This is a genomic window from Ruegeria sp. HKCCD7296, assembly GCF_013110775.1.
Lineage (GTDB): Bacteria > Pseudomonadota > Alphaproteobacteria > Rhodobacterales > Rhodobacteraceae > Ruegeria.
Window position 1 is genome coordinate 56593 of the sequence record NZ_WVRF01000015.1, and the last position, 52805, is coordinate 109397.

Annotated in this window: 70 protein-coding genes (2 of these 70 only partly in view); 40 read left to right on the plus strand and 30 right to left on the minus strand. The window is 57.7% G+C overall.

Translation table 11 applies throughout. The annotated features are described in order from the left end of the window. The 4 genes from GS632_RS17620 to GS632_RS17635 form a co-directional block, all read left to right on the plus strand. Positions 1-11, plus strand: partial view of an adenylate/guanylate cyclase domain-containing protein gene (locus GS632_RS17620; protein ID WP_171180891.1) — the end only. It extends 1240 nt beyond the left edge of the window; 11 of the gene's 1251 nt are visible here — the last part of the coding sequence; the start codon falls outside the window, past its left edge; it ends in the stop codon at positions 9-11. Between the two features lie 136 nt (positions 12-147). Continuing rightward, entirely contained in the window at positions 148-558 is a 411-nt protein-coding gene (locus tag GS632_RS17625) for a hypothetical protein (protein WP_171721883.1), read from the plus strand. Beyond that, complete coding sequence (locus GS632_RS17630; protein WP_171721884.1) at positions 551-1777, plus strand: HlyD family secretion protein; 1227 nt, start codon at positions 551-553, stop codon at positions 1775-1777. The genes GS632_RS17625 and GS632_RS17630 overlap by 8 nt, the downstream gene beginning before the upstream one ends. A 31-nt stretch (positions 1778-1808) precedes the next feature. Further along, positions 1809-2135 carry a potassium channel family protein gene (locus GS632_RS17635; protein WP_171621341.1) on the plus strand — a complete coding sequence of 109 codons (327 nt, stop codon included), beginning with the start codon at positions 1809-1811 and terminating at the stop codon, positions 2133-2135. An 89-nt stretch (positions 2136-2224) separates the two neighbouring features. Here the strand turns inward: GS632_RS17635 and GS632_RS17640 are convergent, their stop codons facing one another. Then, positions 2225-3034: a division plane positioning ATPase MipZ gene (locus GS632_RS17640; protein ID WP_171236198.1), complete on the minus strand. Its 810-nt coding sequence runs from the start codon at positions 3032-3034 to the stop codon at positions 2225-2227. A 218-nt stretch (positions 3035-3252) separates the two neighbouring features. Between GS632_RS17640 and GS632_RS17645 the strand changes: the two genes are divergently transcribed. Then, the gene (locus GS632_RS17645; RefSeq protein WP_171180881.1) at positions 3253-4140 is read left to right on the plus strand and encodes an AEC family transporter; all 888 of its coding nucleotides are present in this window, start codon (positions 3253-3255) and stop codon (positions 4138-4140) included. Positions 4141-4233: 93 nt separating this feature from the next. Beyond that, a complete protein-coding gene (locus tag GS632_RS17650) occupies positions 4234-4605 on the plus strand; it encodes a VOC family protein (RefSeq protein ID WP_171721885.1) in 372 nt (123 codons plus the stop codon). 72 nt (positions 4606-4677) lie between these two features. On the opposite strand, the gene rpmE is transcribed toward GS632_RS17650, so the two are convergent. Both rpmE and rplS read right to left on the minus strand, forming a co-directional pair. Next, a complete protein-coding gene (gene rpmE / locus GS632_RS17655) occupies positions 4678-4899 on the minus strand; it encodes a 50S ribosomal protein L31 (protein WP_050605278.1) in 222 nt (73 codons plus the stop codon). Positions 4900-4910: 11 nt separating this feature from the next. Then, positions 4911-5294 (minus strand): 50S ribosomal protein L19, encoded by a 384-nt coding sequence (gene rplS, locus GS632_RS17660; RefSeq protein WP_170575547.1) that lies wholly within the window; start codon positions 5292-5294, stop codon positions 4911-4913. Between the two features lie 381 nt (positions 5295-5675). Between rplS and GS632_RS17665 the strand changes: the two genes are divergently transcribed. Continuing rightward, positions 5676-6476, plus strand: a complete 801-nt coding sequence (locus GS632_RS17665) for a GH25 family lysozyme (RefSeq protein WP_171180879.1) — start codon at positions 5676-5678, stop codon at positions 6474-6476. On the opposite strand, the gene GS632_RS17670 is transcribed toward GS632_RS17665, so the two are convergent. The 10 genes from GS632_RS17670 to ffh all read right to left on the minus strand — a co-directional run bounded on the left by GS632_RS17670 (position 6473) and on the right by ffh (position 13357). Further along, positions 6473-6898, minus strand: coding sequence for a hypothetical protein (locus GS632_RS17670; protein ID WP_171238791.1), 426 nt, complete (start codon positions 6896-6898; stop codon positions 6473-6475). The genes GS632_RS17665 and GS632_RS17670 overlap by 4 nt on opposite strands. Positions 6899-7032: 134 nt before the next feature. Continuing rightward, entirely contained in the window at positions 7033-7842 is an 810-nt protein-coding gene (gene trmD, locus GS632_RS17675; protein WP_171180875.1) for a tRNA (guanosine(37)-N1)-methyltransferase TrmD, read from the minus strand. Further along, positions 7839-8654, minus strand: a complete 816-nt coding sequence (locus tag GS632_RS17680) for a hypothetical protein (protein WP_171180873.1) — start codon at positions 8652-8654, stop codon at positions 7839-7841. The genes trmD and GS632_RS17680 overlap by 4 nt, the downstream gene beginning before the upstream one ends. Then, the gene (rimM, locus tag GS632_RS17685; protein WP_171180872.1) at positions 8654-9157 is read right to left on the minus strand and encodes a ribosome maturation factor RimM; all 504 of its coding nucleotides are present in this window, start codon (positions 9155-9157) and stop codon (positions 8654-8656) included. The genes GS632_RS17680 and rimM overlap by 1 nt, the downstream gene beginning before the upstream one ends. 148 nt (positions 9158-9305) lie before the next feature. Next, positions 9306-9941 (minus strand): 5,6-dimethylbenzimidazole synthase, encoded by a 636-nt coding sequence (gene bluB / locus GS632_RS17690; RefSeq protein ID WP_171238792.1) that lies wholly within the window; start codon positions 9939-9941, stop codon positions 9306-9308. 12 nt (positions 9942-9953) lie between these two features. Continuing rightward, the gene (gene rpsP / locus GS632_RS17695; RefSeq protein ID WP_170388164.1) at positions 9954-10343 is read right to left on the minus strand and encodes a 30S ribosomal protein S16; all 390 of its coding nucleotides are present in this window, start codon (positions 10341-10343) and stop codon (positions 9954-9956) included. 67 nt (positions 10344-10410) lie between these two features. Then, a complete protein-coding gene (locus GS632_RS17700) occupies positions 10411-10707 on the minus strand; it encodes a chorismate mutase (RefSeq protein ID WP_050605269.1) in 297 nt (98 codons plus the stop codon). Continuing rightward, entirely contained in the window at positions 10704-11243 is a 540-nt protein-coding gene (locus GS632_RS17705) for a GNAT family N-acetyltransferase (protein WP_171238793.1), read from the minus strand. Before GS632_RS17705 ends, GS632_RS17700 begins: the two co-directional genes overlap by 4 nt. After that, positions 11240-11848, minus strand: a complete 609-nt coding sequence (locus tag GS632_RS17710; protein WP_171721886.1) for a GNAT family N-acetyltransferase — start codon at positions 11846-11848, stop codon at positions 11240-11242. Before GS632_RS17710 ends, GS632_RS17705 begins: the two co-directional genes overlap by 4 nt. Then, a complete protein-coding gene (gene ffh / locus GS632_RS17715) occupies positions 11849-13357 on the minus strand; it encodes a signal recognition particle protein (protein ID WP_171180857.1) in 1509 nt (502 codons plus the stop codon). It abuts the gene before it with no gap. A gap of 252 nt (positions 13358-13609) precedes the next feature. Between ffh and GS632_RS17720 the strand changes: the two genes are divergently transcribed. Then, positions 13610-14497, plus strand: coding sequence for a sulfotransferase domain-containing protein (locus GS632_RS17720; protein WP_171180855.1), 888 nt, complete (start codon positions 13610-13612; stop codon positions 14495-14497). On the opposite strand, the gene GS632_RS17725 is transcribed toward GS632_RS17720, so the two are convergent. Beyond that, a complete protein-coding gene (locus GS632_RS17725; RefSeq protein ID WP_171180853.1) occupies positions 14494-15015 on the minus strand; it encodes a hypothetical protein in 522 nt (173 codons plus the stop codon). The two genes, GS632_RS17720 and GS632_RS17725, sit on opposite strands and share 4 nt — an antisense overlap. A 184-nt stretch (positions 15016-15199) precedes the next feature. Here GS632_RS17725 and GS632_RS17730 point away from each other — a divergent pair, with 184 nt between their 5' ends. After that, positions 15200-15730, plus strand: coding sequence for a prolyl-tRNA synthetase associated domain-containing protein (locus tag GS632_RS17730; RefSeq protein WP_171180851.1), 531 nt, complete (start codon positions 15200-15202; stop codon positions 15728-15730). Positions 15731-15781: 51 nt separating this feature from the next. Here GS632_RS17730 and GS632_RS17735 read toward each other — a convergent pair whose 3' ends face one another. Beyond that, on the minus strand, positions 15782-16525 hold the full coding sequence (locus GS632_RS17735) for an aspartate/glutamate racemase family protein (protein WP_171238794.1): 744 nt from the start codon (positions 16523-16525) through the stop codon (positions 15782-15784). A 72-nt stretch (positions 16526-16597) separates the two neighbouring features. Continuing rightward, positions 16598-17179 carry an FMN-dependent NADH-azoreductase gene (locus GS632_RS17740; protein WP_171180848.1) on the minus strand — a complete coding sequence of 194 codons (582 nt, stop codon included), beginning with the start codon at positions 17177-17179 and terminating at the stop codon, positions 16598-16600. 119 nt (positions 17180-17298) lie between these two features. Here GS632_RS17740 and GS632_RS17745 point away from each other — a divergent pair, with 119 nt between their 5' ends. The 3 genes from GS632_RS17745 (at position 17299) to GS632_RS17755 (ending at position 19626) form a co-directional block, all read left to right on the plus strand. Further along, on the plus strand, positions 17299-18177 hold the full coding sequence (locus tag GS632_RS17745; RefSeq protein ID WP_171180846.1) for a LysR family transcriptional regulator: 879 nt from the start codon (positions 17299-17301) through the stop codon (positions 18175-18177). Beyond that, positions 18174-19088: a DMT family transporter gene (locus GS632_RS17750; protein WP_171180844.1), complete on the plus strand. Its 915-nt coding sequence runs from the start codon at positions 18174-18176 to the stop codon at positions 19086-19088. Before GS632_RS17745 ends, GS632_RS17750 begins: the two co-directional genes overlap by 4 nt. Before the next feature lie 124 nt (positions 19089-19212). Then, the gene (locus tag GS632_RS17755; RefSeq protein WP_171180842.1) at positions 19213-19626 is read left to right on the plus strand and encodes a universal stress protein; all 414 of its coding nucleotides are present in this window, start codon (positions 19213-19215) and stop codon (positions 19624-19626) included. Here the strand turns inward: GS632_RS17755 and GS632_RS17760 are convergent. Next, on the minus strand, positions 19623-19958 hold the full coding sequence (locus GS632_RS17760; protein WP_171180839.1) for a metalloregulator ArsR/SmtB family transcription factor: 336 nt from the start codon (positions 19956-19958) through the stop codon (positions 19623-19625). The two genes, GS632_RS17755 and GS632_RS17760, sit on opposite strands and share 4 nt — an antisense overlap. 612 nt (positions 19959-20570) lie before the next feature. Between GS632_RS17760 and GS632_RS17765 the strand changes: the two genes are divergently transcribed. The 6 genes from GS632_RS17765 to GS632_RS17790 all read left to right on the plus strand — a co-directional run bounded on the left by GS632_RS17765 (position 20571) and on the right by GS632_RS17790 (position 24173). Further along, positions 20571-20903 (plus strand): AtpZ/AtpI family protein, encoded by a 333-nt coding sequence (locus GS632_RS17765; protein WP_171180838.1) that lies wholly within the window; start codon positions 20571-20573, stop codon positions 20901-20903. Positions 20904-20905: 2 nt separating this feature from the next. After that, entirely contained in the window at positions 20906-21664 is a 759-nt protein-coding gene (locus tag GS632_RS17770; protein ID WP_171180836.1) for a F0F1 ATP synthase subunit A, read from the plus strand. Positions 21665-21713: 49 nt separating this feature from the next. Then, positions 21714-21938 carry a F0F1 ATP synthase subunit C gene (locus GS632_RS17775; RefSeq protein ID WP_005981269.1) on the plus strand — a complete coding sequence of 75 codons (225 nt, stop codon included), beginning with the start codon at positions 21714-21716 and terminating at the stop codon, positions 21936-21938. Between the two features lie 86 nt (positions 21939-22024). Further along, a complete protein-coding gene (locus tag GS632_RS17780) occupies positions 22025-22576 on the plus strand; it encodes a F0F1 ATP synthase subunit B' (RefSeq protein WP_171096175.1) in 552 nt (183 codons plus the stop codon). A gap of 5 nt (positions 22577-22581) precedes the next feature. Continuing rightward, entirely contained in the window at positions 22582-23142 is a 561-nt protein-coding gene (locus tag GS632_RS17785) for a F0F1 ATP synthase subunit B (RefSeq protein ID WP_171096173.1), read from the plus strand. Between the two features lie 176 nt (positions 23143-23318). After that, on the plus strand, positions 23319-24173 hold the full coding sequence (locus tag GS632_RS17790; protein ID WP_171236179.1) for a hypothetical protein: 855 nt from the start codon (positions 23319-23321) through the stop codon (positions 24171-24173). Between the two features lie 40 nt (positions 24174-24213). Here GS632_RS17790 and GS632_RS17795 read toward each other — a convergent pair whose 3' ends face one another. Then, entirely contained in the window at positions 24214-24984 is a 771-nt protein-coding gene (locus GS632_RS17795) for a FadR/GntR family transcriptional regulator (protein ID WP_171180832.1), read from the minus strand. A 149-nt stretch (positions 24985-25133) separates the two neighbouring features. On the opposite strand from GS632_RS17795, the gene GS632_RS17800 reads away from it, so the two are divergent. The 5 genes from GS632_RS17800 to GS632_RS17820 all read left to right on the plus strand — a co-directional run bounded on the left by GS632_RS17800 (position 25134) and on the right by GS632_RS17820 (position 31341). Beyond that, positions 25134-26327, plus strand: a complete 1194-nt coding sequence (locus GS632_RS17800) for a PLP-dependent aminotransferase family protein (RefSeq protein ID WP_171721887.1) — start codon at positions 25134-25136, stop codon at positions 26325-26327. Between the two features lie 44 nt (positions 26328-26371). Continuing rightward, positions 26372-26779 carry a hypothetical protein gene (locus tag GS632_RS17805; RefSeq protein WP_171180829.1) on the plus strand — a complete coding sequence of 136 codons (408 nt, stop codon included), beginning with the start codon at positions 26372-26374 and terminating at the stop codon, positions 26777-26779. 140 nt (positions 26780-26919) lie between these two features. Further along, positions 26920-30375, plus strand: a complete 3456-nt coding sequence (locus tag GS632_RS17810) for a chromosome segregation SMC family protein (protein WP_171238796.1) — start codon at positions 26920-26922, stop codon at positions 30373-30375. A gap of 53 nt (positions 30376-30428) precedes the next feature. Next, entirely contained in the window at positions 30429-30779 is a 351-nt protein-coding gene (locus GS632_RS17815; RefSeq protein ID WP_171721888.1) for a hypothetical protein, read from the plus strand. Between the two features lie 223 nt (positions 30780-31002). Beyond that, a complete protein-coding gene (locus GS632_RS17820) occupies positions 31003-31341 on the plus strand; it encodes an acyl-CoA thioesterase (protein WP_171180982.1) in 339 nt (112 codons plus the stop codon). A gap of 15 nt (positions 31342-31356) precedes the next feature. Here the strand turns inward: GS632_RS17820 and GS632_RS17825 are convergent, their stop codons facing one another. Genes GS632_RS17825 through GS632_RS17835 form a run of 3 tightly spaced genes read right to left on the minus strand, consistent with a single transcriptional unit; the run spans position 31357 to position 34414 of the window. Continuing rightward, a complete protein-coding gene (locus tag GS632_RS17825; RefSeq protein WP_171180981.1) occupies positions 31357-32520 on the minus strand; it encodes a lytic murein transglycosylase in 1164 nt (387 codons plus the stop codon). 11 nt (positions 32521-32531) lie between these two features. Then, positions 32532-33452, minus strand: a complete 921-nt coding sequence (gene cbiB / locus GS632_RS17830) for an adenosylcobinamide-phosphate synthase CbiB (RefSeq protein WP_171180822.1) — start codon at positions 33450-33452, stop codon at positions 32532-32534. Further along, positions 33449-34414 carry a threonine-phosphate decarboxylase gene (locus tag GS632_RS17835; protein WP_171238797.1) on the minus strand — a complete coding sequence of 322 codons (966 nt, stop codon included), beginning with the start codon at positions 34412-34414 and terminating at the stop codon, positions 33449-33451. The genes cbiB and GS632_RS17835 overlap by 4 nt, the downstream gene beginning before the upstream one ends. A 185-nt stretch (positions 34415-34599) precedes the next feature. Between GS632_RS17835 and GS632_RS17840 the strand changes: the two genes are divergently transcribed. Further along, the gene (locus GS632_RS17840; protein WP_171180820.1) at positions 34600-34962 is read left to right on the plus strand and encodes a response regulator transcription factor; all 363 of its coding nucleotides are present in this window, start codon (positions 34600-34602) and stop codon (positions 34960-34962) included. Here GS632_RS17840 and GS632_RS17845 read toward each other — a convergent pair. Next, complete coding sequence (locus GS632_RS17845; protein WP_171180818.1) at positions 34944-35933, minus strand: glutathione S-transferase family protein; 990 nt, start codon at positions 35931-35933, stop codon at positions 34944-34946. The two genes, GS632_RS17840 and GS632_RS17845, sit on opposite strands and share 19 nt — an antisense overlap. A gap of 212 nt (positions 35934-36145) precedes the next feature. On the opposite strand from GS632_RS17845, the gene GS632_RS17850 reads away from it, so the two are divergent. Further along, positions 36146-36499, plus strand: a complete 354-nt coding sequence (locus GS632_RS17850; protein ID WP_171180816.1) for a hypothetical protein — start codon at positions 36146-36148, stop codon at positions 36497-36499. Positions 36500-36743: 244 nt separating this feature from the next. Here the strand turns inward: GS632_RS17850 and GS632_RS17855 are convergent, their stop codons facing one another. Next, the gene (locus tag GS632_RS17855) at positions 36744-37916 is read right to left on the minus strand and encodes a MalY/PatB family protein (protein ID WP_171180814.1); all 1173 of its coding nucleotides are present in this window, start codon (positions 37914-37916) and stop codon (positions 36744-36746) included. A gap of 94 nt (positions 37917-38010) precedes the next feature. Here GS632_RS17855 and def (GS632_RS17860) point away from each other — a divergent pair, with 94 nt between their 5' ends. The 6 genes from def (GS632_RS17860) to speB are packed head-to-tail and all read left to right on the plus strand — an operon-like array spanning position 38011 to position 41300. Next, entirely contained in the window at positions 38011-38529 is a 519-nt protein-coding gene (def, locus tag GS632_RS17860; protein WP_171096140.1) for a peptide deformylase, read from the plus strand. Next, positions 38526-39020: a peptide deformylase gene (gene def / locus GS632_RS17865; RefSeq protein ID WP_171721889.1), complete on the plus strand. Its 495-nt coding sequence runs from the start codon at positions 38526-38528 to the stop codon at positions 39018-39020. The genes def (GS632_RS17860) and def (GS632_RS17865) overlap by 4 nt, the downstream gene beginning before the upstream one ends. A 2-nt stretch (positions 39021-39022) precedes the next feature. After that, the gene (fmt, locus tag GS632_RS17870) at positions 39023-39937 is read left to right on the plus strand and encodes a methionyl-tRNA formyltransferase (RefSeq protein ID WP_171180810.1); all 915 of its coding nucleotides are present in this window, start codon (positions 39023-39025) and stop codon (positions 39935-39937) included. A gap of 6 nt (positions 39938-39943) precedes the next feature. Continuing rightward, positions 39944-40180 carry a hypothetical protein gene (locus GS632_RS17875; RefSeq protein WP_171180808.1) on the plus strand — a complete coding sequence of 79 codons (237 nt, stop codon included), beginning with the start codon at positions 39944-39946 and terminating at the stop codon, positions 40178-40180. A gap of 1 nt (position 40181) precedes the next feature. Beyond that, entirely contained in the window at positions 40182-40418 is a 237-nt protein-coding gene (locus GS632_RS17880; protein ID WP_171180806.1) for a GlsB/YeaQ/YmgE family stress response membrane protein, read from the plus strand. A gap of 60 nt (positions 40419-40478) precedes the next feature. Beyond that, on the plus strand, positions 40479-41300 hold the full coding sequence (gene speB / locus GS632_RS17885) for an agmatinase (protein WP_171721890.1): 822 nt from the start codon (positions 40479-40481) through the stop codon (positions 41298-41300). Between the two features lies 1 nt (position 41301). On the opposite strand, the gene GS632_RS17890 is transcribed toward speB, so the two are convergent. The 7 genes from GS632_RS17890 to GS632_RS17920 form a co-directional block, all read right to left on the minus strand. Continuing rightward, complete coding sequence (locus GS632_RS17890; protein WP_371732328.1) at positions 41302-41904, minus strand: alpha/beta hydrolase; 603 nt, start codon at positions 41902-41904, stop codon at positions 41302-41304. 65 nt (positions 41905-41969) lie between these two features. After that, a complete protein-coding gene (locus GS632_RS17895; RefSeq protein ID WP_171721891.1) occupies positions 41970-42593 on the minus strand; it encodes a TRIC cation channel family protein in 624 nt (207 codons plus the stop codon). Continuing rightward, the gene (gene rnhA / locus GS632_RS17900; protein ID WP_171180800.1) at positions 42590-43057 is read right to left on the minus strand and encodes a ribonuclease HI; all 468 of its coding nucleotides are present in this window, start codon (positions 43055-43057) and stop codon (positions 42590-42592) included. Before rnhA ends, GS632_RS17895 begins: the two co-directional genes overlap by 4 nt. Next, a complete protein-coding gene (locus GS632_RS17905) occupies positions 43050-43637 on the minus strand; it encodes a methyltransferase domain-containing protein (protein WP_171721892.1) in 588 nt (195 codons plus the stop codon). Before GS632_RS17905 ends, rnhA begins: the two co-directional genes overlap by 8 nt. Continuing rightward, positions 43634-44086: a DUF3429 domain-containing protein gene (locus tag GS632_RS17910; RefSeq protein ID WP_171180796.1), complete on the minus strand. Its 453-nt coding sequence runs from the start codon at positions 44084-44086 to the stop codon at positions 43634-43636. Before GS632_RS17910 ends, GS632_RS17905 begins: the two co-directional genes overlap by 4 nt. Then, on the minus strand, positions 44083-45033 hold the full coding sequence (ispH, locus tag GS632_RS17915) for a 4-hydroxy-3-methylbut-2-enyl diphosphate reductase (protein WP_171180794.1): 951 nt from the start codon (positions 45031-45033) through the stop codon (positions 44083-44085). Before ispH ends, GS632_RS17910 begins: the two co-directional genes overlap by 4 nt. 188 nt (positions 45034-45221) lie before the next feature. Next, positions 45222-45797: an NYN domain-containing protein gene (locus tag GS632_RS17920; protein WP_050605228.1), complete on the minus strand. Its 576-nt coding sequence runs from the start codon at positions 45795-45797 to the stop codon at positions 45222-45224. Positions 45798-45939: 142 nt separating this feature from the next. On the opposite strand from GS632_RS17920, the gene folK reads away from it, so the two are divergent. From folK to rnc, 9 genes are all read left to right on the plus strand, one after another. Continuing rightward, a complete protein-coding gene (gene folK, locus GS632_RS17925) occupies positions 45940-46509 on the plus strand; it encodes a 2-amino-4-hydroxy-6-hydroxymethyldihydropteridine diphosphokinase (protein WP_171180790.1) in 570 nt (189 codons plus the stop codon). 94 nt (positions 46510-46603) lie between these two features. After that, positions 46604-46957, plus strand: coding sequence for a DNA-directed RNA polymerase subunit omega (gene rpoZ / locus GS632_RS17930; RefSeq protein ID WP_171180788.1), 354 nt, complete (start codon positions 46604-46606; stop codon positions 46955-46957). 26 nt (positions 46958-46983) lie between these two features. Further along, positions 46984-49116, plus strand: a complete 2133-nt coding sequence (locus GS632_RS17935; protein ID WP_171721893.1) for a bifunctional (p)ppGpp synthetase/guanosine-3',5'-bis(diphosphate) 3'-pyrophosphohydrolase — start codon at positions 46984-46986, stop codon at positions 49114-49116. Positions 49117-49132: 16 nt separating this feature from the next. Next, a complete protein-coding gene (locus GS632_RS17940; protein WP_171180784.1) occupies positions 49133-49831 on the plus strand; it encodes a DUF2062 domain-containing protein in 699 nt (232 codons plus the stop codon). Continuing rightward, a complete protein-coding gene (locus GS632_RS17945; protein WP_171721894.1) occupies positions 49824-50570 on the plus strand; it encodes a pyridoxine 5'-phosphate synthase in 747 nt (248 codons plus the stop codon). Before GS632_RS17940 ends, GS632_RS17945 begins: the two co-directional genes overlap by 8 nt. After that, positions 50567-51190, plus strand: coding sequence for a LysE family translocator (locus GS632_RS17950; protein ID WP_171180780.1), 624 nt, complete (start codon positions 50567-50569; stop codon positions 51188-51190). The genes GS632_RS17945 and GS632_RS17950 overlap by 4 nt, the downstream gene beginning before the upstream one ends. Further along, on the plus strand, positions 51187-51606 hold the full coding sequence (gene acpS / locus GS632_RS17955) for a holo-ACP synthase (RefSeq protein WP_171236156.1): 420 nt from the start codon (positions 51187-51189) through the stop codon (positions 51604-51606). Before GS632_RS17950 ends, acpS begins: the two co-directional genes overlap by 4 nt. Positions 51607-51666: 60 nt before the next feature. Further along, positions 51667-52506, plus strand: coding sequence for a signal peptidase I (gene lepB, locus GS632_RS17960; RefSeq protein WP_171180776.1), 840 nt, complete (start codon positions 51667-51669; stop codon positions 52504-52506). After that, positions 52503-52805, plus strand: the 5' portion of a protein-coding gene (rnc, locus tag GS632_RS17965) for a ribonuclease III (RefSeq protein ID WP_171180774.1). Its footprint extends 390 nt past the window's final position; the window shows 303 of its 693 coding nt (coding positions 1-303); its start codon is at positions 52503-52505; the stop codon falls past the right edge of the window. The genes lepB and rnc overlap by 4 nt, the downstream gene beginning before the upstream one ends.

The following is a 52805-nucleotide window of genomic DNA, read 5'->3' on the forward strand; positions in this document are numbered from 1 at the left end:
ACGCCGATTGAAACTTCGTTTTAAGCCCGAAGCGGCCATTCTTATCCCTCTCTCTTTTCATTGTTTGAACCGGTAGAAGAAGCTTGGCGTCCGTCTCTTACGCAATGGAGACTGGCGGCTAAAAAGTGTTGAGGGTTCTTCACAGGCTTGGGCAAGATTGATCTTTTTGATTTCAATCGTTTATCCTTGCATCAGATCATTGAGAAACAGGAGGTTCTTTTGGGCAGCTCTATTTCTGATGAGGCGATGGCCAGACTCCCCTTCTGGGTGACAACACCGGGCGAGACGGATGGCTTTCTGATCGTGGTGGGAATTCTGCTCGTTGTTGTGCTGCTTGGTTTCGGCGCACTCTACTTTACCGTGCAGGCCATTCCCGACCGCATGGCAGCAGGTGCTCATAAAGTTCAAATGCAATTGGTTGGTGTGCTGGGGTTGATTTCTCTGTTTACACTTAACAATGCGTTTTGGATCGCGGCAATTCTAATCGCTGCCGTACCTTTGCACGAAATACTCCCGCTCAAGAGTGACGTGGATCTCTCGGAGAGCCAGGATGCTTGAGCTGGTCTTTTCTGCCCTGATCACGATCGTCCCGGATTACCTATACAGGCGTTACAAGCAGGGTAAGCGATGGGGCCATGAAATCACGCTGTTCAATGTCTGGTATGAATTGCGTTGGGGTTTGACGGCCTGTGCAATCCTGGCAATCACTTTGATCACCGTGATTTTCTATTTTCATCCGTCCACGCGGAACGTCTCCGCAGCATTTCGCACGGTAACTATTCTTTCTGATCGCGGGGGCCGGGTTTCGGAGGTCTATGTCGCGAACAATGATACGATAAAAGCGGGTGAGGCAATCTTCCGGTTGGACACGACGCGGCAGGAAGCTGCGGCAGAAACTGCACAGCGACGCATAGAAGAAATCGAGGCAGCGCAGGGACTGACAGCAACCGAGATCGCGGGTGCTGAGGCACGGGTTGGTTCGGCGGAAGCGAATCTTGCTCAGGCGACCAGCGATTTGGATCGCCGCCTTGAACTCGCGGAGCGCAACGACACAGTTGTAAGTGAGCAGGAATTGGAGCGTTTGCAAACCGCTGTGTCCAGTGCCGAAAGTCAGCGCGCAGCTGCAGTTGCAGCCCTTGACGGCGCTAAACTGCGCCAATCTACTCTGCTTCCTGCGCAGCTTGAAAGTGCGCGTGCTGTTTTGGCTGAGGCCGAAAACGAAATCTCTAAATCCACTGTTTTTGCCGAAGTAGACGGGACCGTCACACGGTTTTTGTTGAAGCCAGGTGACATCGTGAATCCAATTCTGCGCCCTGCAGGAATTCTGGTTCCCGAAGTCTCAGGGCAGGGTCGCCTTATTGCGGCTTTTGGTCAGATTTCGGTCAGTGTGCTCAAGCCGGGAATGTTAGTGGAAATTACCTGTGCGTCCAAACCCCTGACCATAATCCCAATGGTGGTGGACGACGTGCAAAATGCGATTGCTGCGGGGCAGTTTCGACCCGGTGATGCTCTGCTTGACCAACAGGATCGTGCGCGGCCCGGAACGGTTACAGCTTTCCTTGCGCCAATTTTCCCTAAACATCTGGAAGACATCCCGCCAGGAAGTGCGTGCGTTGGCGTTGCCTACACGAGCCGCGCAAAAGAAATAGACGCGGGGAAAATCACCGGGTTTTCGGCTTTTGTTGCACGGATTGTGGACGGGATGGGCATAGCGAACGCCATAGTCTTGCGCGCACAGGCCATTTTGCTTCCTGTTAAGACGCTGGTGTTCAACTAGGCCGCGCGACACGGAGAAGGAGAGCTTCGCCATGGGTTGTGACGTCAGCTATATATGCACCTTCTTGTCAGTCTTCTTTCAGGACCTGATATATCTGTCGCCGATTTTGCTGTTTTTGTTGGTATCTATATGTGCGCTGGGGCAATGGATTGGCAGGATCGAAGGCTGGTCCACCGGAGTGAGCCTTTATCATGCGTTCATAAACGCAACCACGGTTGGCTACGGTGACTTTAAGCCGATGAAATCTGCCAGCCGGATTTTATCCGTTATCAACGCGATTGTCGGACTGATCTTCGTAGGAATTGTCGTCGGAATAGGTGTTCACGCCGTGGAGTCGGCGATGAGCGTCGTGTTCTGAATTAGGGGCTTCCTAACTCCAGATCTGGTACGAACATTGCAACTGCCAAAAGCCGGTTGGTTGCGCAAACCAATCAAAACGGTAGCCGCTTAGAAATCAATCTCCACACCCGGCAGGTTCAGCTCTTTCATCATATCGCGCAGTTCCTGGCGGGCGGCGATGTTTGAGATGTTCAACTGCTTGACGCCGATGTCCTTGAGGTCCAGCAGGGTCAGGCCGCGTGGGAACAACTCGCGGAAGATGACCCGTTCGGAAAAGCCCGAGGCGACGCGAAAGCCGATGCGCTGCGACAGCATCTCGATTGCGCGCTGCATCTTTTCCTTGTTGACCATCCGCTGCGTGCCGACCCGGTTGCGGACCACAACCCAGTCGATCGGCTTCAGCCCGGCCTGCGCCCGCAACTGCCGCGCGTTCCAGACCATTTCGGAATAAACCGATGGTCCTAGGATTTTCTCACCCTTCGAATCGATCCGCGCCAGCAGGTCGAAATCAATGAAACTGTCGTTCAAGGGCGTGACAAGCGTATCAGCGAGCGAATGTGCCACCTGACTGAGCCGGGTGTGAGAGCCCGGGCAATCGATCAGGATGAAATCGCTGTCGCTTTCCAGTTGTGATACGGCGGCGGACAGGCGGTGGTCATAGATATTCTCACCAGGTTTCAGCGTGGCAGCGTCGATCTCGGGCAGGTCGTGATGGCGCGGGCTGGGCAGGGTCAGGTCCGAGCTTTTGAGGAAGTTGTTGCGGTTCTCAAAATAACGTCCCAGGCTGCGCTGACGCAGGTCCAGATCAAGTGTGCTGACCTTGTGTCCCAATCGGGCCAGCGCGGTGGCCACATGCATCGACACGGTCGATTTGCCTGCGCCACCCTTTTCGTTCCCGACCACAATGATATGTGCCATGCTTGTATTCCCAAGTCCCGCCGTGCTTCACTACACGTTGTTGACACCCACTATATGTTGTGTGGGTTGGGAAGAAAAGAACCTCAAGCGGCGGTTTCGGGCAATATCAGACCCTATTTTGGAAAACCCTGCGTGCTGCGCGGGTTACAGGCGGGCACTTGTCAATGCAACAGCTCTGATTCACAGTCCACATGCAGGTCTGGCAGGGAGAATTTGGCTTGGAACACCTGTTCCTGAACGTCTTGAACGTGGTTTTGCCGGTTTTGATCTGTGCCGGGATCGGTTTTGGGCTTGCACTGATTCATGCCCCCTTTGACAGCAAGGTGATCGGTGGGATCGTTTCAAAAGTCGGCTACCCAACACTGATCATCTCGCACTTGTCGACCACTAAACTGGCGGTGGGCACCTTTCTGGACGTGATGACCGCAGCCGCTTTGGCAGTGGCGGGGTTTGGCGTGTTGGGTTTTGTTGCCCTGAAGGCCCTGCGCCTGCCGGTCAGGGCGTTTCTGACGCCTTTGATGCACGGAAATGTCGGCAATATCGGTTTGCCGATTACTCTGCTGGCATTGGGTGATGCGGGCATGGCTTATACCATGGCGTTTGTGGTGGTCGTGCTGATCAGCATCTTCACCTTGGGCATGTGGATTCCTGCCGGGGAGTTTTCGCCCAAGAAGCTGGCCACGTCCCCGATCATCTATGCCGTGGCGCTTTCGCTGATCCTTATGGCGACAGATACCAGCCTGCCTCAGCCGATTTTGAAGTCGTTTGATATTCTGGGCGGGCTGTCGATCCCGCTGATGCTGCTGACGCTGGGCCATACCCTGGCGACGTTGCGGGTTAAAACCCTGGGGCGGTCGATCCTTTTGACGCTGCTACATTTGGCGATGGCAGTTGTCATTGCCGGTGCATTAATCTGGTTTTTCGGATTTACAGGGCCGGAACGAGGTGCCGTGATCCTGTGCTGCCTGATGCCATCTTCGGTGGCGACCTATCTTTTCATCGATCAGCATGTCCCGGAGTACGGGCCCGATGTGGCAGGCTATATTCTGGTCTCGACGCTGGCGACAATACTGGTTCTGCCGGTGGCGCTGTCGTATTGGATTTGACATCTGACCGATGCCGGTTTCGTGACTTGTAACCGTCCGGTGGCTGGCGGACTATGCCCCGGAAACCATCCAGTATTCGAAGGGGTTCCGCATATGATCGGATATGTAACCATTGGTGTTTCCAACATGGACGCCGCCAAGACATTCTACACTTCGCTGTTCGAGGACAAAGGCGCGCGAGTTCTGATCGACGCTGGTCGCATTGCATTTATCGGCAATAATCCGGCGGCACCGATGCTGGCCGTTTGCGAGCCGTATGATGGCAATGATTGCGCATCAGGGAATGGCAATATGGTGTCTTTCGCTGCCGACACAAAAGAGGCCGTTACCACAATGTATGACAAGGCCATCAGCCTTGGTGCGACGGATGAAGGCGAGCCCGGGCAGCGCGTACCGGATCGGTTCTACGGTGCTTATGTGCGGGACCCAGACGGCAACAAGCTTTGCTTCTACGTCTTCGGATGAATTCGGACACATCGCAGGCAAGAAAAAAGGCCGCCCAATGGTGCGGCCCTTTGCAATTCAATCCAGTCAAGCTTAGAAGCCCAGACCTTCGTATTTCTTCTTGAACTTCGACACGCGGCCGCCGGCGTCCATCAGGCGCGACGAGCCACCGGTCCATGCCGGATGCACGGAAGGGTCGATTTCCAGAGCCAGCTGGTCGCCTTCTGCGCCCCAGGTGGATTTCATTTGAACCACTGTGCCATCGGTCATTTTGACGTCGATGACGTGATAATCGGGATGGATGTCTTTTTTCATCTTTCCGTTCCTTACGCTTCGGCGCCAGCCTTGGGCTTGTAGTTGGTGACTTCTGCGATACGTGCGGATTTACCGCGACGGGTGCGCAGATAGTACAGTTTGGCGCGACGAACGCGGCCACGGCGGACAACGGTGATGCTGTCGATGTTGGTCGAATACAGCGGGAACACACGCTCCACACCTTCGCCAAACGAGATTTTGCGAACGGTGAACGAACCGGCGATGCCTTCGCCGTTCTTGCGCGCGATGCAGACGCCTTCGTAGTTCTGCACACGGGTGCGCGACCCTTCGGTCACCTTATAGCCGACACGGATGGTGTCACCGGCTTTGAAATCGGGGATGTCTTTCCCCAAGGCGGCAATCTGTTCCGCCTCAAGCTGTGCGATCAGGTCCATCGCAGGTACTCCTATCTGCTCGTGGTTGGTCCACGAAGTTTGGGCACGGCCTGAGAGCTCTTGGTCTTCACCGGGTCCTGCACGCAGCCCGCCAGAGATCAGATCGACTGTTCCTTGGATCTGGTCTGATCTGACACGTCCCGGCCGAAGAAAGCTGAGCGTCACGCCGTGATGCAAACCAAAACACCGGAGTCGCATGATGCGGCACCGGATTGCGGTCGTTTAAGGGGATTGCGCGCAGGGATCAAGAGCTAATCGCACAGATTTCCAGCGTGGCACAGGTGGGAATCCGCCAGTCACAAATTGCAGCGTTGCCTTAGCCCGCAGATCGGGCATTCTGAGGCAAATTGAAAGAGCAGAATTTTGAACAGGACTTCAAGGATGCGATTGGCTTTGCTTATGGCGGTGGCGGCCGCAATGCTGGTATCTTGCGGGCGCAGTGGCCCGCAACCGCAGACGGTAGAACCCACGCAGGTCGTGGACCGGACGGCCCCTTCTATAATCTATCCCGATTTTGGCGACGCCGACCCCCATGACTGGGAGGGACGGCACCCCGGATTATACCCTGTCCACGGTCTGGACGTGTCGCGCTGGCAGGGACCTATAGACTGGCGCACGGCCAAAGCATCGGGTGTGAGTTTTGTTTTCATGAAAGCAACCGAGGGCGGAGATGTAGCCGATCCGATGTTCGATGAGCATCGACGCGGCGCGCAGGCCGCCGGAGTGCCCTGGGGAGCCTATCACTACTATTATTTCTGTCGTTCAGCGCGCGAGCAGGCGCGCTGGTTTATCAAGAACGTTCCCAAAGGGGCTGACCTTCCACACGTGCTGGACATGGAGTGGACGCCCCATTCGAAAACCTGCACGCTGCGGCCAGATGGCAGAACCGTCCGGGCCGAAGCGCAGCGGTTTCTGGATATTCTGGAACGGCACTATGGCCGTCGCCCGATTGTCTATACCACTGTTGATTTCTTCGAAGACACCGACATAGGCCGCCTGCCCAAAACCGAATTCTGGCTGAGGTCGGTCGCCGGCCACCCGCGCGAGGTCTATCCGCGCACCGTTTGGCGGTTCTGGCAGTACACTGGCACCGGGCTGGTGCCAGGTGTTCAAGGCAGGGTCGACATCAACACCTTTAACGGCACACCGGAAAACTGGGCCAGATGGAAGGCCAAGTCTTAGGTGTTCGGTGTCCGGTAGGTTTCAATCGTACCGCCGCTGACCAGGTGGTCCAGCCGCCGCTCACGTTCTTCACCATAGGCATTGCGCAGCCAGAAGGATTCACCCGCGTTGAGCTCGCGGCGTTCAAAGCCGCGTTCACGCAGGCAACGGTCGACCTGATCAATTTCACCCTGCACGCGCAACTCGTCTTGAAACGGGGCCGTAACCGCAGGCCCGATAATGATCCCCCAAAGAAGGATATTGGTCGTATAGCCGCCAATGACGGCGCTGTTTCCACCTTCATCCGCTTCCTGAGAACAGGAATCGACCGCCACCCGCGCCGAGTGCAGATTATGGCCAGCTTGTGTAGGAACAGACATCCCAAGCGGCTTTGTGGTGCAGGCTGAAACAGCCAGCACAACGCCAAGCAATAACTTTTTCATAATGTCGACAGACTCACTTTAAGCAACCCACGATCCTTATGGGCCTTAAAGGTGAATATTTTGAGGTGCGTTCAACTTCAAATGGCAAGTCGACAAACATTGAAGCTGCGGCATCCTCGCCACATTGTGTGCCCTTAGTCTCCGGTTTCCGAGGTGGTTTTCAGATACTCTGTCCAGATATCGGGGCGTCTTTCACGCGTGATGTCTTCTGACATTTTATGGCGCCATTCCGCAATGCGGCCATGATGGCCAGACATCAGTACCTCGGGGATCGGGCGACCTTTCCAGTCTGCCGGACGTGTATATTGAGGGTGCTCCAACAGACCCGAGGAAAAACTCTCCTCCTCGGTCGATGCCTGATTGCCTAAAACGCCGGGGATCAGACGAACCGTTGCGTCGATCAGGGCTTGCGCTGCAATTTCACCTCCGGTCATCACGAAATCGCCCAGAGACACTTCTTGAACGCCGTAATGTTCCAATACGCGCTCGTCCACGCCTTCAAAACGACCGCACAGGAGGGTCATGCCGTCACATCGGGCAAGGTTCTGCATCATGCGCTGATCCATGCGCCGCCCGCGCGGACTAAGGTAGATAAGCGGCCAATTGCCGTGTACACCCGCCATCGTATGTTCAATAGCTTCACCAAGAACATCTGCACGCAGCACCATCCCGGCACCGCCGCCAGCGGGTGTGTCATCGACATTGCGGTGCTTGCCGACGCCGAACTGCCGTAAGTCCACGGTTTCCAGCTGCCATAACCCTTCCTGCAATGCCTTGCCGGTCAGGCTTTCGCCCAGCACTCCGGGAAAGGCGGTGGGAAACAGCGTGATGATCTTGGCTTTCCAGACGCCGTGCAAATCCGGGGTCGAGGTCATCAGCTCGCGCGGTTTCAAGGTCGGTCGGATCGCCTTTCGACCATGGGATTTTTGGGGTGTGTCTGTCATATCTGGCGGGCCAGCTCGGTCTGGGCGGTTTGAATCAGAGCCCTCTTCTGGGTGATCAGAGCAGCTTCGTCCAGTGTCGAACGGTTCAGCGCCAGCATTTCTTGCAACACCTCGGCAGAAAAGCTGGGGGTTGAATGTGTGGGGCCCACGAGTTGCGATGTTTTATCGGGTGGCAGGTCGAGGAAACTAACAAATGATGCACCTGCGCCAAAGCGATGATCCTGAAATTGCTCCATCCATTCGGTTTGAATGGTGACGGAAGGCAGCCGGTCTTTGATCCGGTCTGCGGTTTCCTGCAATGCAGGCAGGTGCGCGAGGTCAGCACGGAAGCTATCCAGGTCCTGCACCAACCGCGATTGCTGCAGGTCGTGTGCCCAAAGGCTGTACAGCCATGCATCGCGCTGGCGCAGTGACAGGTAGATGGTGATATCGACTTCGTCGCCCAGAAATCGTCGGTGCAGCACGCTGACCAGCGTTTCGGCCAGTTCCGGAGCAGCAGCATACCCCTCGTCGCGGTTCCTGCTGGGGCGCAGGCCCAGAAAGTTCTCCTCGCTCAGGATCAGCCCCCGGCGCTCACCAAAATCCAGTTCATTCAGAAAGGCTTGAACCTGACCGCCAAATCCGGCCAGCGTTGCGTCCAGCCTATAGATAGAATGGCGGGTGGCGGCCTCGTTCAGCCCGGCCTTGCGGGTCTTGTAGGGCAGAATCAGGGCAAATCGGGGCCAGATCAATCTGCGGTTTTCGTGCAGAAACGATTGTGCTGCGGCCATGCCTGTCTTGTGCAGGCCCAGATGCAGCAAAATGCGTCGCATCAGATCAGACCTTCGGGCGGGTCAGCCACGATGCGGCCTTGCTCCAGATCCACAGTCGGCACCACTTGCAGCGTAAAGGGCAGCAGGACCGTTGATTTCAAGCCTAGCCCATGCAGTTCCAGCAAATCCGCGGCGCCGTGGTTCTGCACGGATTTTACCTTGCCCAGCAGCGTACCGCCGGTGTCATAGACCTCAAGCCCGATCAGGTCGGTGTGATAAAACTCATCATCGGGCAACGAAGGCAACTGATCGCGCCGCGCAAACAGGCGCAGACCGTTCAGCGCATCGGCTTCTTCCTTGGTTTCGACCCCGCCCAGACGTGCCGCAAACCCGTTTTTGATGGTGCGCGTCAAAACAACCGGATAACGTTGTTCGCCGGTCTCATCTGTCAACGGAGAGTAGTGTTCGATATCTTCGGGCACGGCGCAAAAGCTTTTCAGGCGCACTTCGCCGCGTACGCCGTAAGACCCCGCAACGCTGCCGACGCAGATCAGATCACTCATTGGACGCGCCTGTTGTCAAACAAATCCCGTTTCTCCATTCGCCAAGGCCTTCGCAGGCCTCGCGTTGATTGCTGCGTTCAAAGAACACGCCGACAATAAAGGCGATCAGCAGCAAAATGGGAAGTCGAATCAATGCGAACATAAGGCCTTACCGTGTTTCGATTGTCAGGCCGTCAGCCCGGTTTTCCCAACCAACCCGCTCCAGTTCTGGCGTGTCCGAGGCTCGTTCCGGCCAGCCAACACAGAAATATCCGATCAGGCGCCAGTCTGCGGGAACGTTCAGATCACGAGTCATTTGGTCAGGGTTCAAGATCGATACCCAACCCAGCCCCAATCCTTCGGCCCGCAACGCAAGCCAGAATAGCGTTATGGCAGAAACGACCGAATAGCGCCGCATCTCGGGCATCGTGCCCGCACCCAGCCCCAGGCCCTTGTCGGTACTGTCATCGCAAAAGACGGCCAGTTGCACCGGGGCTTCTTGCATTCCGGACAGTTTCAGGCGGCTGTAAAGCTGCGCCTTGTCGCCGGAATACCCCGCCAGCGCATCATCGTTGGCGGTTTGAAAATTCTTCAGCGCGGCGGATCGCGCCGCTTCGCTTTCTACGCGGATCACGCGCCAGGGTTCGCTGAGCCCCACCGAAGGGGCCAGTTGAAATGCGTCGAGGCAGCGCAACAGCACTGCCTCGTCCACGTGATCGGTGCGGAACCGGCGCACATCACGCCGGAGCCGCAACAACAGGTCAAACTGCGTGCGAAAATCGTCGGTGAAAGTCTGATCCCGCACGCGCTTGCCTGCTTATTCTTCTGCAGCCGCTTCTTCAGCCGGTGCAGCCGCCGCTTCGGCAGCTTCAGCAGCCTTTGCAGCTTTCTCTTCCGCGCGTTCCTGAGCTTTCTTGCCCGGGGTGCCCTTGTTGGGGTTGTTACGCTCGGCTTTTTCACGGGTACCGGCAGCTTCCAGCATACGTGCAATACGGTCGGTGGGCTGAGCGCCCTGATCCAGCCAGTACTGGATGCGCTCCATGTTCATTTTCACGCGCTCTTCGCTGTCTTTCGGCAGCAGCGGGTTGTAGGTGCCCAGCTTTTCGATGAAACGGCCGTCGCGGGGCATGCGGCTGTCAGCAGCCACGATGCGATAGAAGGGACGCTTTTTCGAGCCGCCGCGGGCGAGACGAATTTTCATTGCCATGGTGGTATCTCCTTTGAATGGCATCACGCCGGAGGCGTGTCTTTTGTTGAGCCGGCGTAGGCGCCGGTTAGTTCTGATGTTTCTTATGGTGTCGGATGACTTCCTGAATGATGAAATTCAGGAAAGCCTTGGCGAAGTCGGGGTCCAGATCGGCCTCTTTCGCCAGGTCTTCTAGCCGTGCGATCTGTGCCGCTTCACGCGAAGGATCGGACGGGGGAAGGTCGTGTTCGGCCTTGAGCTTGCCAACGGCCTGCGTGTGTTTGAACCGCTCGCCCAGCGTATAGACAAGGATCGCATCCAGTCGATCGATGCTTTCGCGATGCTCTTTCAACAGCGTGGCAGCCTGTGTCACGGGGTTGGTCATTGGCCGGTCCTTTCGGTGGTCAGGTCAATCTGCGGGTGACGCCAGATCTGGGCGCGTTTGCCCAGTAGCTCGGCATTTTCAAGCTCCAGCGTGGCTCCAAGGCGTTCTGCCAAAGCGCGCGAGCGGTCGTTGGCATGGGCGATGTACGAGATCACGCCGTTCAGCCCCTGTTGCCGCGCTGCATAGTCGCGTGCCGCCTGCGCCGCCTCAAATCCCAGCCCTTTGCCTTCGGCCTCGGCCATAAGGGTCCAGCCCAGCTCGGGCTCGGCCCAGCCGGGGGCATCGATCATACCGGCCCATCCAACAAATGCGCCGCTGGACTTTTCGGTCAGGTGCCACAGGCCAAAGCCCTTAAGAGCCCAATGTCCAAGGCGTTTCACGAGGGAGTCCCAGCTGCCAAGCTCATCCTTGGGTCCGCCGACCATATGGCTGCGCTTAGTCGCAAAGAACGCGGTCATCGCAGGCAGATCGTCCAGATGTGGCGCGCGCAGGATCAGGCGCTCGGTCTCGATGGTGGGGATAGTGAACGAGGTCATGCGTATGCCTCCATTCCGCCATCATTGTCCGATGAGACATAACGGTAAACGTGAACGGGCTCGTTGAATACGCTTTCGGCTTGCGCGTCCCGAGTTGCACCCACGCGCCGTGCGACATCTGTGGATTTCGCGTTGTCGGGATCGACATAACTGACCAGCGAAGGCAGGTCGTGTGTATCGAGCGCAAAGCTACGCACGGCAGCCACTGCTTCGGTTGCGATGCCTTGGCCTTCGGCTTCAGCGGTCAGCATGTAACCCAGTTCGTGTTCCTGATCGCCGAACTCCATAGCGACCGAGACAAATCCCGTGACAGTTCCGGTCGCCTTATCCTCAACTGTCCACACACCCGCGCCGCGCAAAATCCATCCTGCCACGTATTGGGTGAAATCCTGCCACGCGCCATTGCGATCAAATGGGCCATCCATAAAGCGTGCACGATCAGACATCAGAATTTCGGCATAATCCCCGAAATCCCGCAACTCAGGCGCGCGCAGCAGCAGACGAGTGGTCTCGATACGCGGCACCAAAGCACCCAACCGCGCAGACAGCGCGGCTGCAGGACCGGTGGCCGGAGCCTCCCAGGGATATGCCGATGGGGCCGTCATTTACTTTTTCTTGCCGAACCCGCTGAGGCCCTGCGGCAGACCCATACCGCCACCCAATCCGGGTAGGCCGCCGGGCATCTTGCCACCCATCGCCTTGGCCGCTTGTTCCAGCGCCTTGGGGTCCATGCCTGCGGCCATTTCCTCGGGCGACGGGCCACCTTTGCCGAACATGCCTTTCATGGCTTGTTTCAGCATCTTGCCTTTGCCCATCTTGCCCATCTTTTTCATCATGTCCGACATCTGCCGATGCATCTTGAGCAGCTTGTTCAGGTCGCTGACCTCCATACCCGAGCCTGCCGCGATCCGTTTCTTACGGCTCGCCTGCAATAGCTGAGGGTTGGCGCGTTCGCGTTTGGTCATGGATTGGATCATGGCGATCTGCTGGCGCAGGATCTTGTCGTCCAGACCGGCCTGATCCATCTGCTTGGCCATTTTGCCCATGCCGGGCATCATGCCCATCATGCCCTGCATGCCGCCCATCTGGATCATCTGCTCCAGCTGCATTTTCAGGTCGTTCATGTTGAACTGACCTTTGACCATGCGCTTCATCATGCGCTCGGTCTGTTCCATCTCCATCGTTTCCTGGGCCTTTTCGACCAAGGCAACGATGTCGCCCATGCCCAGAATACGACCGGCGATCCGGTCCGGCTCGAAGGTTTCGAGCGCGTCCATCTTTTCGCCAAGACCAACAAAGCGGATCGGCTTGCCGGTGACCGCGCGCATCGACAGCGCCGCACCGCCGCGTCCGTCACCGTCCATGCGGGTCAGAACCACGCCCGAGATGCCGACCTTTGCGTCGAACTCTTCGGCCACTTCAACGGCGACCTGACCGGTAAGGCCGTCGACGACCAGAAGGGTCTCGCGCGGGTCAACCGCGTTGCGGACCTGCTCGACCTCGTCCATCAGGACTTCGTCAATGTGCAGGCGGCCCGCAGTATCGAGCATGTAGACGTCGTACCCACCCAGAGTCGCCTGCTGCTTGGCGCGCTTGGCAATATCGACCGGTTTCTGACCAGGGATAATCGGAAGAGTATCGACGCCGACCTGAGTGCCCAGAACAGCCAACTGGTCCATCGCGGCCGGGCGATAGACGTCGAGCGAGGCCATCAGGACCTTCTTACCCTCTTTCTCTTTCAGGCGCTTAGCCAGCTTACCGGTGGTGGTCGTCTTACCCGAGCCTTGCAGACCGACCATCAGGATCGGGGCAGGCGGGTTGTCGATCTTCAGCTTGCCGGGGTCTTCTTCGCCGCGCAGGGTATCGACCAGCGCGTCATGCACGATCTTCACGACCTGCTGGCCAGGGGTGATCGATTTGGTGACGGCTTGGCCGGTCGCCTGTTCCTGAACCTTTTTGACGAAAGCGCGGGCTACTGGCAGCGAGACGTCGGCCTCAAGCAGCGCAACCCGGACCTCGCGCAGGGCGGTCTTGACGTCTTCTTCGGACAGAGCGCCCTGTTTGGTCAGCCGGTCAAAGACGCCAGAGAGGCGTTCGGATAGATTTTCAAACATGCCTTCGGCCTCCTATGCCGGTTATATTGTGGCACTTCCTACGTAGGAAACACCGGTTAAATACACAATTTCCCCCACGGGCGAAACTCGCTGGTGGGGGGCGATCCCTGAACGACTCAAGGGACCGGAAGATCGAAAGGCTTCCGGATGTTTGGCGGTCATTTACGCCTTGCGGCCGGGTGAGTCAAGATAAGCTATGTGAAGCCTGCTGGTGTAATGTACTCTGATCAAAACAAGCTTGGGGAGGGGGCGATGAGGGAGGATCTTCCTCAAAAGACAACCGACTATGTTGGCGAGGTGACAAACACCGATATCTGGTCCGGGTTCGAGATACGGCCAGACGATGTCTTTGTGTGCACTCCGCCAAAATGCGGCACCACGTGGACGCAGACTCTGGTGCGAATGCTGATCACGCAAACCGCTGACCCTAGCGTTTACGACAACAAGATCTCACCTTGGCTGGATTGCGGCTTTCGCGACCGTGTTGAGCAAGCAAATACACTGGACGCACAAACCCATCGGCGCTGCATCAAGACACATACCCCGCTGGATGGAATAAAATTCTCACCCGATGCGCAGTATCTGGTTGTGCATCGCCATCCCGTCGACGTTCATTTCTCACTGCGCCGGCATGTTGAAAACATGAAGGACGATTGGCTGGATTACCTGTTCCCAGAAGATCTTTCGGAAGCTTTTGCAATGTTTCTGGATCGCCCCGCTTCTTCAAAAGGTACGGATGACTTGACCCTCAGATCTTTTGTTCATCACTTCAGGTCTTTTTGGGCCTATCGCGATTTGCCCAACATTCATTTTCTGCATTACGCCGAACTCAGCCGCGATCTGCCTGGGCAAGTCGCACGGCTTGCCCGCATCATGGATATCGAGATTGGGCCGCAATTGATCAAGGACATCGCCGAGGCGGGCAGTTTCGGGTCGATGAAAAACAACGCAAAACGCCTTGAGCAAACGCCCGGGTTCACCAGTGGGTTCCACGACTTTGCACAGTTTTTTTCATCGGGCACCAGCAACAAGTGGGAAGGCAAGCTGACGTCTGATGACATGGCCAAGTATGACACATGTATCTCTGAAATGGTCTCACCTGAAGAACGTTTGTGGCTGGAAAGCGGGTTTGCCCGTTAACCTACGCCTAGGTTGTGGTTGTTCTGTTTGGACGCAGGGAGCCAATTGTTTACTGCCTCAGCCAGCCGATGAGAACCCGACCCGCTAACAAAGGCTTCGACAATAGGGTGGCGACCAGCGCTCATTCCCTTATCCAGTACAAGGACGGTCCGATACATCCGCGAAGTGCTTTTGTTGCTTCTGGACGTCGTGCTTTCAACTTCGGCATGAGACAGGTTGGACAGTTTGTGTTCCACGGCCTTATAGCCGAACACCGACTGGCGGCGGATCAGAACACTGTCTTTTTGCCGGTCCAGTACAATCTGAACCCGCCTCACAAAGGTGCAGAAGGCACCAAGACCCATGCCACCCCCGAAGACTGCGAAGAAAAGGCCGAACCAAATGCCCTCGCCGCCTTTACTGGCCATGAACAGGCCGGCACATACAAAGGCGAGTATGAAGAGGACCAGTGTGATGCCGATGAACCAAGGCGTGTTTGAAAGGATCAACTGGTCAGGGGTATTGCGCTTGATTTTCATGACGGAACACTACAGCCTTTTCAGAATTCGTTGAAGCAAAGCGCAGCGTTCTTTGCCTGTGTCGAAAGGATAGGCAGCTTACAAACGATCTTGCGTATGCCGACAAGCTTGAGCTTCTGGGCCACTGATTGCAGGCGGGGTCGTTCTATGGCACTGCCCTTGAAACTTTCGCAAGGAGGCCGGGATGGACGCTTCATCCGCTTTTCAGGACACATTACCTTTGAGCTCTGATGCGTTGCTGGCGCAGCTAAATGACTGGGGGCTGGCCTATCGTCTGCACACGCATGTCCCGTTGCGCACGGTCGAAGACTCGAAGGCGGTCGAAGATCAGTTCATGGTTCCCGGTGAAAACGCATTAAGGGTCAAAAACCTGTATTTGCGCGACAAGAAAAAACGCAATTATTTGGTAACGCTCGAGCAGAACCGGGCAATCGACCTCAAAGCACTGGGTGCGGAGCTGGGTGTCGGTAACCTGTCTTTCGGCTCGGCAGACCGGTTGTTGCAAAACCTTGGCATACGTCCCGGCGCGGTTAGCCCGTTGGCGATGATCAACGGCGTTCAGAATGAGGTGCGGTTCTTCATGGACGCTGCGGCCCGGCAGACCGATGTGGTTTACATGCACCCATTGGTTAATGATCGCACTGTTGCGATGTCCCGCGCCGATTTGATGGATTTCTTTGATCGCGTCGGGTGCGAGGTAACCTGGTTGCCGTGATCACACGCGACTACAGACGCTGAAAGTATGCTTGAACCTAAGAAGAGCACTTCAAGTGCCGGTTAGCGCTTCCTTGAGGGCGGCGGTGACATGCGCGGCAGATGGATTGACGAACAGCTGCCCGTCAGCCTCGAACACGGGATCGTCCAGATGGGCCGGAAAGGCCAATGGCAACTCGGTACATGCCAGCAAGATCGCGGTGCCAGGACTTGCGTGCTTGTTACAGAAGTCAAGCAATCGTGCCCGAGCGTTATCAGACGCACCGCCATAGAAGTCGCTGTCGATCATGGCTTGCATTTCAAAGATTTCGGACTCGGGCAGGCGACTATTTGCCGTGATGCCTTCGGCGGCCAAACGTTCAGCATAGTTGGTGGCCTGCATCGTTACAGTCGTTCCAAGCACCAAAGCCTTGGGTGCCCCGGTCCGCGCCGTGGTTTCGGCGGTTGCGTCGAAAATACTGAGGATCGGCATGGATACGCCCCGACGGATCGCGTGAAGCCGTGCATGGGGTGTGTTGGACGCAATAATGCCGAAATCGCAGTCCGCGCGTTCCAAGGTCAGCAGGGCTTCGCGGAACACTGAGTCAAAATCCGCCCAGCTGGCCTCATCCCCAGCGACACCGCGCAGGGCTCGCGTTCTGGCTTGAGTGACAGATTCGATGGTCATCGGGGGGATCGGTAAAGGTGAGCCATGGCCGCGTTCCGCGAAGTGACGCCCGGCCCCTTCGGCTATGGCGCGGTAGTAGTCAACGGTCGAGGCCCAGCCCACCCCGCCGAGAATGCCGATTTTCTTCATGGGTTTCGTCCAGCCTGCCAATCCCAACACATTGGCAGACTGAAGGTTTAAAAGGTCATTGACCAGAGCAGATCAAGCCGCGAGGTCTGAAACTGCCTTATGCGCACTTTCCAGCGCCGCTTCGGGATTCACGGCCATCTGATCCGCTGCGATGACGTCCACGTCATGAATGCCGATAAAGCCCAGCACATGGCGGGCGTAGTTGGTGGCGAAGTCCGCCTCGGAGCCGACGGGCACACCACCCGACGCGATGGCCAGAATGGCGCGCTTTCCTTCCAACAAGCCTTTTGGGCCGTTTTCAGTGTAGGCAAAGGTCAGGCCTGCGCGGGCAACCAGGTCAATCCATGCCTTGAAGGCGGCCGGAACCGAAAAATTGTAAATCGGCAAACCAATTACGATGGTGTCGGCGTCCTGCAATTCGGCCACCAGCTCATCGGACAGGGCCAGCCGATCCCGCTGTACATCGTCGCGCTGGTCCGCAGGGGTGAAGTTCGCGGCGATCCAGTCTTCGGTCAAAAGGGGCAGAGGGGTTGCCAGATCGCGACGGATGATGCGTTCCGCGTCCAGTTGCTTGACCACACGGTCGGACAGATCGCGGGTCGTCGAGTCAACGCGGCGTGCAGAGGAATCGATATGAAGGATTGTTTTTGGCATTGTTCAGGTCCTTTGGGTCAGGGAAATCTTGTACTGTCCCCAATATGATTATTGCGTTGGTGAACAAAACTCGGATACATCAACAGTTATTGTTGGAAATTGCACAGTGACGCATTGCCATGGATAATTGGGACGAAGTGAGAACCGCCTATCAGGTGGCGCGCATGGGGACAGTCAGCGGCGCAGCCGAGGTTCTTGGGGTTCACCACGCCACCGTGATCCGCCACATTGATGCGATCGAGGCGCGGCTGGGTGTAAAACTGTTCCAGCGTCACGCACGCGGATACACGCCGACCGAGGCAGGCGACGATCTGTTGCGCGTCGCACAGGCCACCGAGGATCAGTTCAACCAGCTAGTTGGCCGCATGAAGGGTCGGGGCGACGACGTTTCAGGTGAATTGGTGGTGACATCGCTTGGTTCACTTGCACCCTTGGTGGTGCCCACACTCACCGCGTTTCAAAAGATGCATCCGGATCTCATCGTGCGCTACTTGACCGGCGACCGGCTTTTCCGTCTGGAATACGGCGAGGCGCATGTGGCGATCCGCGCAGGGTCAGCCCCGGATCAGCCGGACAACGTTGTGCAGCCATTCCGACAGGAAGAAGTCGGCCTGTATGCCAGCACAGCGTATATCGAACGGTTTGGCACGCCGTCGGGTATAGAGGATTTCGGGAAACACCATTTCGTCAGTTCTGACGACGAAAGCAGTCGCGCGCCTTTTACCCGATGGCTGCGCGCAACAGTTCCGGCAGATCGCATCACTTTCCGCTGTACCAATAATTTCTGTATGCGCGAGGCTGTCATGGCCGGGGCGGGCATAGGTTTCATGGCGCGCTGGGAAGCGGCCCGCCACGACAATCTGGTCGAGGTGATGGATCCGCTTCCAGAATGGTTCGGAAACCTGTGGCTTGTGACCCACGTGGATTTACACCGCACCACCAAGGTACAGGCCTTCCTGAGTTATCTGAAAGAAGAAGCCAAAGGCTGGAAACCATGAGCCCTCAGGCGCGTGGCCATCTGGCCATGCTGACCTTTTCGGCGCTTGTTGCGGGCAGTTTTTCGTTGGGATCCATGATCGCCAACGAAATTGCGCCGTCCGCCTTGAACGCGGTGCGATTTGCGATTGCGGCTGTAGTGATTGGTATTGCGGCACTGGCCACAACAGGCCTGCCGCGCAGCGCTGTACAGGCGCCTTGGCGCTACCTTGTGTTGGGTGGGCTGTTTTCGACCTATTTCGTGCTGATGTTCTATGGGCTACAAACCGCCCCGCCGGTCAGCGCCGCTGCGGTGTTCACCCTGACGCCCGTTGTTACAGCCCTTGCGGGTTGGGTTTTATTGCGTCAGATCACCACCCCGCGCATGGCATTGGCTTTGACCATTGGTGCGGTGGGCGCGCTTTGGGTAATCTTTCGAGCCGACTGGCAAATGTTCCGCGCCTTCGAAATCGGACGTGGTGAGATCATCTACTTTTGGGGTTGTGTATCTCACGCAATCTATACACCCATGATCCGCAAACTGAATCGCGGAGAGCCCGCAGTAGTGTTCACTTTCTGGACACAAGTTGCCGGGTGCTTGTTGCTGATCGTGTTCGGGTGGTCCGACCTGATGACGACCAACTGGGCGGCTCTTCCGGCCATCGTCTGGATCGGACTGATCTATATTTCGCTCTTCGCGACGGCGGCCAGTTTTGTGCTGGTGCAGTTTTCATCGCTCCGACTGCCCTCGGCCAAGGTGATGGCTTACACCTATCTGGTGCCCAGTTGGGTGATCTTGTGGGAGATAGCGCTGGGAAAGGCTGTGCCCACCGGTTTGATTTTGGGTGGCGTTGCGCTGACCGTCATTGCGTTGTTGATGCTGCTTAAGGAAGAAACGCCGCCTGCGGTGCCCGCGGGAACGGCCGCTGATTAACCGGAGCTTTGCTTGCAGACGCCTCGGCTCTTTGATGTATTCCAAAGGTAGAATTTGTTGAGCCAGATCAAAGCCCGTGAAAAACCTCTTCAATACACTTTAAAGCACGTGAGAGGAGGAAGTTATGTTCAACCACATCATGCTGCCGATCGATCGGCATCTACCGCCCGAGGTTCGCAAAGCTGCCGATATTGCCGCGCAGGTGGCGAAATGGCAGGGGGCCAAAATCACTTTGGTCAGTGTTACCGGCGCCCATTTGGGGGAATCCACGGAAACCGAAGCTGAGATCGACAAGGAACTGGCCGCTTTTACGGAAAAACTGGCCGCCGAGGGCGGGGCCGAGGTTGCCGTGCGCAAGATACACTCGGTTGACGTTGCCGCCGAAGTGGACAGCGACCTGACCCGTGCTGCGGAAGAGATCGGCGCCGACCTGATCATTGTGGGGACCCATGCCCCCCGGATCACCGACTATATCTTCTCAAGCCACGCCGGTTATCTTGCAAAACACGCCAGCATGTCAGTCTTTGTCGTGCGCTAGGCTTCGTCTGGTGTCGGAAGCTCTACTTCCAGAAATCGTTCGAACGCGTCCAGATTGACGGGTTCGAATTGTCCGAAACCCTGCATCCAAACCGATGCGGCGCGCAGGGCGTCGGGTTCCAGCTTGCACCATTTCACCCGCCCACGCTTTTCCTGGGAAATCAATCCGGCTTTGGTCAGGATGACCAGGTGCTTTGAAATCGCGGCCAATGACATCTCGAAGGGTTCGGCCACATCCGTAACGGCCATATCGTCCTCAAGCAGCATTGCCAGGATGGCGCGGCGGGTTGGGTCGGCAAGGGCCGCGAAAACAGTGTCGAGCGTGTCGGTCATTGCCCTGTCATAACCGTTTGGAGCAAGGGCGAAAAGGGCGTTACAGCATTGGGTGTTGATAGCTGTCGCTGGGAAAACGCACGCTCATCCCCCGGCTGTCGGGCTTTTACGCGGCCAACCCCGGTGTTGATCTGCGCTTGGAAGCTTTACGTGCGCTGGCGGATGGGGACGGATCTGTCGCTGACGGCGGCACTGAGTGGGTTGGGCGTTTATCTTGGACCCGAGTAATGCGTGCTGACCGATCTGCAGGCGGGTCGTTTGATCCGGTGCCTTCCCATCGGATTCCGTGAGGGAAGTTTCCGGCTGGTTTCGGGGTCAGCTACGGTGCACGGCAGAACGGTACAGGCGTTCCGAACGTGGTTGCTGGATCAAAGCGCAAAACTGCGCGGCCAAGCTGTGTTGCAGGAATAATCAACTCGTTGGTTGAATATGCGGATTCAGCACATTTCAAGCTTCTTCCAGTTTCAGGGTACTCTTTCACAATGATCTGCATCTAATAAAAGTGTTATTTAACAGGTATTTAACCTGCGTCATTTCGGTCTCACGACAGCGTTGACTCTGGGCCATTCGCGCCTTAGCACCATGCCTCAAGACAGCGCGAGGAAACCGTCCGTGACCGAAGACGACCAAAAGCAGCGTATGGCGCAGCTGGAGGCTAAGATCGAAGCGGCGAAAAAGGCTAAGGAACCGGCCCCCCGTGCAGACAGTGACATATCCGGTGGCGAACTTGCCTGGAGGATGGTCATCGAAATGGTATCCGGTCTGGGGATCGGATTTGGCATCGGATACGGGCTGGACAGCCTGCTCGGGACTATCCCGACTTTTCTGGTGCTGTTTACATTGCTGGGCCTTGTCGCGGGCGTGAAGGTTATGCTCCGCAGCGCGAAAGAGGTTCAAGAGAAACAAATGGCGGCGACGGCTGCCGAGAAGGATGAGAGGGACTGAACGTGGCAACTGAGACCACCGCAGCAGAAGGCAGCAGCCTGGTTTTCCACCCGATGGATCAGTTCATCGTGAAACCGTTGTTCGGCGACGGTGCGGTCGGCATGTTCACTGTGACCAACGTGACCCTGTGGCTGTTCTTTGCCATCCTGGCGGTTGTCGCATTGCTGGTTCTGCCCACGTCCAAACGCGCGATTGTGCCGACGCGGATGCAGTCTGTCGCAGAGCTGACCTATGGCTTCGTATACAAGATGCTGGAAGACATCTGCGGCAAGGAGGGCGTTAAGTTCTTCCCCTATGTCATGACCCTTTTCATGTTCATCGTCTGCGCGAACTTCCTGGGCCTGATCCCGACGTCGTTCACCACCACATCTCATTTCGCCGTCACCATCCCGCTGGCGCTGGCCGTGTTCCTGACTGTGACCATCCTGGGCTTCGTAAAGAACGGCGCCGCGTTTCTGGGTCTGTTCTGGGTGTCCAGCGCACCGCTGGCGTTGCGTCCGATCCTGGCAATCATCGAGCTGATCTCGTACTTCGTGCGCCCTGTCAGCCACTCTATTCGTCTTGCCGGTAACGTCATGGCAGGCCACGCGGTTATCAAGGTTTTTGCGGGCTTTGCCGCAGTTGCCGTGATCTCGCCTGTGTCCGTTCTGGCGATCACCGCAATGTACGGTCTTGAGGTCCTCGTGGCCTTCATCCAGGCCTACGTATTCACCATTCTGACCTGTGTTTATCTGAAAGATGCGCTGCATCCTTCGCACTAAAGGTCCGATACCCAAACATCGAAACTTCCAATTCGTAAGGAGACACATCATGGAAGGCGATCTCGCACACATCGGCGCAGGCCTGGCAGCAATCGGTTCCGGCGCAGCCGCAATCGGGGTGGGCAACGTTGCAGGCAACTTCCTGGCCGGCGCCCTGCGCAACCCTTCGGCGGCTGCTTCGCAGACCGCAACCCTCTTCATCGGTATCGCATTCGCAGAAGCGCTGGGCATCTTCGCATTCCTGGTCTCGCTGCTGCTGATGTTCGCCGTCTGATCTGCGGAACCTGATCCTTACGCGCAGGTGGGTCCAAGCCATAGCGGCCCACCTGTTGTAAAGACAACGTTCCGACGGAGGACATCATGGCGACTGAACCCATTACGAAAGAAGTAGCTGGCTCGTGCGTTGACTCCTATGGCTCTGCCATTGGCATGCCGCAGCTCTGCTTCGATTGGTTCCCCAACCAGATTTTCTGGCTGGTCATTACGCTGGTCGTCATCTTTCTGGTCCTGTCCCGCGTGGCTCTGCCCCGCATCGCGGCAATCCTGGCTGAACGTCAGGGGACCATTACCAACGACCTGGCTGCGGCCGAAGATCTGAAGGCCAAGGCGGTCGAGGCTGAAGAGGCCTACAACAAAGCGCTGGCCGATGCCCGTTCTGAGGCACAGCGTATCGCAGCGGAAGCCCGCGCCGAAATTCAGGCTGGTCTGGATGACGCGATTGCAAAGGCGGACGCGGAAATCGCTGCAAAAGCGGCTGAATCGGAAAAGGCAATTGCTGAAATCCGTGCCGGTGCGCTGGAAAGCATTCAAGTGGTTGCCAAGGACACGGCGGCTGAACTGGTCACAGCGCTGGGCGGCGAAGCGGATGCGGATGCCATTGCCGGTGCCGTAGATGCGCAGACGAAAGGATAAGTGACATGCGGAACACTCTTGCCCTTATCCTGACATTTGGTGCGGCCAGCCCGGCCTTTGCGGCCAAAGGCCCGTTCTTCTCGCTTGGCAACACAGACTTTGTCGTCCTTCTGGGCTTTATCGTCTTCATTGCGGTCCTGTTCTACTTCAAGGTCCCCGGCATGATCGGTGGGGCGCTGGACAACCGTGCCGAAGGCATCAAGTCCGAACTGGACGAAGCACGCGCTCTGCATGAAGAAGCACGTAGCTTGCTGGCTTCTTACGAGCGCAAGCAGCGTGAAGTTCAGGGACAGGCTGATGCGATCGTTGCAGCGGCCAAGGAAGACGCGGCTCTGGCAGCGGAACAGGCGAAGGTTGACCTTGAAAAGTCGATTGAACGCCGTCTGGCTGCAGCTCAGGATCAGATTGCTTCGGCTGAAGCGTCTGCTGTGAAAGAAGTGCGTGATCAAGCCGTTTCGGTCGCAGTGGCTGCGGCGGGTTCGGTTCTGGCCAAGCAAATGACTGCTGCACAGGCCAACAAATTGATCGATGCGTCGATTGCAGACGTTGGCACCAAACTGCACTGACGGTTGACCTGACAGAAAAATGAAACAGTTGACCCGAGAGCGTTTCGCTTTCGGGTCTTTTGTTTTGTGGTGAGTTCTGCTTGTTTTGAAGGACACTCCGAATCCTGCCGACCGTTGGGGAACTGGTCGACAGGAAAGCTCCGCAGCAAGCGTGAAAAAACAGGGAAAGACAGGACGTGTCGGGCGACGCAGTTTCGATGAATATTTTAGGCGTGGTCAGAAATGGCGGCTCAGCGCTGATTGACACGATCAACAGGATTGAAAGCCTGTCTGTTCAACTGCACCGCTACTCGGTCACCATTGCGACCAACGACAACACGGACGATACGGACCGGGTATTGTCCGAATACGCGGATCGGAATCAGCGTGTCGAAATTCTTCAACTGGATGGTTTGATTTCTAAACAACCTGACCGGATTGAGCGTATCACTATGGCCAGAAATGCTGTTCTCAAAAGGCTGGAAGAGAAAGACAGCGACCTGGATCTGACTCTGGTTCTGGACTTGGATGGTCCAAATGTCTGTCTTGATGTTCAGGCGGTTCTGACAGCTGCGCAGAGGGTTGTCCCTTTGTGGGAGGGTGTCTTTGCCAATTCCAAACCTGCATATTACGACATCTACGCCTTGCGCTGCCCCGGCTGGTGTGACGAAGACGTCTGGCAACGCATTCAAAACACGCGCAGACCGCTGTTTGGACGTCTAAAGTGGCGCAAGGCTTTGCTGAAGTCGGCGGTTTTTGACCGGCAGTTCCATATTCCAGCCGAAACGCCGCTGATCCCGGTCGACAGTGCCTTTGGTGGTGCTGGGTTGTACAAAACCCGAGCCTTGAGAGGTTTGCGGTATTCTTGTCGGGACGAGAAAGGTCATCAGGTGTGCGAACATGTGATGCTGCATAAACAGTTACGCGACCGTGGTGCCAGGTTGTTCATCGATCCGGCTTTGACAACACTGGCCCCCGATCATCATTTGGGAGAAAGCAGCGGAAAACCTTTACCGCAACATCTGATCCCCGTTGCAACCGGGGCCGCGTAATTCAGCTATTTGTCGTTCGGCCGTCTACTAGGGGTAGCGTTCACTCCCGCCCGGCCTCGTGTTGCAATCTCTGCTGCGCAATGGCTTCGTTCTGGTCGGACTTTCTTTGATCCGCCATGCAACGCTCCACAAAATCCAGATGCTGTTCGATCGCGGTGCGAGCAGCCGAAGGATTTCGCGTTTGTAACGCTTCGTTTATGGCCCGGTGCTGGTCCAAAATCGCCTCGCGCGTGGCCCGCTGTTGGAACATCGTCTGACGGTTATAAAACACGCCTTGTACCAACAGATCGTACATCGAACGCATCATGTGAAGCATGATGACATTGTGGCTGGCTTCGATGATGGCCATGTGGAATTCGGCATCCAATCGCGCCTCATCATCCGCTGCGTTCCGGTCATGGGCCGCCTGCATCTTGTCAAAGACCGCCTGAACCACTTTCAGGTCGCTGTCAGAGCCTTGCCGTGCGGCCCTTTCAGCTGCCAACCCTTCCATGTCGCGGCGAAAGGACAGATAGTCAAAGACCGCTTCGTCATGGCTGCCAAACAATCGGATCAGGGCCGGAGCAAAAGCCGATCCGAGAACATCGGCCACATATATACCGGACCCGGCTTTGGCGGTCAGCAATCCCTGCGCCTGAAGCTCGGAAATCGCATCGCGCAGGGACGGGCGTGACACGCCCATCCGCTCGGCCAGATCGCGTTCCGGGGGCAAACGCTCGCCGGGGCGCAGGATGCCACGCAAGATCAAAAGCTCGATCTGGCGAACAACAGCAAGCGAGAGTTTTTCGGTTTCGACTTTGTGAAAGGGCATCAGAGTTCCTGATTTGGTCAAGTCATTTGACCACGAGCGCATGACGCGTTCAAGGATGCCCGTTCAAATCGCTTGAAATAAAAGGTCAGCATTATTGACTTTAAAATAGACCGCCGTAGGCTGCCCGGAATTGAGATCGGAGGAGCCTCATGTCCCAAAACACATTGTTTGCCACCCGGGCTTCCCGGATGAAGGCATCAGAAATCCGAGAGCTGTTGAAACTGCTCGACCAACCAGGGATCATTTCGTTTGCGGGCGGCATTCCGGATCCAGCGTTGTTCCCAGCCAACGCGTTTGCGCAGGCGTTTCAAGCGGCGCTGGGACCAGAGACACAAGCCCAGGCACTGCAATATTCGGTCAGCGAAGGTTATGTCCCGCTGCGCGAATGGCTGGGGCAGCATATGCGCGAGATTGGAGTGACGTGTGACATCGACAACATCCTGATCACGTCAGGGTCGCAGCAGGCGCTGGACTACCTGGGCAAGTTGTTTCTGTCCCCCGGTGACACGGCCCTGGTTGGATGGCCCACCTATCTGGGCGCGCTTGCTGCGTTCAATGCGTATGAACCCCGGTTTGATCGGTTGAACGGCAACAGCGGGGCCGCGGAATACAAGGCAGCAGCCGGGGATGGGGCGGTGAAATTCGCTTACCTGTCGGCAGACTTTGCCAACCCAACCGGCGAAACTCTGGATCTGCAAGGCAGGGAGGTTTTGTTGGATCTGGCAGAAGAGTTGGATTGCGCCATAATCGAAGACGGGGCCTATCAGGCGTTGCGCTATGACGGGGATCCGATCCCACCGATCCTGTCTTTGGAGCTGGCTCGGAAAGGGTCTATCGAAAACTGTAGGACAATCTATTGCGGCAGTTTCTCAAAAACCCTGTCGCCGGGGCTGCGCATGGGCTGGGTCGTGGCGCCCAAGCCGATCATATCTCAGTTGGTTTTGTTGAAGCAGGCGGCGGACCTGCATTCGGCGACCATAAACCAAATGGCCGTTCATGACGTGGCGCAAGCGTGTTTTGACAGCCATATTCCCCAAGTGCGTGCGGTTTATCAAACCCGTCGCGATGTGATGCTGGACGCGTTGGAACAGCATATGCCCGAGGGGGTTGAGTGGACCCGGCCCGAGGGCGGTATGTTCATTTGGGTCACGCTGCCTGCTGAGGCTAGTGGGTCTGAATTTCTGGCGCGTGCGTTGGACACGGTGAAAGTGGCCTTTGTGCCGGGACAGGCATTCTACCCGGATGGCAGCGGCGCCAATACCATTCGACTTAGCTTTTCAAATTCTGATGAGGCATCAATCCGCGAGGGTATTCGCCGGTTGGGAGAAGTTCTCCGGACCTGAGGCGCGGAAAGGTTCTGTTAACCAAAATCCTGCAACTCTGCGGCATGATCCGGTGTCTTGCCCCTCTGCTGTTGGCTGCCTGCGCGGCCGGAACCCCTCATTTTCGTGACGTGCCTGCCACGCGCGTGGCGGTGAATGGCAGCGTATTCGACGTGCGCGTGCGCGGTGAGCTGGCCGAAGCGGTTCGGGTCAACGCGCAATACGCACCCCGGCTGGGTCCGGTCCGAGACCGGGCTGCCCTTGCGATGGCTCAGGTTTCGGGTTGTCCGATTCTGGATGTGCTGGGCGATGCGGCGGTAACGGTTGGTGTTTTGGGCTGCGATCGAGACGCTGGCGAGCGGTTGCTGCTGACCGCTGTTTCTACGCCCAATTATGAATGCATCGACTATGGCATCTACGAAAACGTTGGGGATGACTACGGCTATCAGGTCTTTGAGTGCACACCATATTGATATACGCGTATTTTCGGGTATTCCGGCAAGATATTGTGGATAACTCAAAATGATATCCCATATCCTGCGCAACTCCGTTGACTCGGACCCTATCCCTTGCGCAGACTTTCAACTCATAGGAATCACGGGACACGCTGCCATTGCGTTTCAGCAAGCTCAAACTGACCGGCTTCAAAAGCTTTGTTGATCCGACCGATCTGATCATCGCGGACGGGTTGACAGGTGTGGTGGGGCCAAATGGCTGCGGCAAGTCCAACCTTCTGGAAGCTTTGCGATGGGTGATGGGCGAGAATCGCCCCAAATCCATGCGTGGCGGTGCGATGGAGGATGTGATTTTTGCCGGTGCAGCCACGCGGCCCGCGCGCAATTTTGCCGAGGTTGTCCTGACCATGGACAACTCGGAACGCCTCGCGCCATCCGGGTTCAACGACAGCGATCAGTTGGAGATCGTGCGGCGCATCACCCGCGATGTTGGCAGCGCTTACAAAACCAACGGCAAGGATGTGCGCGCGCGCGATGTACAGATGCTGTTCGCCGATGCCTCGACCGGGGCGCATTCGCCTGCGCTGGTCGGGCAGAACCGCATCGCCGAATTGATCAACGCCAAACCCCGCGCGCGCCGCCGCATTCTGGAAGAAGCTGCTGGGATCTCGGGTCTGTATCAGCGTCGTCACGAAGCCGAATTGAAGCTGAAGGGCACCGAGGCGAACCTGACCCGCGTCGATGACGTTCTGGAGCAGCTTGGTGGGCAATTGGCTCAACTGGCGCGCCAGGCCCGCCAAGCTGCACGATACCGCGAGATTGGCGAGCAACTGCGTCAGGCCGAAGGGATGCTGCTCTATCGGCGCTGGAAAGAGGCCGATATGGCCCGCCAGCAGGCTGAAGATAAGCTGCGTGAACGTATCGCCGAAGCCTCTCGTGCCGAAGCTGAGGCGCGCGCCGCTGCTGCAAAACGGGCTGAAATCGAGGAAACTTTGCCGCCTTTGCGGGAAGAAGAGGCCATTGCTGCGGCTGTCTTGCAACGCCAGCAGGTGCAGCGCGATCAGCTTGCGGATCAGGAAACCCGCGCGCGGCAAACCATTGAGACACTGACCAACCGTATCCAGCAGCTTGGCAATGATATTGAACGAGAAACCGGTCTGAACCGCGACGCGGGCCAGATGATCGAGCGCCTGGAATGGGAAGCGCGCGAGCTGGCGAAAGCAGCCGAGGGTCATGACGAGAAAGTGGCCGAAGCGGCAGAAATCGCACGCGAAGCAGCCTCGATTCTGCAGGACCGTGAAGACCACCTGTCGCAACAGACCGAAGATATGGCTCGCCTTGTTGCACGGCATCAATCGGCACAGCGATTGGTAGAAGACAGTCGCAAGACATTGGCCCGGTCTGAGGGCGAAGAGGAAAAGGCACGACAGGCTGTGGATGAGGCCAAGACAGCCCTGACCCGCGCCAGCGAAGCGTTCGAAGCAGCCCTTGAGGGCGAAGAGGAAGCCCGAGAAGCAGCGGAAGCCGCAGAAGAGGCTCTGGCTGCTGCAGATGAGCTGCGCAACGAAACGCAAGCCCGCGAGGCCGAAGCGCGCGCACAGCGTTCTGAGGCCGAAGGTGAGCTTGGTGCGATCCGGGCCGAAACCACGGCGCTGGCCAAGCTGGTGGAACGCGACACCGCTGAAGGTGGTCAAGTGCTGGATTTGTTGCGCGTCGAGCCGGGCTTTGAAAAGGCTCTGGGCGCCGCGTTGGCCGATGATCTGCGCGCGCCGCTGGTCGACGGCGATGGCCCCTCTGGCTGGGTGCAGGTGGCGGGCTATGACGGGGATCAGCCTTTGCCGGATGGGGTTGAACCGCTGGCGCTGCACGTCTCCGGCCCGGATCGTCTCAGCCGTCGGATTGCGCAGATCGGTGTTATAGATGCTGATCAAGGCGCACGCTTGCAGGCGTCTTTGAAACCGGGGCAGCGGCTTGTATCCCGCTCAGGCGACCTGTGGCGTTGGGATGGGTTCCGGGCGTGGGCCGAGGATGCCCCAAGCGCGGCAGCGCTACGGTTAGAGCAGCTCAACAAGCTGGAAGCGTTGAAACAGGAACTTGCCCGCACCGAGGCGCAGGCAGAAGGTGCGCGCGCCGCGCATGAGGCGCTGTCGCGGCAATTGGCGGATGTGACTGAGGCCGACCGCCGTGCGCGAGAAGCCCGCCGTGCTGCGGATCAGCGCATGGCCGAAACTGCGCGCTTGCTCAGCCGCGCCGAAGCGGATCGTAATCTGGCGCAGGGCAAGCTGGAGACTTTGACCCTTGCCGTAGATCGCCACAAGGAAGACGCTATGGCGGCCCGCGCGCAACTGCGCGAAGCCGAGGGCGCATTGAATGGCTTGGGCGATCTCGACAGTGCACGTGCCGAGGTCGAAGACATCAAACAAACTGTCGAGGCGGCGCGGATCACGATGCTGACCCACCGTTCGACCCATGATGAGCTGCGTCGTGAGGGGGACGCACGCACCCGCCGCTCGCAAGAGGTCACTAAGGATCTCAGCGGGTGGCGGCACCGATTGGAAACCGCTGAAAAGCGGATTTCGGAATTGGCTGAGCGCAAGGAAAGTTCGGAAGAGGAACTGACCGAGGCCATGGCCGCACCGGCAGAAATCGCCGAAGCGCGGGAAGAGCTGAACGAATTGATCGAAGCTGCCGAAGCGCGCCGGGCAGAGGCTGCGGACAAGCTGGCCGAGGCTGAGGCCCAGCAGCGTGAGGTTGTTCTGGCAGAACGTGAAGCGGAACGCCTGGCGTCGGAAGCGCGCGAAAGCCGCGCGGCGGCTGAGGCGCGCTGTGATGCGGCAAAGGAAAGTGTGGTCGCTGCGGCAGAACGGATCGCTGAGGATCAACAACTGACCCCGAACCAGTTGCTGAACCAGTTGGATGTGAACCCCGACCAGATGCCTGCGGCGGATGTTCTGGAATCTGAGGTGAACCGCCACAAGCGTCAACGCGACGCCATGGGTGCGGTGAACCTGCGGGCGGAAGAAGACAGCAAAGAAGTTCAGGAAGAGTTCGACACGCTCAGCAGCGAAAAGGCCGATTTGGAAGAGGCGATCAAGGCCCTGCGCAGCGGTATCGCAAGCCTCAACCGCGAAGGGCGCGAACGTCTGCTGACCGCGTTTGAACAGGTGAACTCGAACTTCGCGATGCTTTTCAAGCACCTGTTTGGGGGTGGCGAGGCCAACTTGGTCATGGTTGAAAGCGACGATCCGCTCGATGCGGGGCTTGAGATCATGTGCCAGCCGCCGGGCAAGAAACTGTCGACCCTCAGCCTGTTGTCGGGCGGGGAACAAACCCTTACTGCGACCGCGCTGATTTTTGGTGTCTTCCTCGCCAATCCCGCACCGATCTGTGTGTTGGACGAGGTCGACGCGCCGCTGGACGACGCCAACGTCACGCGCTTTTGCGACTTGCTGGACGAGATGTGCCGCCAAACCGACACACGCTTTCTGATCATCACCCACCACGCAGTGACAATGGCACGGATGGACCGATTGTTCGGCGTCACGATGCAGGAACAAGGCGTGAGCCAGCTGGTCTCGGTTGATCTGAAAAAGGCCGAACAGATGGTCGCGTGACCGTTCACTGCAAGTTTACAACGTTTGCGTTCGGATCGCGCTAGCTTGGGCGCATGACACGATTTCTGATCCCCGCCCTGTTCGTAGCAAGCTTTGCTTATGCTGCAGACTGGCCTTTAAAGTCCGGGGACACTCCTCTGACATCAGCAGAGCTTGACGCTTTGGCAGGCCAAACGATCACCTTCTACGATGATGGTCAGGCCAAATTCTCGGCTGGTGGGGCTTATTCCTATACCTATGCCAGCGGAGACTCGGCTTTCGGCACCTATTCCATCTCCGAGGACGGCAGCGTTTGTATCGCCTATCGAAACGGATTCAGCCGGTGTGATCTTTATGTACGAAGCGGTGAACGGCTGATTCTGATTGATCAGAAAGGAGATCGCTATCCCGTCCGGTCTGATTAATGCTTTTCGAAATTGAGGCGCTCGACCTGAGCGCAAAGCTGGTGCTCTCTTCATTTTGGTAGGAAACCTTGCCAGACTGAACGGAGGACCATGCCAGTCTATGGCTTAGGAAGGGATTGAACCTGTGGCAGAAGACACCGACGACCGGCTCGCTTTAGGAAAGCAACGCGGCTCACATGGTCGTCAGCAGGACGAAGGTGTTCTGGTCATTCGAACGATTGCAATGCCCGCGGATACCAACCCGGCTGGTGATATTTTTGGCGGGTGGCTGATGTCACAAATGGATCTGGCGGCGGGTAATATGGCGGCGCGTGTGGCGCAAGGACGCGCCGCGACCGTTTCCGTTGAGGCCATGCAATTCTTGCAACCGGTCAAAGTTGGGGACGAAGTGACACTGTATGCGGCGCTGACGCATGTCGGGCGCACATCCATTCGTGTTCACGTGGATGTCTGGGCACGCCCGAGGCAATCGCAGAATGGAAAAAAGGTTACGGAAGCCGAGTTCGTATTCGTCGCTTTGGACGACAACGGTGCGCCGCGCCCTGTGTTCGACGACAGTTAAACGCGGCGTGCCAAGTCAAAGCCGGTTCAGCAAGTCGACCGTTGGCCAGGCATCTGCAGGCAGGCCCAAGCGGGCCTGTTCAGCCTGCACCGCGGCACGTGTGCCGGCCCCAAGAATCCCGTCGATCTTGCCCACGTCATACCCTTTGGCTTGCAGTTTGGTTTGCAATTGCTTCATTTGCGCGCCATTCAAACCTTGCGCCGGGTTGCCCGCATCATAGATTTGTGCCCCTTCCAGTCGTGTACCAAAATAAGCCGCGGTCAGAACGTAGACAAAGCTCTGATTCCATTCGAAATAGACGTCGAAATTCGGGTAGGCCAAAAAGGCCGGACCATTGCGCCCTTGCGGCAGGATCAGCGAGGCAGGCAAGTTGGCCAACGACCCGCTGCGCGCCTGCACGCCCATGGCTTGCCAGTCGGCCACCGAACGCGGTTTGCCGGGGCCGGACAGGGACCAGTCCATCTGTGCGGGCACCGTGACCTCTTGCAGCCAAGGCTCGCCTGCGCGCCAGCCCAGATGCGACAGCATTTTGCCCCCGGACATCAGCGCATCAGCGGCAGAGGTTTTCAGGCGGACATGCCCGTCGCCATCACCGTCGACGCCGTTTTCCAAAATGTCGCGCGGCAGCATCTGGACCATTCCAATCTCTCCGGCCCATGCGCCTGTTGTTCGGGCCGGGTCGAAATCGCCGTTCTGATACAGTTCGATGGCGGCGAAGATTTGTGGGCGGAAGAGTTCTGGCCGGCGACAATCATGCGCCAAAGTCACCAGCGCGTTGCGGGTGTTGAAGTCGCCCTGGAATGACCCATAGTCGGTCTCGAACGCCCAGAATGCCAGCAGCACGCCGCGAGAGATGCCGTATTCACGCTCGATCCGATCAAAGACCGCATCATATTTGCGCGACATGGCCTGCCCGCGCTCTATCCGGTTGGCTGAAATCAGACGGCGCGAAAACTCGATGAACGGTTTCTGAAACACCCCTTGCGCCCTGTCGGCCCTGAGTACGGCATTGTCTTGCTGCACCCCTTTGAAAAACGCGTTCACGGTGGATTTGTCAAAGCCTTGTTGTACCGCTTCGGTCTTCAGCCCTTTGACAAAGGAATTGAACCCACCCCCACATTGGGCAAAGGCAGGAGAGGCAAACAACGCGGCTGCAATCAGCCCAGAGAGTAAACGCATGAAGAGACCCGTCAGAAAATCAGATTGACCCCAACCCACACCGACACGAGCCCAAGCGCAAGCCCCCAAACGCTCCACAACATGTGACATGCGCGGAAAACCTCCGCCGCCCCGATCTCGCGCGGCGCGTCGCCATTGACCCAGGCCAGGTCCCGCAGCTTTCCATCATAGCTGCGTGGCCCTGCCAGGGCGACGTTCAGCGCGCGAGCCATCGCGGCCTCGGGCCAGCCTGCATTGGGCGAGATATGGCGGCGCGCATCCCCCACAATTTCGCGCCAGCGCGACCGCTGCCCCGAGAGCGCCACGATCAGCACACAGGTCAGGCGGGCAGGGATCAGGTTTAGCAGGTCATCGAACCGGGCCGAGGCCCATCCAAACTCGCTGTACTTTTCATTGCGATAACCGATCATGCTGTCGGCGGTATTCACGGCCTTGTAAATCAGTAACCCCGGCAACCCTGCGACAAGAAACCAGAAAGCAGGCGCAATGACCCCGTCGCTGAGGTTTTCCGCCGCGCTTTCGATGGCCGAACGCGCCACCTGCGCCTCGGTCATGTCCCGCGTATCGCGTGAGACGATCATGGCCACCTGTGCCCGCCCCTCGTCCACTGAGGTCAGCAGACCGTCGCCCACTGCTCGCACATGTTCAACCAGCGATTTCTGTGCCAGCAGGATCGTGCAAAGCAGGATCTCGGCCACAGGCCCCAGCATGGACATTGCCCATCCAAGTCCACATGCACCGCCGACCAGTACGGCAAGCACGCCCGCACCTTTCAATCGTCGTGATGCCCCGTGGTTTAAGCGATTATCCAGCCAGGCAATCAAATTTCCGATCATCACTGCCGGGTGTTTGACGCGCGACCATAGCCAGTCGGGCTCTCCCAGCGCTGCGTCCAGACACATGGCACAGACCAGCATCAGGCCAAGGCTCACAGCGCGGCCTCCAGCCGATCCCACCCGTTTGCAGGCGGCAGCCCGAGGCGCAGGTAGGTGGTCGAATAAGGAAAGATGCGGCTCCAGATATGGGTCTTAGCAAGCCGATCCCGCCATTTCTCGGCATCATCAACCTGATAAAGACGGAACAGGCTTGTGCCGCCAACGACCTCGGCACCTTTGGTTGTCAGCAGCGTATCCAGTCGAGATGCCTCATCTGCCAGCCGCGCACGCATAGAGTCCGCCCAGCCGGTGTCTGACAGGGCCTGAGTTCCGACCCGCAGGGCAGGGCCTGACACCGACCAGGGGCCAGTCAGAGCATTCAGCTGGCCAATCACATCTGGCCGCCCGATCGCAAAACCAAGTCGCATTCCGGCCAATCCCCAGAACTTGCCAAAGCTCTTCAACACGATCACGCCGGGGCGGTCTGCCAGATGGATCAGAGAGGCGTCGGGCGTGACGTCGCAAAAGCTTTCATCAATTACGGTCAGCGGGGCAGAGACATCGCTTTCCAGCCAGATACGCCCGTCGGGATTGTTCGGGTGCACGATCACTCGGGCGTCTCCGGGCGTGTTTGCCTGAACACTCCACCCCTGAGATGTAAAGGCGGCCGCGTGTTCGTTATAGGTGGGTGGCGTGATTTGAACCGTGCCGGATTTAGCCAGGGCTGGGATTCGGGCGATAATGGCTGATGCCCCGGGTGCGGGAAGGATCGCTGCCCCATCCGGCACGTTCCAGAACCGGCGCGCGGCATTGCTAAGTCGTTCAAAAGCACCATGATCCGGCAGCTCAGTCCAATCCCCTGCGGTCAGTCCTGTAATCTCATAGGGATGTGGGTTGATTCCGGTCGACAGATCAATCCAGTCGCCACGTTGACCGCCATATCTGATGATCGCTCTGTCCAGCCCGCCGCCGTGGTCGCGCACCGCGCGTGGGTCCAGACCGTGATCCAATGTGCTCATCTGCTCTCTCTGCGGGAAATGACCGGTTTTGGCGCGTTTCAAGCGGATTTTCGCCTCTTTTACAAGCAAATCCGCTAGATCACGGAGCTGTGGGGGCGCTGTTAACACTTTGTTAAGGAAATAACGAGATCACGGATCACGGGGGTCGGCACCACTCACCATATCAAGTGCCGAGGTTGTTGCAAATGAAAGTTCTGATTGTTGAGAGTAACCCCGACCTTGGTCGGGTCTGGAAAAGGCATCTGGAACGGCAAGGCGCCGAGGTCACGCTGGTCGAGACGCAGGAGGCCGCCATTCTGGCGCTTTACGGCACGGATTTCGAAATCATCGTGCTGGATCTGGTTCTGGAAACCGGCAGCGCATTAGCCGTGGCCGATTTCGCAAGCTATCGCCGCCCCGAGGCGCGGGTGATCTTTGTCACCAACACCACCTTTTTCTCGGACGGTTCGATCTTTGCCCACAGCCCGAATGCCTGTGCCTATGTGCAAAGCGAAACACCGCCAGAGGACCTGGCGGCGATGGTTGAACATTACGCAGCGGGGCGCTGATCGCGTCGGTGCGGTTCCATATAGTCCAGCACAGGGTTCGTCGGGATGATCCGGTGTGGATTGATGCTGTTGTGGCTAAAGTGATAGTGGCGCACGATATGGTTCATGTTCACCGTGGGCGCGACACCCGGCCACTGATACAACTCACGCGTATAGGCCCAAAGGTTGGGGTAGTCGATCAGACGGCGCTTGTTGCACTTGAAATGCAAGTGATAGACCGGATCAAAACGGATCAGTGTTGTGAACAGTCGCCAGTCAGCCTCGGTGATCCGACCCCCTATCAAATACCGATTGCGGGACAGGCGCTCTTCAAGCCAGTCCAGTGTCTCGAACAGCGGGCCCACAGCGGCGTCATATGCTTCTTGTGAAGTGGCGAAACCGGACTTGTAGACGCCGTTGTTCACGTCTGAATAGATGCGGGCGTTGACCTCTTCGATTTCGTCCCGCATCGCCTCGGGCCAGTAGTCATCGGTGTTGCCCGTGATCCCGTTGAAGGCGGAATTGAACATGCGGATAATTTCCGAGCTTTCATTCGAGACAATGGTCTCTTGCTGCTTGTCCCACAGGATCGGCACCGTCACGCGCCCGGAATAGGAGGGGTCAGCCTTGGTGTAGATCTGATGCGCGTAGCTGAACCCATAGAGGTCATCGCCCGTCGCGCCATGATCGTCTTTTTCAAAAGTCCAGCCCTTGCCCAACATGTCGGGGTACACAACAGAGACTGAAATCAGATCGCTCAACCCTTTCAGCTCGCGAAAGATCAGCGTGCGATGTGCCCATGGGCAGGCATAGCTGACATAGAGGTGATAGCGCCCGGCCTCCGCCTTGAAACCGCCCTTGCCGGACGGCCCCGCGTTGCCGTCGGCTGTCAGCCAATTGCGAAATTGCGCCGCGCTGCGTTTGAATGCGCCGCCTGTCGATTTCGTGTCATACCAAGTGTCGTGCCATGTTCCGTCGACCAGCAGGCCCATACCTTTTCCTCCGCAAGAGCGTTTCGTCAAAGATAAGCCCAAGCAGGACCCGTTCCTATGCGAATGGCCGCGCAAAATCCCTGCGTTAGCGCACAGTCGCGGTTGGGATATCCGGGCAACAATTTGTACCGGCTTCGATTTCCGTGATCTCCTTCACTGGATTTTTACAACCTTTCCCGCACAATAGAAGTCATTCACGGGGGAACGGATTAATGAGTACTTATGTTTCAAAGGAAATACGCGCCGAGTTGGACGCTGCCCGAATCGCCACGCTGAAGAAAGCCAGCCGTCTAAGGGTGGAAATGGGCAACAATACCTACAAAATCCTCAAACTGTGGAAGGATGGATTCACAGTTGAGGCTGAAACTACGCCGCGTTTGCGCGGTCTGGTCGATATCTATGATGGGGCCAACCATCTCTACCAATGTCTGATCGTCGCGGACGAAGATGAGGGTGGTGAGATGCGGTATGAATTCAAACGCAGCACGGCGGCGCATGACAGGGCTCCGCTGGATTTCTATCGCGTGCCGGACGCGCCGATTGCTTTGTTGGGGCACGAAGATTAAGGCCTGATTTCTTTCGTTGTACCGGTTTTAGTCAGGCTCCAATGATGGCCATTCAGGCGTTCGACGATGCAATCTGGCCTCATGTCCGGTCTTCGGGCGGTTTTCTCGATCAGGTTAGGATCGAAACGTTAAGTTCGGGGCGTAACCACGGGCGCGGATCGGCGAGGCACAAAAAGTGCCAGCCAAGCTGGCTGGCACCTACGATCAACAGGGCCAGGCAAATCAATCCCAGCCAAATCATGTCTTACTGCAAATCACCGAAGGCCCGTTTCAACCGCGTACAGGCTTCTTCGACCCGCGCGCGCTGGGTGGCGAGGTTGAACCGCTCAAACGTTTCGCCACCCGTTCCGAAACCGGGGCCTGAGGAGGTTGCAATTTTTGCGTCCTCACGCAGGCGGCGGACAAATTCGTCGTGATCCATACCGGTGCCCGAGAAATCGACCCAGGCCAGATAAGTTGCCTGCAAAGGCATCGACCACAGGCCCGGAATCCCGGCAATGGTCTGATCAAACAAACGCTTGTTGCCTTCCAGATGTGCGACCTGGGCATCCACCCATTCGGCCCCTTCCGGGCTGTAAGCGGCGGTGATCATTTCCACGCCCAATGCACCGGGATCGTAATCCAGCGCCTGAAGCCGGTTCTTCATAGCTGTGCGTAGTTTTGGGTCGGGGATGATCATGTTGCCAGTGCGCTGACCCGCGATGTTGAAGGTCTTTGACGCCGCGGTCAGGGTCACGGTCCAAGGCCGTGCATCAGGCGCTGCCACATCCATCGGCACAAATTTGGTGCCGGGGTAAACCAGATCGTGGTGGATCTCATCGGACACCAGGATCAAGCCGTTGCGTTCGGCAAACGCGGCCACAGCGCACAGTTCCTCTGGCGTCCAGACCCGACCCGATGGGTTTTGCGGCGAACACCACAGCAGCATCGTTTCGGACCCGTCCAGCCGCGACTGCGCGTCGTCCAAATCAAGCCCATAGCTGTCGCCATCACGCACCAGCGGGCATTCCACGACACGGCGGCCCGATTTGTTCACTTTATGGGCAAACTCGTGGTAGACCGGGGTGAAGATCACGATGCCATCGCCCGGCTCGGTCCAAACATCCAGCGACAGCGCGATTGCATTGCCCAGACCTTGGGTCGTCAGGATCCAATCCGTGTCGATTTCCCAGTCATGACGGCTTTTCATCCACCATTGGATCGAAGCGAGATAATCCGGGTGCGTCCACGAATACCCGAAAACGCCTTGATCTGCGGCTTTACGCAAAGCGTCGATCACGCAAGGCGCTGTTTGGTAGTCGGAATCGGCCGTCCACATGGCCAGCCCATCCTCGGGTGAGACACCATAGAGCATCTCCATCTTATCCCATTTGGAACTGTTGGTGCCCCGGCGATCGATCAGGTCGTTGAAAGTCATGTCTGCTCCGTTCTGTTGGACGAAAGCTAACCGCAAATCAGGCAGGTGCAAGGGGGGCGTTGCGGCGCGAGGCGGGATGGCCTAAATCAGCCTCATGAAACGCAATATCCTGATCCATCCCGATCCCCGCCTGAAGAAGGTCTGCGCGCCCGTGGGCGACCTAACGGACGAGCTGCGCAAACTGGCTGATGACATGCTGGAAACCATGTATGACGCGCCCGGCATCGGCCTGGCCGCGCCGCAGATCGGTGTGCTGGATCGGTTGATTGTTCTGGATTGTGTCAAAGAAGAAGGTGAAACCCCGCGCCCCCTGATCATGTTCAACCCCGAGGTCATCGCATCATCGGATGAAACCAATGTCTATGAGGAAGGTTGCCTGTCGATCCCCGATCAATACGCCGAAGTGACCCGCCCTAAGGTGGTGGATGTCACCTGGATGGATCAAAACGGCAATCTGCAGCAGGAAACCTTTGATGGGCTTTGGGCCACCTGCGTGCAGCATGAGATTGACCATCTGAACGGCAAGCTCTTCATCGACTATCTCAAACCGCTGAAACGACAAATGATCACGCGCAAGATGCAAAAGCTGAAACGCGAGAAAGCGCGCTCATGACCGTGCGCACCTGCTTGCCCTGGCCGGACAAACGTCTGCGCACCAAAGCGGATGAGGTGGCTGAAATCACCGATGAAATTCGCGCCGTGTGGGATGACATGATTGACACGATGGAAGCGATGCCCGGTGTTGGTCTGGCCGCGCCACAGATCGGTGTGATGCTGCGTCTGGCCGTGGTTGATGCTTCAGCAGAACGTGGCAAGGCCGTGCGTCTGGCGAACCCGGAAATCCTGCACAGCTCGATCGAACTTCGCGAACATGAAGAGGCCAGCCCGAACTTGCCCGGCGTTTCGGCCAAGATCAAACGCCCGCGTGCAGTGACCGTAAAGTTCCTGAACGAACAGGGTATGGTGGACCGTCGTGACTTTGTCGGGATCGACGCTACCAGCGTGCAGCATCAGATCGATCACCTGAACGGGAAGATGTTTTTCGACCGTCTCAGCAAGGTCAAACGCGACATACTGCTGCGCAAAGCCAAAAAGCAGGGGTAAAGATGCGCGTTATCTTCATGGGAACCCCGGATTTCTCAGTTCCGGTGCTGGATGCGCTGGTCGAGGCCGGGCACGAAATTGCTGCTGTCTATTGTCAGCCTCCGCGCCCCGCTGGTCGCGGCAAGAAAGACCGCCCAACGCCCGTTCACGCCCGGGCCGAGGCTCTGGGCTTGCTCGTGCGCCATCCCGTTTCGCTGAAATCAGCCGAGGAGCAAGACGCCTTTGCCGCGCTGAACGCGGATGTGGCCGTTGTGGTGGCTTACGGCCTGATCCTACCGCAAACCGTTCTGGATGCGCCCAAGCATGGGTGCCTGAACATCCACGCCAGCCTGCTGCCGCGTTGGCGCGGGGCTGCGCCGATTCATCGGGCGATCATGTCCGGCGATGCCGAGACCGGGATTTGCATCATGCAGATGGAGGCTGGTCTGGACACTGGTCCGGTTTTGCTGCGGCAGGCAACTGAAATTGAATCCGAAGAAACCACCGCGCAACTGCATGACCGGCTTTCGATCCTTGGGGCCGTGTTGATCGTCGACGCACTTGCCAAGCTGCCGGACCTGGTGCCCGACCCGCAACCTGAGAGCGGTGTGACCTATGCCGCTAAGATCGACAAGTCTGAGGCGCGCATCGACTGGAGCCGCCCGTCGGTCGAGGTTGACCGGAAAATCCGGGGCCTTTCGCCTTTTCCCGGGGCTTGGACCGAAATGGATGGTGAACGCATCAAGCTGCTGGCGTCGCGCCTTGCAGAGGGGCATGGTGCACCGGGTGAGGTTCTGAACCAGGATCTGCATGTGGCTTGTGGGCAGGGGGCCGTTGAACTGCTGCGCTTGCAAAGGGCAGGCAAAGGCGCGCAGGATAGGGAAACGTTTCTGCGGGGCTGGGCAATACCAACTGGCGCTCGGTTATCTTCGGAGTAGAGCCATATGTTCATGGTGTTGATGGGCACCGTCGTGATTGCGGGGATCGTGGGCTACCTGTCCGAACAGACCGGTTTTACCCATAACGGCTATTTGCAATCGATCATCATCTGTGTAGGCGGGGCATTTTTGTTCTATTTCTTGCGCATCATGTTCGGCATCAGCTTTGGTCCTCCGGGTCTGGATGCGGTGATCTCATCCGTTGGTGCCCTGATCATTGTGCCGACCCACTGGAGGAAATGAGATGCCCATTGTCGCCCTGATCGTCATCGGTGCTGCCGCCGGATTTCTGGCCACCCGACTGATGCGGATCGAGGCGGATATCCCGACAACCATGTTGATCGGCATTATTGGGGCTCTGATCGGCGGGCTTCTGCTGCGGTTTTTGGCGACGGTAATGGGCTGGATGTCTGGCTTTGTCGGGGCGATCCTTGGTGCGTTGCTGGTGATCTGGATCTGGCAGACTTACCTGCGCCGCTAACCCCTTGACCTAGTACCTTTTGCCCGGCCAGATCGTGTCTAAACGATTTGGAGGATCTTGATGCAGTACGATCTGAAGCCTGGGGATGTAGCCCTGATGGGGGTGCCTCTGGATCTGCATTCCTCGTTCCTGCAAGGCCCGGCCTTTAACCCCGGACGCATCCGCGAGGCGCTGCATTCCGGCGCCGCCAACCTGACTGCTGAGGATGGCACTGATCTGGGTGCAAGCATGCGATTTTGCGATGCCGGAGATCTTGACGTGTTCGAAATGCGCGGACAGGAACCGATTGACCGGATCGAAGCCGAAGCAGCCAAGCGGATCGCAACTGGCGCGCGCCTGTTGTCTCTGGGCGGGGATCATTCCGTAGCCTATCCGCTGATCAAAGCCCATGCGGATCGTTACCAAGGGTTGAACATCCTGCATATCGACAGCCATCCTGATCTGTACGACCAGCAAGACATCGGCCCACTGGGCCATGGCTGTCCCTTTGCGCGGGTGATGGAGAATTGCCCGATCAACCGATTGGTGCAGGTCGGCATCCGCACCATGAACGCCCATCAGCGCGAACAGGCTGATAAATTCGGGGTCGAGGTGATCGACATGCGAAACTGGAGCCCCGACCTGCAGATTTCCTTTGATGGCCCTGTCTATTTGTCACTGGATCTGGATGCGCTGGATCCTGCTTTTGCCCCTGGTGTCTCGCATCACGAACCCGGAGGGCTGAGCACGCGCGAGGTCATCGACCTGATCCACCGGTTCGAAGGTCAGTTGGTCGGGGCAGACATTGTCGAGCTCAATCCGCATCGCGACCCTTACGGTATGACCGCAATGGTGGCCGCAAAATTCATCAAGGAAATCGGTGCGCGCTTGCTGACGGGGTGATTTACCGCTCGTCGCAGACCGTGGCCGATCCAAGCGCCGGAGCACCCCGCGTGGTCATGTCGTATTGGTTCGCCTCAGCGGCGGTCATCCAGTGCATGCTGTCGGCTGGGGCAGCGAACAGGGTATACCAGTAAAACTCCGCATCCACTCCGATGTCTTTGAAATAGTCCAGGTACCGGTCATGTTCCGGGTCGTCCTCGGGCAATTCTGTCGCCACCAATCCCGATCCGGCCCAGCTGTGAACGCCGACACAGGCCCCCGGCTGCAGGGTGCGGCGGTTTCCAGCCAGAAACAGATCGGTGCCGCCGCTGGCGACCAGACCGTTTGAAGGAACGACCGTATCGAAACCGGCCCTGCGCACTTCGCGGCTGAAGATGACATTGGCATCATCGTCCACTGATCCTTCGATGTATTGAAGAACCAAAATTCGGGCTTCGGGGTTTTTTGCGATGACCTCCTCAAAAGCGGATAACGTTGTTTCATCAATTGTGCCGGAGGCAATGATCTGGTCGCCCTGCGCAACGAAACTGACTGGTGTGTAGTATTCCCCGCATGAGGCTAGCAGGGTCAGACAGGCTGCAAATGATGTTAGTCTAAAGATCACGCTGGCCTCCGGGCTGCAATGTTCACAGAGGTATCAGCACATTGCTTTGACGTCCATCGACAGGCTCAGTTGCGCGGTGGGCGGCTTTTGTAGACGGGCAATTGCCAGCCAAACACCGGTGACCCGGCCCGCAAGGCCCAGCAGACCAACGCGCACAAAGCCAGTGCAAGCGCGGGCTCCGTTCCGGCCTGAACGGCCAGAACTGCCGTCAATGACCCCGCAAAAGCACATGAAACACAAAGCTCGCCCTGCTTCAGCACCAGCGGCACCTCGTTGCAGACCACGTCGCGCATCAGCCCGCCCAGACACCCGGTTGTTACGCCCATCAACACGACGATGACGCCGGATTGGTCCAATGACAGCGCAGCGCCTGTACCGGCAGCGACGGCAACCGACAGAGCGAAACTGTCCAGCCAGATCAGCCAGTTGTAGCGGCTTTCCATCAGGTGTGCGGTAAAGAACACCAGCACTGAAGCGGCAACGGCGATCAGGATGTAATCCGGCTGACCGACCCAAAAGATCGGATGTCGGTCCAACAACAGATCACGCACTGTGCCGCCGCCGACTGCGGTCAAGCAAGCCATGAAAGCAAACCCAACAAGATCCAGCTGGGCACGGCTTGCCACCAAAGCCCCGGTCAGAGCAAATATCAGGACCGAGGCGTAATCCAGCAACGAAAGCGCGGTCACACCTGCGCCTTCTTAGGTTTGAATGGGGCCATGCCCGCGCGGGCCAGTTCGTCGGCCTTTTCATTCTCTGGGTGGCCCGCATGACCCTTGACCCATTCCCAGGTCACATCATGCCGTTCTTGCGCTTCGTCCAGGCGTTGCCACAGATCGACATTCTTTACTGGCTTCTTGTTCGAGGTCTTCCAGCCATTGCGCTTCCAGCCAAAGATCCAGCCGGTGACGCCGTTCTTAACATAGGCGCTGTCAGTCACGATGGTGATTTTCGAGGAACGCTCAAGCGTTTCCAAGGCCGAGATGGCGGCCAGCAACTCCATCCGGTTGTTGGTTGTCTCGGCCTCGCCCCCGTTTAACTCACGCTCTTTCAAGACAGTGTCCCCGTCCATTGCACGCAAAAGCACGCCCCAGCCTCCGGGGCCTGGATTGCCGGAACAGGCACCGTCGGTATAGGCAAACAAGTCAGGCATGAGCAAACACCAGCATGTATCCTTCGTAAGACCCGGCCAGACCTTTGCCCATCCCTTTGACGGTGCGGTCAATCGTGAACCCAGCCTGGGTCAGAGCGTCTTCGATCTCGGCTTCGGTATAATAGGTAAAGTAACGTTCAAGCGCGTCCCTGTGTTCGCCCGTGCCCAGTTTCATGCCCAAAAACAACTGACCTTTGGGCTTTAGGGCTTCATGAATTGCCCGAAGGTGGCCGGGGAAATCTGTGCGCGGCGCATGAAGCAAGGAGAAGCTGGCATAAACACCATCATAGACGGACGTCTCCGTGACGTCGTTGAACGTGCCCAAATGCGCATCCACGCCGTTGTCGCGGGCGTGGTCAACAAAGGCAGGCGTTACGTCCAGCGCCCGTACCGTCAGCCCTTGACGCATCAGAAAGCTGCTGTCTGATCCGGGCCCGGACCCCAGGTCCAGCACATAGCCCCCAGTGTCGACTGCATCAGCAAATGCCTGGCGCGCCTCAAGCTGTTCCGGCGGCAACGGGATATTCAGATACTCGGCCAATCGGTTGGTGTAGGCGCTGATCGTGCGTTTGTCGGTCACATATAAACTCCGACGGCAAGGCTGGCGACAACGACGGCGGTCAGCAGGACGCGCAACCGCATCCACCAGACCGGCGTCAGCCGCCAAAAAGTGAACAGGGCATCAAGAATCAACAAACCGGCAAACCCGTAAATCAGGTTTGTACCTGCTTGAACCGGTCCGCCGCCTGTCATGAAAAAGGCCCAAAGCGCGGGCAGGACCGACAGAGTGTAGCACAAACCTGCCTTGCTGCCCGAGGTTTTAGTTGCAAAGCCCCAAAGAACACCTGACATGAAACTCAAGATGACCGAGCCATAAAACAACTGCACGTACGGTCCCACAAAACGCGCGCCAAGGTTTTGTGCGCCCCAGGCATTCAGGTCGCCGCTCAGGTAGGTCAGCGCACCCCAAACAAACGGGATCAGCCCCGCGAGCCCCAGAAAAAGCGGCGCCTTTGGTACTCCGATCACGCTGGTTGCCTCAGGACGCGGGGGACTTTGAATTCGACGTTCTCGACGGCTGTCTCGACCAATTCGACGGTGACATCATAATGCGCGCGGAAGGCGTCGATCACTTCGTTCACCAAAAGCTCTGGGGCCGATGCGCCTGCGGTGACGGCCACGGATGAGATCCCATCCAACGCGCGCCAATCGATCTCGGTGGCGCGCTGCACCAGTTGCGCGTATTTGCAGCCCTCGCGCGAGGCGACCTCGACCAGACGGCGCGAGTTCGATGAGTTCGGCGCACCCACAACCAGCAGAGCGTCTGCCTTAGGCGCCACGGCCTTGACGGCCTCTTGCCGGTTCGTCGTGGCATAGCAAATGTCTTCCTTGTGTGGTCCGACAATGGCCGGGAACCGGGCCTGAAGCGCGGCTATGATGTCTTTGGTGTCATCAACCGACAGGGTGGTCTGGGTTACAAAAGCAAGTTTCTTCGGATCGCGAACATCAACCGTGGCCACATCTTCGACGGTTTCAACCAACAGAACATCGCCCTCGGGCAATTGTCCCATGGTGCCAACGGTCTCGGGATGGCCCTTGTGGCCGATCATGATCATCTGCAACCCCGCATCCGCATGGCGCTGTGCCTCGACATGCACTTTCGAGACCAACGGGCAGGTCGCGTCCACATAGATCATCTCGCGCTTTGAGGCCTCTGCGGGCACTGACTTCGGGACGCCATGAGCGGAAAATATCACCGGACGATCATCAGGGCATTCATGTAGCTCCTCGACAAAGACCGCGCCCTTGTCTCGCAATCCGTCGACGACAAATTTATTGTGCACGATCTCATGGCGCACATAGACCGGAGGTCCCCATTTTTGCAGGGCCATTTCTACGATCTTGATGGCACGATCCACACCGGCGCAGAAACCCCGGGGAGCGGCAAGGTAAAGTGTCAGTGGTGGCTTTGTCATTGAGTTGTCTCCTTAAGGCACAGGTAAGTCTTTTCACGGCCTTGGTCCAGACAGGAGATCGTCATTCAACTGACACGAATCGATGCTAGTCAGGTTTTGTTTCAGCACCTGTTTATAGTTAAAGAAGCGCGGCCAGGACCTCGGTCCTGACCGCGCGAAATTTACCCCATCAGAAAGAGAGTGCCGGATCAGCTGTTGCTGGCCATGGCGACGTTGCGCGGCTCAGCCGGCATTTCACGCGGCGGGCGCCCGATTACGTCACGCAAATCTTCCAGTTCGATGAAGTTGTCAGCCTGGCGGCGCAGTTCGTCCGAGATCATCGGCGGCTGGCTGCGGATCGTCGACACGACCGAAACGCGCACGCCTTGACGTTGCAGGCTGGCAATCAACGGGCGGAAATCCCCATCGCCCGAGAACAGCACGATATGATCCACGCGTGGTGCAAGCTCCATGGCATCGACGGTAAGTTCGATATCCATGTTTCCTTTGACTTTCCGACGCCCCATGCTGTCGGTGTATTCCTTGGCGGGTTTCGTGACCATGGTGAAGCCGTTGTAGTGCAGCCAGTCAACCAATGGGCGGATCGGCGAATACTCGTCATTTTCCAGGAGCGCTGTGTAATAGAAAGCCCGAAGCAACTTGCCACGGCGCATGAATTCCTGCCGCAGAAGTTTGTAGTCTATATCGAAACCGAGTGCTTTTGCCGCGGCATAAAGGTTCGAGCCGTCGATGAACAGCGCTAGCCGTTCGTCTTTATAAAACATAAATAGTCCCTTCCGGTATAATCCAGACCGCCCCGCATGGTGAGTGAGTGAGTGAGTGATGATTTGGCGCGATCTGTCGGTCTATAATTAGAACTTTTGCTGGTTATCGCAAGTATGCAATGTGTCGAATATAGGGTGCTATATGAGCAATTCGTTGTCAAATGCCGTTGTTGCGCTGGGCGCAAATCTCAGCTTGAGAGGAAAAGGGCCCGAAGTTACGCTGCGGAACGCACTTGACGCTATTTCGCGTCAAGGTGTAGTGATTCGCGCGGTCAGCCGGTTTTTCGCGACGCCTTGCTTCCCCGCCGGGGCGGGTCCGGACTATGTGAACGCTGCGGCTTTGATCGCCACCGAAAAACCTGCGACCGAGTTGTTAAGTGTGCTGCACGCCGTGGAACATGAGTTTGGGCGCGAACGGATACAACGTTGGGGAATGCGAACTCTGGATCTGGACCTGGTGTGTTTTGATGAACAGGTGCTGCCTGATCGCGCCCAGTTCGATCGCTGGCTGACGTTGCCACCAGAGGCGCAGCGGCAAGAGGCCCCGGATCAACTGATCCTGCCTCATCCGCGTCTGCAGGACCGCGCTTTTGTGCTGGTGCCGATGGCCGATATCGCCCCCGACTGGCGTCATCCTGTTCTGGATCGCACGGTATCGCAGATGGTCACCGATTTGCCTGCGGACGATATTGCAGCGGTCACACCACTGTGATCCTTGCAATTGGGGTATTTCCTGCTTGTCAAGGCGCGGATTCGCGCTTAGATAAACCTCTTCCTGACATGGATTCAGAAACGGAGAGCGCCCCATGGCCCGCGTGACGGTTGAAGATTGCGTAGATAAGGTTCCAAACCGGTTCGAGCTGGTGATGCTTGCCGCCCATCGGGCGCGTGAGATTTCCGCCGGTGCAGCGATTACCGTTGACCGCGACAACGACAAGAACCCTGTCGTGTCCCTGCGTGAAATCGCCGACGAAACCCAAAGTGCGGATGAACTGCGCGAGCGCCTGATCGAAGCCAACCAAACCCAGATCGAGGTTGATGAGCCGGAAGAAGATCAGATGGCGCTGCTGATGGGTGCCGAATCGGACAAACCTGCCATGGACGACATGTCTGAAGAAAAACTCCTGCGCGCTCTGATGGAGGCACAGGGACAGGGGTAAGCCCCAAAGACGAAGGTGCGGACCGGATGATTTCTGCTGACGACCTGATTGCGCTGGTCCGCAACTACAATCCCAAGACGAATGCTGAACGCATCAGTCTGGCTTACGAATTCGGTCAGCAGATGCATGAGGGGCAGTTCCGCCATTCTGGCGAGCCCTATTTTACCCATCCCGTTGCCGTTGCCGCCATCCTGACCGAACAGCGTTTGGATGATGCGACCATCATTACGGCGCTGCTTCATGACACGATCGAAGACACCAAAGCCAATTACGGCAAGGTGGCCGAGCTGTTTGGGGATGAGGTCGCCAAGCTGGTCGATGGCGTGACCAAGCTGACCAACCTGCAATTGTCCAGTCGCGAAACCAAGCAGGCCGAGAACTTCCGCAAGCTGTTTATGGCCATGTCCAAGGACTTGCGGGTTATTCTGGTCAAGCTGGCCGACCGTCTGCACAATATGCGCACGATCAAGGCAATGCGCCCCGAAAAGCAGGTGATCAAAGCGCGCGAGACGATGGACATCTATGCGCCGCTTGCAGGCCGGATGGGTATGCAATGGATGCGCGAAGAACTGGAAGACCTCGCTTTCCGTGTCCTGAACCCCGAAGGCCGTCAATCGATCATCCGGCGTTTTATCACGCTGCAACGCGAAACCGGTGACGTGATCCATCGCATCACCGGCGACATGCGGCACGAGCTGGAAAAGGCGGGGATCGAGGCTGAAGTGTTTGGCCGCGCCAAAAAACCCTATTCGATCTGGCGAAAGATGCAGGAAAAGGATCAGGGCTTCTCACGCCTGTCGGACATTTACGGCTTTCGCATCATCACCCAGACCGAAGAGGACTGCTATCGCACACTTGGTGCCATCCACCAACGCTGGCGCGCGGTGCCGGGGCGGTTCAAAGATTACATCAGTCAGCCGAAATCGAACGGCTACCGCTCGATCCACACCACTGTTTCAGGGCGCGACGGAAAACGGGTCGAGGTTCAGATCCGCACCCGCCAGATGCATGACGTGGCTGAAACCGGCGTTGCGGCGCATTGGTCCTATCGTGACGGTGTACGGACCGAGAACCCCTTTGCCGTTGACCCGGCCAAGTGGATTTCCAACCTGACTGAGCAGTTCGACAACGAAGAAGATCACGAAGACTTCCTCGAGGCCGTCAAGCTCGAGATGTATTCCGACCAGGTGTTCTGCTTCACGCCCAAAGGGGATGTGGTGAAGCTGCCGCGCGGGGCGACGCCGATTGATTTTGCCTATGCTATCCACACCCGGATCGGCCATGCCTGTGTCGGGGCCAAGGTGGACGGCATTCGCGTGCCGCTCTGGACCCGACTGAAGAATGGGCAATCGGTGGATATCATCACCGCCGACGGTCAGACGCCCCAGGTCACGTGGCTTGAGATCGCCGTCACCGGCAAGGCCCGCACCGCCATCCGTCGCGCCTTGCGCGAGGTCGACCGAGAGCGGTTCATCAAGCTGGGCAAGGAGCTGGCGCGTTCCGGTTTCGAACATGTTGGGCGCAAGGCAACAGACAAGGCGCTGGACACTGCTGCCAAGCACCTGCGCCTGAAAGATCGGCATGAATTGCTGGCCCGTCTGGGCAGCGCGGAACTGACGGCGCATGAAGTGGTCGAGGCTGTTTATCCTGAACTGGCTAAGGACGATGGTGACGCCATTCCGCTGCGTCGCGCCGTGATCGGCCTTGAACCAGGTCAGAAATTCGATCGCGCCCCATGCTGCCAGCCATTGCCGGGAGAACGTATTGTCGGCATCACGTACCGGGGCAAGGGCGTGGTGGTACACGCCATCGACTGCAACCGGCTGAGTGAGTTTGAAGGCGAACCCGACCGCTGGGTCGATCTGCACTGGCATTCGGGAACCCACCCTGCCGTCTATGGTGCGACATTGGATCTGACCATCGGCAACGATGCAGGAGTTCTGGGTCGTATTTGCACATTGATCGGCGAGAAAAAGGCCAATATCTCAAACTTGGAATTTGTTGACCGCAAACCGGATTTTTACCGTCTGCTGATCAATGTCGAACTGCGCGACCTTGAACAGTTGCATTCGCTTATGCTGATGCTTGAGGCGGAAAGCGATGTTGCGGCCGTCGAACGGTATCGGGATCAGACCAAAGCTGCGGTTGCGGCTGGCTGAGGAAGGGTGAGCACGCGTGGTATTCAAGCGCCGAGACCGACGCTCTGCTGTCCAAGTCGCGTCGGAGTTTGTCTATCCGCGTGGTGGGTGGACCCGCGCTTTTCACTATGTAAAACACCGAGTTCGCCGTCTTCCAGATTCGCCTGACCGAATTGCGCGTGGAATTGGGGCAGGGGTTTTTGCGGCGTTCACCCCGTTCTACGGATTGCATTTTCTGGTCGCGGCTGTTGGCGCAAGGCTGATCAAGGGAAACATTCTGGCCGCGCTGAGTGGCACATTTTTCGGTAACCCTCTGACCTATGTGCCGATCGGTGTGATCTGCCTGCAGACCGGGCACTTTCTGTTGGGAACCGAATATGAAGAGGGTGACACACAGGGGCTGATGGGAAAGTTCGCTGACGCCATCGGTGATCTCAAGAATAACTTTGTGGCCTTGTTTACAGACCGCGTGGCAGATTGGCATGGGTTGGCGCAGTTCTACGATGACGTCTTCTACCCCTATATGATTGGTGGCATCATCCCCGGCATTGTGGCGGGTGTGGTCTGTTATTACCTCAGCCTGCCATTGATCCTAACCTATCAGCAGCGACGTCGCGCCAAGATCAAGGCGAAGTTTGAGGAAATCAAGCGCTTGGCCGAAGAATCGACTGCCGTTTATCCGGCAGAGCCACTAGGCTCGGGCCAAACGACTCAAAAGGAATCGAGGGATGTCTGAGAACCATCTGCGGCTTGGTGTGAACATTGATCACGTTGCCACTGTGCGCAATGCGCGGGGCGGGGCTTATCCCGATCCGCTACGCGCCGCCAAACTGGCGGAAGAGGCTGGTGCTGATGGCATCACGGCGCATTTGCGCGAAGACCGCCGCCATATATCGGACGCTGATATCGACGGGTTGATGGAAGTTCTGTCGGTGCCATTGAACTTTGAAATGGCCGCCACGGAAGAGATGCAGAAAATCGCCCTGCGGCACAAACCGCACGCGGTCTGCATCGTGCCTGAAAAGCGCGAGGAACGTACCACCGAAGGCGGGCTTGAAGTCGCGCGTGAAGAAAACAAGCTGGCTCATTTTATCGCGCCGCTGCGCGATGTCGGCTGCCGCGTGTCGATCTTCATCGCCGCTGACCAGCGCCAGATCGAGGCGGCCCACCGTATTGGCGCCGAAGTGATCGAATTGCACACCGGTGCCTATTGCGACGCCCACGCAGAGAGCCGCATGGGAGATGCCACGCAAGAACTTGAATCGCTGCGCCAGATGTCTGCGTTTGCCCACTCGCTGGGGCTTGAGGTGCACGCGGGGCATGGTCTGACCTATGACACGGTCAAGCCGGTTGCGGCCTTCCCTGAGGTGAAAGAGCTAAATATCGGCCATTTCCTGATTGGTGAATCGATTTTTCTGGGCCTCACCCCCGCCATTCAGGAAATGCGCCGCCTGATGGACGAGGCGCGCACGTGATCACGCCCGGCTTTGTCGCCATCTGGCTGGCCTGGCTGATGGCTGGCGGCTCTCCGGGGCCTGCAACGATGGGTATTGCCGGAACTGCGATGAACGAAGGCCGCCGTGCCGGTCTGGTCTTTGCGCTGGGCATCTGTGCCGGATCCGCCGCTTGGGGCATAGCAGCTGCACTGGGTTTGTCGGCGATCATGCTGGCCAATGTCTGGGTGTTCGAGGCGATCCGCTACATCGGTGTGGCCTATCTGGGCTGGCTGGCCCTCAAGGCGTTGCGCCGTGCGATGACCTCGGACGAAGTCGCCTTGGGCAAACCTGTCACTGGTTCGCTGCCGACGATCTTTGCCAAAGGCGCGGCGATCCACCTGACCAACCCCAAAGCGATCCTCAGCTGGGGCTCGATCTACGCCATCGTCGCCCCAAATGACGCCAGCCTGTCCATGCTATTGAGCTATTTTGCCATGTTGTATGCGGGGTCACTGATGATCTTCATCGGCTATGCGTTTCTGTTTTCGTCCGAGCGTATGGTCCGAACCTACCGCCGCGCCCGCCGCTTGTTCGATTTTGCCTTTGCCGGGTTCTTTGGCTTGGCGAGTTACAAGATCCTGACGGTGCGGTTGTCATGATCCTCGGTATCGGCACAGACCTCGCAAACATCGACCGCATCCAAGGCACGCTTGACCGCTTTGGCGATCGGTTCCGCAATCGTGTCTTTACTGACATCGAACAGCGCAAAGCCGAACGCCGCCACGACACCGCTGGCACCTATGCCAAGCGGTGGGCGGCGAAAGAGGCATGCTCTAAGGCGCTGGGCACTGGGCTGCGCATGGGCATAGCGTGGAAGGACATGGCCGTTACCAATCTGAAAACCGGCCAGCCTGTCATGCATGTCACTGGCTGGGCCGCCGAGCGCCTCAGGGAAATGACACCCGAAGGATATGAGGCCATCATCCATGTCACCCTGACGGATGACCATCCCTGGGCCCAGGCATTTGTGGTGATCGAGGCGCGTCCGCTTCAAGATCACGCCACGCAGCCTTGACTTGCCCCCATCCCCCCCGCATGTAGCAGCCAAGCCAAGCACAGAACTGGAGAGAGCAGTATGGCCGAGGAAGCCAAAACCGGAAATCCCGTTTGGGAGACGATCAAAACCATCGTCTATGCGCTGCTGATTGCAGGCGTGTTCCGCACCCTCTTCTTTCAGCCGTTCTGGATTCCCTCGGGCTCGATGAAGCAGACCTTGCTGATCGGCGATTTCCTTTTCGTCAACAAGATGGCCTATGGGTACTCATACGCGTCTTGCCCCAGTCTGATCATTCCAAGCGTCGGTTTGAATGTTGATGCCGAAGATATCTGCGGCTGGATGCAGGGCGATGGTGATACGCGCATCTGGGGCGGTGAGCCTGAGCGCGGCGATGTCATCGTCTTCCGCCACCCCGTCACGGGCCGCGATTATATCAAGCGTCTGATCGGCTTGCCGGGGGATCGCATCCAGATCCGTGAAGGTCAGATCATCCTCAATGGTACGCCGGTTCCACAGCAGCCCGACGGCGTCTTTACCGAAGTCGCTGAACCTCAGGGGCCTCAGCGTCTGCGTCCCCGTTGTGAAAATGGAGCTGTTGGCATTGGTGGTGCTTGTGAAAAATCACGCCTGATCGAAACCCTGCCAAATGGGGTGTCTTATGACGTGCTGAACATCGGCAATCAGGGGTCGGACAATACCGGCATCTATACCGTGCCCGAGGGCCACTATTTCTTCATGGGCGACAACCGCGACAATTCCAGCGACAGCCGCCTGCCGCAATCTGCAGGTGGGGTGGGCTATGTGCCGTACGAAAACCTGATCGGTCGCGCTGATCGGATCATGTTCTCGTCTGCGGGCCGATCGATGTTGTTTTTCTGGACCTGGCGCGGTGATCGGTTCTTCAAGGCGGTCAATTGAAGCTATCGGCTGAAATAAAAGCGTTCCAGCAGCGTTTGGGGTACGATTTCACCAACCCCGAACTGCTGGTGCGCGCGTTGACCCACGGCTCGGTGTCGTCGTCTACCCGGCCCGACAATCAGCGGCTGGAGTTTCTGGGCGACCGAGTGTTGGGCCTTGTTATGGCCACGGCGCTGCTAGAGGCCGATAAGAAAGCCTCCGAAGGTCAGCTGGCCCCTCGATTCAACGCATTGGTCCGCAAAGAGGCTTGTGCCGATGTTGCGCGTCAGATCGATCTGGGCGCGGTGCTGAAGCTGGGC

Excerpts from the sequence above, each read along its gene's own strand:
- GS632_RS17700 (WP_050605269.1), bottom strand. The coding sequence starts at position 10,707 with ATGACCAACCCCGTGACACAGGCTGCCACGCTGTTGAAAGAGCATCGC.
- GS632_RS17635 (WP_171621341.1), top strand. The coding sequence starts at position 1,809 with ATGGGTTGTGACGTCAGCTATATATGCACCTTCTTGTCAGTCTTCTTT.
- fmt (WP_171180810.1), top strand. The coding sequence starts at position 39,023 with ATGCGCGTTATCTTCATGGGAACCCCGGATTTCTCAGTTCCGGTGCTG.
- rpsP (WP_170388164.1), bottom strand. The coding sequence starts at position 10,343 with ATGGCAATGAAAATTCGTCTCGCCCGCGGCGGCTCGAAAAAGCGTCCC.
- GS632_RS17670 (WP_171238791.1), bottom strand. The coding sequence starts at position 6,898 with ATGAAAAAGTTATTGCTTGGCGTTGTGCTGGCTGTTTCAGCCTGCACC.
- GS632_RS17935 (WP_171721893.1), top strand. The coding sequence starts at position 46,984 with ATGATTTCTGCTGACGACCTGATTGCGCTGGTCCGCAACTACAATCCC.
- ffh (WP_171180857.1), bottom strand. The coding sequence starts at position 13,357 with ATGTTTGAAAATCTATCCGAACGCCTCTCTGGCGTCTTTGACCGGCTG.
- GS632_RS17640 (WP_171236198.1), bottom strand. The coding sequence starts at position 3,034 with ATGGCACATATCATTGTGGTCGGGAACGAAAAGGGTGGCGCAGGCAAA.
- GS632_RS17805 (WP_171180829.1), top strand. The coding sequence starts at position 26,372 with ATGATCCGGTGTCTTGCCCCTCTGCTGTTGGCTGCCTGCGCGGCCGGA.
- GS632_RS17760 (WP_171180839.1), bottom strand. The coding sequence starts at position 19,958 with ATGACCGACACGCTCGACACTGTTTTCGCGGCCCTTGCCGACCCAACC.
- GS632_RS17795 (WP_171180832.1), bottom strand. The coding sequence starts at position 24,984 with ATGCCCTTTCACAAAGTCGAAACCGAAAAACTCTCGCTTGCTGTTGTT.
- GS632_RS17705 (WP_171238793.1), bottom strand. The coding sequence starts at position 11,243 with ATGACCTCGTTCACTATCCCCACCATCGAGACCGAGCGCCTGATCCTG.
- folK (WP_171180790.1), top strand. The coding sequence starts at position 45,940 with ATGAGCAATTCGTTGTCAAATGCCGTTGTTGCGCTGGGCGCAAATCTC.
- GS632_RS17750 (WP_171180844.1), top strand. The coding sequence starts at position 18,174 with ATGAGCCCTCAGGCGCGTGGCCATCTGGCCATGCTGACCTTTTCGGCG.
- GS632_RS17875 (WP_171180808.1), top strand. The coding sequence starts at position 39,944 with ATGTTCATGGTGTTGATGGGCACCGTCGTGATTGCGGGGATCGTGGGC.
- def (WP_171096140.1), top strand. The coding sequence starts at position 38,011 with ATGAAACGCAATATCCTGATCCATCCCGATCCCCGCCTGAAGAAGGTC.
- rpoZ (WP_171180788.1), top strand. The coding sequence starts at position 46,604 with ATGGCCCGCGTGACGGTTGAAGATTGCGTAGATAAGGTTCCAAACCGG.
- GS632_RS17780 (WP_171096175.1), top strand. The coding sequence starts at position 22,025 with ATGGCGACTGAACCCATTACGAAAGAAGTAGCTGGCTCGTGCGTTGAC.
- GS632_RS17665 (WP_171180879.1), top strand. The coding sequence starts at position 5,676 with ATGCGATTGGCTTTGCTTATGGCGGTGGCGGCCGCAATGCTGGTATCT.
- GS632_RS17650 (WP_171721885.1), top strand. The coding sequence starts at position 4,234 with ATGATCGGATATGTAACCATTGGTGTTTCCAACATGGACGCCGCCAAG.
- GS632_RS17825 (WP_171180981.1), bottom strand. The coding sequence starts at position 32,520 with ATGCGTTTACTCTCTGGGCTGATTGCAGCCGCGTTGTTTGCCTCTCCT.
- GS632_RS17920 (WP_050605228.1), bottom strand. The coding sequence starts at position 45,797 with ATGTTTTATAAAGACGAACGGCTAGCGCTGTTCATCGACGGCTCGAAC.
- GS632_RS17815 (WP_171721888.1), top strand. The coding sequence starts at position 30,429 with ATGACACGATTTCTGATCCCCGCCCTGTTCGTAGCAAGCTTTGCTTAT.
- GS632_RS17730 (WP_171180851.1), top strand. The coding sequence starts at position 15,200 with ATGGACGCTTCATCCGCTTTTCAGGACACATTACCTTTGAGCTCTGAT.
- acpS (WP_171236156.1), top strand. The coding sequence starts at position 51,187 with ATGATCCTCGGTATCGGCACAGACCTCGCAAACATCGACCGCATCCAA.
- GS632_RS17735 (WP_171238794.1), bottom strand. The coding sequence starts at position 16,525 with ATGAAGAAAATCGGCATTCTCGGCGGGGTGGGCTGGGCCTCGACCGTT.
- GS632_RS17845 (WP_171180818.1), bottom strand. The coding sequence starts at position 35,933 with ATGGGCCTGCTGGTCGACGGAACATGGCACGACACTTGGTATGACACG.
- GS632_RS17710 (WP_171721886.1), bottom strand. The coding sequence starts at position 11,848 with ATGACGGCCCCATCGGCATATCCCTGGGAGGCTCCGGCCACCGGTCCT.
- GS632_RS17800 (WP_171721887.1), top strand. The coding sequence starts at position 25,134 with ATGTCCCAAAACACATTGTTTGCCACCCGGGCTTCCCGGATGAAGGCA.
- rplS (WP_170575547.1), bottom strand. The coding sequence starts at position 5,294 with ATGGACCTGATCGCACAGCTTGAGGCGGAACAGATTGCCGCCTTGGGG.
- rpmE (WP_050605278.1), bottom strand. The coding sequence starts at position 4,899 with ATGAAAAAAGACATCCATCCCGATTATCACGTCATCGACGTCAAAATG.
- rimM (WP_171180872.1), bottom strand. The coding sequence starts at position 9,157 with ATGAGTGATCTGATCTGCGTCGGCAGCGTTGCGGGGTCTTACGGCGTA.
- lepB (WP_171180776.1), top strand. The coding sequence starts at position 51,667 with ATGGCCGAGGAAGCCAAAACCGGAAATCCCGTTTGGGAGACGATCAAA.
- GS632_RS17775 (WP_005981269.1), top strand. The coding sequence starts at position 21,714 with ATGGAAGGCGATCTCGCACACATCGGCGCAGGCCTGGCAGCAATCGGT.
- GS632_RS17755 (WP_171180842.1), top strand. The coding sequence starts at position 19,213 with ATGTTCAACCACATCATGCTGCCGATCGATCGGCATCTACCGCCCGAG.
- speB (WP_171721890.1), top strand. The coding sequence starts at position 40,479 with ATGCAGTACGATCTGAAGCCTGGGGATGTAGCCCTGATGGGGGTGCCT.
- GS632_RS17850 (WP_171180816.1), top strand. The coding sequence starts at position 36,146 with ATGAGTACTTATGTTTCAAAGGAAATACGCGCCGAGTTGGACGCTGCC.
- GS632_RS17740 (WP_171180848.1), bottom strand. The coding sequence starts at position 17,179 with ATGCCAAAAACAATCCTTCATATCGATTCCTCTGCACGCCGCGTTGAC.
- GS632_RS17725 (WP_171180853.1), bottom strand. The coding sequence starts at position 15,015 with ATGAAAATCAAGCGCAATACCCCTGACCAGTTGATCCTTTCAAACACG.
- GS632_RS17840 (WP_171180820.1), top strand. The coding sequence starts at position 34,600 with ATGAAAGTTCTGATTGTTGAGAGTAACCCCGACCTTGGTCGGGTCTGG.
- GS632_RS17880 (WP_171180806.1), top strand. The coding sequence starts at position 40,182 with ATGCCCATTGTCGCCCTGATCGTCATCGGTGCTGCCGCCGGATTTCTG.
- rnhA (WP_171180800.1), bottom strand. The coding sequence starts at position 43,057 with ATGCCTGACTTGTTTGCCTATACCGACGGTGCCTGTTCCGGCAATCCA.
- GS632_RS17785 (WP_171096173.1), top strand. The coding sequence starts at position 22,582 with ATGCGGAACACTCTTGCCCTTATCCTGACATTTGGTGCGGCCAGCCCG.
- GS632_RS17745 (WP_171180846.1), top strand. The coding sequence starts at position 17,299 with ATGGATAATTGGGACGAAGTGAGAACCGCCTATCAGGTGGCGCGCATG.
- GS632_RS17835 (WP_171238797.1), bottom strand. The coding sequence starts at position 34,414 with ATGAGCACATTGGATCACGGTCTGGACCCACGCGCGGTGCGCGACCAC.
- GS632_RS17720 (WP_171180855.1), top strand. The coding sequence starts at position 13,610 with ATGAGGGAGGATCTTCCTCAAAAGACAACCGACTATGTTGGCGAGGTG.
- GS632_RS17680 (WP_171180873.1), bottom strand. The coding sequence starts at position 8,654 with ATGCGACGCATTTTGCTGCATCTGGGCCTGCACAAGACAGGCATGGCC.
- GS632_RS17630 (WP_171721884.1), top strand. The coding sequence starts at position 551 with ATGCTTGAGCTGGTCTTTTCTGCCCTGATCACGATCGTCCCGGATTAC.
- GS632_RS17945 (WP_171721894.1), top strand. The coding sequence starts at position 49,824 with ATGTCTGAGAACCATCTGCGGCTTGGTGTGAACATTGATCACGTTGCC.
- GS632_RS17855 (WP_171180814.1), bottom strand. The coding sequence starts at position 37,916 with ATGACTTTCAACGACCTGATCGATCGCCGGGGCACCAACAGTTCCAAA.
- GS632_RS17820 (WP_171180982.1), top strand. The coding sequence starts at position 31,003 with ATGCCCGCGGATACCAACCCGGCTGGTGATATTTTTGGCGGGTGGCTG.
- trmD (WP_171180875.1), bottom strand. The coding sequence starts at position 7,842 with ATGACAGACACACCCCAAAAATCCCATGGTCGAAAGGCGATCCGACCG.
- def (WP_171721889.1), top strand. The coding sequence starts at position 38,526 with ATGACCGTGCGCACCTGCTTGCCCTGGCCGGACAAACGTCTGCGCACC.
- ispH (WP_171180794.1), bottom strand. The coding sequence starts at position 45,033 with ATGACAAAGCCACCACTGACACTTTACCTTGCCGCTCCCCGGGGTTTC.